At 74.3% G+C, this 55,964-nt stretch carries 56 protein-coding genes and 1 riboswitch (1 of these 57 only partly in view); of the genes, 22 read left to right on the top strand and 34 right to left on the bottom strand.

Features of this window, described 5'->3' with window-relative positions; genetic code table 11:
- The 15 genes from AB0H83_RS21145 to AB0H83_RS21075 all read right to left on the bottom strand — a co-directional run.
- A protein-coding gene (locus AB0H83_RS21145) for an ABC transporter permease (RefSeq protein WP_360096324.1) crosses the window boundary here: on the bottom strand, positions 1–693 show its 5' portion. The gene continues 438 nt to the left of window position 1, outside the view; 693 of the gene's 1,131 nt are visible here — the first part of the coding sequence; it begins with the start codon at positions 691–693; the stop codon falls past the left edge of the window.
- A 1-nt stretch (position 694) separates the two neighbouring features.
- The gene (locus AB0H83_RS21140) at positions 695–1,675 is read right to left on the bottom strand and encodes an ABC transporter permease (RefSeq protein ID WP_360096321.1); all 981 of its coding nucleotides are present in this window, start codon (positions 1,673–1,675) and stop codon (positions 695–697) included.
- Entirely contained in the window at positions 1,672–2,805 is a 1,134-nt protein-coding gene (locus AB0H83_RS21135) for an ABC transporter ATP-binding protein (protein WP_360096318.1), read from the bottom strand. Before AB0H83_RS21135 ends, AB0H83_RS21140 begins: the two co-directional genes overlap by 4 nt.
- Before the next feature lie 93 nt (positions 2,806–2,898).
- A complete protein-coding gene (locus AB0H83_RS21130; protein ID WP_360096315.1) occupies positions 2,899–4,572 on the bottom strand; it encodes an ABC transporter substrate-binding protein in 1,674 nt (557 codons plus the stop codon).
- A gap of 146 nt (positions 4,573–4,718) precedes the next feature.
- The gene (locus AB0H83_RS21125; protein ID WP_360096312.1) at positions 4,719–5,720 is read right to left on the bottom strand and encodes a LacI family DNA-binding transcriptional regulator; all 1,002 of its coding nucleotides are present in this window, start codon (positions 5,718–5,720) and stop codon (positions 4,719–4,721) included.
- Positions 5,721–5,957: 237 nt separating this feature from the next.
- Complete coding sequence (locus tag AB0H83_RS21120; RefSeq protein WP_360096309.1) at positions 5,958–7,694, bottom strand: protein kinase; 1,737 nt, start codon at positions 7,692–7,694, stop codon at positions 5,958–5,960.
- Between the two features lie 102 nt (positions 7,695–7,796).
- Positions 7,797–8,552 (bottom strand): polyphosphate--glucose phosphotransferase, encoded by a 756-nt coding sequence (gene ppgK, locus AB0H83_RS21115; RefSeq protein WP_360096306.1) that lies wholly within the window; start codon positions 8,550–8,552, stop codon positions 7,797–7,799.
- A gap of 77 nt (positions 8,553–8,629) precedes the next feature.
- Positions 8,630–8,890 carry a Prokaryotic metallothionein gene (locus tag AB0H83_RS21110; protein ID WP_360096378.1) on the bottom strand — a complete coding sequence of 87 codons (261 nt, stop codon included), beginning with the start codon at positions 8,888–8,890 and terminating at the stop codon, positions 8,630–8,632.
- A 62-nt stretch (positions 8,891–8,952) separates the two neighbouring features.
- Positions 8,953–10,524, bottom strand: a complete 1,572-nt coding sequence (locus tag AB0H83_RS21105; protein ID WP_360096303.1) for a fused response regulator/phosphatase — start codon at positions 10,522–10,524, stop codon at positions 8,953–8,955.
- Positions 10,525–10,558: 34 nt separating this feature from the next.
- Entirely contained in the window at positions 10,559–12,247 is a 1,689-nt protein-coding gene (locus AB0H83_RS21100; RefSeq protein ID WP_360096300.1) for an ATP-binding protein, read from the bottom strand.
- Complete coding sequence (locus AB0H83_RS21095; protein WP_360096297.1) at positions 12,244–12,399, bottom strand: hypothetical protein; 156 nt, start codon at positions 12,397–12,399, stop codon at positions 12,244–12,246. Before AB0H83_RS21095 ends, AB0H83_RS21100 begins: the two co-directional genes overlap by 4 nt.
- Positions 12,396–13,409 carry an ATP-binding protein gene (locus AB0H83_RS21090; RefSeq protein ID WP_360096294.1) on the bottom strand — a complete coding sequence of 338 codons (1,014 nt, stop codon included), beginning with the start codon at positions 13,407–13,409 and terminating at the stop codon, positions 12,396–12,398. The genes AB0H83_RS21095 and AB0H83_RS21090 overlap by 4 nt, the downstream gene beginning before the upstream one ends.
- Positions 13,406–13,807: an ATP-binding protein gene (locus AB0H83_RS21085; protein ID WP_360096291.1), complete on the bottom strand. Its 402-nt coding sequence runs from the start codon at positions 13,805–13,807 to the stop codon at positions 13,406–13,408. Before AB0H83_RS21085 ends, AB0H83_RS21090 begins: the two co-directional genes overlap by 4 nt.
- Positions 13,804–14,211, bottom strand: coding sequence for an STAS domain-containing protein (locus tag AB0H83_RS21080; RefSeq protein ID WP_360096288.1), 408 nt, complete (start codon positions 14,209–14,211; stop codon positions 13,804–13,806). Before AB0H83_RS21080 ends, AB0H83_RS21085 begins: the two co-directional genes overlap by 4 nt.
- Positions 14,211–15,035 (bottom strand): STAS domain-containing protein, encoded by an 825-nt coding sequence (locus tag AB0H83_RS21075; RefSeq protein ID WP_360096375.1) that lies wholly within the window; start codon positions 15,033–15,035, stop codon positions 14,211–14,213. Before AB0H83_RS21075 ends, AB0H83_RS21080 begins: the two co-directional genes overlap by 1 nt.
- A 156-nt stretch (positions 15,036–15,191) precedes the next feature.
- Between AB0H83_RS21075 and AB0H83_RS21070 the strand changes: the two genes are divergently transcribed.
- On the top strand, positions 15,192–15,470 hold the full coding sequence (locus AB0H83_RS21070; RefSeq protein ID WP_360096285.1) for a DUF6582 domain-containing protein: 279 nt from the start codon (positions 15,192–15,194) through the stop codon (positions 15,468–15,470).
- A gap of 88 nt (positions 15,471–15,558) precedes the next feature.
- On the opposite strand, the gene AB0H83_RS21065 is transcribed toward AB0H83_RS21070, so the two are convergent.
- Positions 15,559–16,545, bottom strand: a complete 987-nt coding sequence (locus AB0H83_RS21065; RefSeq protein ID WP_360096282.1) for a malate dehydrogenase — start codon at positions 16,543–16,545, stop codon at positions 15,559–15,561.
- A 70-nt stretch (positions 16,546–16,615) separates the two neighbouring features.
- On the bottom strand, positions 16,616–17,395 hold the full coding sequence (locus AB0H83_RS21060; RefSeq protein WP_360096279.1) for a methyltransferase domain-containing protein: 780 nt from the start codon (positions 17,393–17,395) through the stop codon (positions 16,616–16,618).
- Positions 17,396–17,435: 40 nt separating this feature from the next.
- Here AB0H83_RS21060 and AB0H83_RS21055 point away from each other — a divergent pair, with 40 nt between their 5' ends.
- Entirely contained in the window at positions 17,436–17,687 is a 252-nt protein-coding gene (locus AB0H83_RS21055) for a hypothetical protein (RefSeq protein WP_360096276.1), read from the top strand.
- Positions 17,688–17,695: 8 nt separating this feature from the next.
- Here the strand turns inward: AB0H83_RS21055 and AB0H83_RS21050 are convergent, their stop codons facing one another.
- The 3 genes from AB0H83_RS21050 to AB0H83_RS21040 all read right to left on the bottom strand — a co-directional run bounded on the left by AB0H83_RS21050 (position 17,696) and on the right by AB0H83_RS21040 (position 19,986).
- Positions 17,696–18,061, bottom strand: a complete 366-nt coding sequence (locus AB0H83_RS21050) for a hypothetical protein (RefSeq protein ID WP_360096273.1) — start codon at positions 18,059–18,061, stop codon at positions 17,696–17,698.
- Between the two features lie 69 nt (positions 18,062–18,130).
- Positions 18,131–19,417, bottom strand: a complete 1,287-nt coding sequence (locus AB0H83_RS21045) for an MFS transporter (protein ID WP_360096270.1) — start codon at positions 19,415–19,417, stop codon at positions 18,131–18,133.
- Positions 19,414–19,986, bottom strand: coding sequence for a TetR/AcrR family transcriptional regulator (locus AB0H83_RS21040; protein ID WP_360096267.1), 573 nt, complete (start codon positions 19,984–19,986; stop codon positions 19,414–19,416). The genes AB0H83_RS21045 and AB0H83_RS21040 overlap by 4 nt, the downstream gene beginning before the upstream one ends.
- A gap of 55 nt (positions 19,987–20,041) precedes the next feature.
- Between AB0H83_RS21040 and AB0H83_RS21035 the strand changes: the two genes are divergently transcribed.
- On the top strand, positions 20,042–21,256 hold the full coding sequence (locus AB0H83_RS21035; RefSeq protein ID WP_360096264.1) for an FAD-dependent monooxygenase: 1,215 nt from the start codon (positions 20,042–20,044) through the stop codon (positions 21,254–21,256).
- Between the two features lie 44 nt (positions 21,257–21,300).
- Complete coding sequence (lon, locus tag AB0H83_RS21030; RefSeq protein WP_360096261.1) at positions 21,301–23,607, top strand: endopeptidase La; 2,307 nt, start codon at positions 21,301–21,303, stop codon at positions 23,605–23,607.
- A 25-nt stretch (positions 23,608–23,632) separates the two neighbouring features.
- On the opposite strand, the gene AB0H83_RS21025 is transcribed toward lon, so the two are convergent.
- On the bottom strand, positions 23,633–23,917 hold the full coding sequence (locus AB0H83_RS21025) for a hypothetical protein (RefSeq protein ID WP_360096258.1): 285 nt from the start codon (positions 23,915–23,917) through the stop codon (positions 23,633–23,635).
- Positions 23,918–23,968: 51 nt separating this feature from the next.
- Here AB0H83_RS21025 and AB0H83_RS21020 point away from each other — a divergent pair, with 51 nt between their 5' ends.
- Positions 23,969–24,403: a DUF1877 family protein gene (locus tag AB0H83_RS21020; protein WP_360096255.1), complete on the top strand. Its 435-nt coding sequence runs from the start codon at positions 23,969–23,971 to the stop codon at positions 24,401–24,403.
- Between the two features lie 97 nt (positions 24,404–24,500).
- Positions 24,501–25,466 (top strand): endonuclease III, encoded by a 966-nt coding sequence (gene nth / locus AB0H83_RS21015; RefSeq protein WP_360096252.1) that lies wholly within the window; start codon positions 24,501–24,503, stop codon positions 25,464–25,466.
- Here nth and AB0H83_RS21010 read toward each other — a convergent pair whose 3' ends face one another.
- The gene (locus tag AB0H83_RS21010; RefSeq protein ID WP_360096249.1) at positions 25,467–26,528 is read right to left on the bottom strand and encodes a crosslink repair DNA glycosylase YcaQ family protein; all 1,062 of its coding nucleotides are present in this window, start codon (positions 26,526–26,528) and stop codon (positions 25,467–25,469) included. It abuts the gene before it with no gap.
- Positions 26,529–26,581: 53 nt separating this feature from the next.
- Here AB0H83_RS21010 and AB0H83_RS21005 point away from each other — a divergent pair, with 53 nt between their 5' ends.
- From AB0H83_RS21005 to AB0H83_RS20995, 3 genes are all read left to right on the top strand, one after another.
- Complete coding sequence (locus AB0H83_RS21005) at positions 26,582–27,031, top strand: SMI1/KNR4 family protein (RefSeq protein WP_360096246.1); 450 nt, start codon at positions 26,582–26,584, stop codon at positions 27,029–27,031.
- A 121-nt stretch (positions 27,032–27,152) separates the two neighbouring features.
- Positions 27,153–27,458, top strand: coding sequence for a hypothetical protein (locus AB0H83_RS21000; protein WP_360096243.1), 306 nt, complete (start codon positions 27,153–27,155; stop codon positions 27,456–27,458).
- A 127-nt stretch (positions 27,459–27,585) separates the two neighbouring features.
- Positions 27,586–27,894: a hypothetical protein gene (locus AB0H83_RS20995; RefSeq protein ID WP_360096240.1), complete on the top strand. Its 309-nt coding sequence runs from the start codon at positions 27,586–27,588 to the stop codon at positions 27,892–27,894.
- 303 nt (positions 27,895–28,197) lie between these two features.
- Here the strand turns inward: AB0H83_RS20995 and AB0H83_RS20990 are convergent, their stop codons facing one another.
- Together AB0H83_RS20990 and AB0H83_RS20985 are read right to left on the bottom strand one after the other, a co-directional pair.
- A complete protein-coding gene (locus AB0H83_RS20990; protein WP_360096237.1) occupies positions 28,198–28,947 on the bottom strand; it encodes a protein phosphatase 2C domain-containing protein in 750 nt (249 codons plus the stop codon).
- Between the two features lie 130 nt (positions 28,948–29,077).
- A complete protein-coding gene (locus AB0H83_RS20985) occupies positions 29,078–29,488 on the bottom strand; it encodes a hypothetical protein (RefSeq protein WP_360096234.1) in 411 nt (136 codons plus the stop codon).
- A 73-nt stretch (positions 29,489–29,561) separates the two neighbouring features.
- On the opposite strand from AB0H83_RS20985, the gene AB0H83_RS20980 reads away from it, so the two are divergent.
- The 7 genes from AB0H83_RS20980 to AB0H83_RS20950 all read left to right on the top strand — a co-directional run bounded on the left by AB0H83_RS20980 (position 29,562) and on the right by AB0H83_RS20950 (position 39,842).
- Positions 29,562–31,730, top strand: a complete 2,169-nt coding sequence (locus tag AB0H83_RS20980; RefSeq protein WP_360096231.1) for a hypothetical protein — start codon at positions 29,562–29,564, stop codon at positions 31,728–31,730.
- Positions 31,731–31,788: 58 nt separating this feature from the next.
- A complete protein-coding gene (locus tag AB0H83_RS20975; protein WP_360096228.1) occupies positions 31,789–32,280 on the top strand; it encodes a hypothetical protein in 492 nt (163 codons plus the stop codon).
- On the top strand, positions 32,277–32,486 hold the full coding sequence (locus AB0H83_RS20970) for a hypothetical protein (protein WP_360096225.1): 210 nt from the start codon (positions 32,277–32,279) through the stop codon (positions 32,484–32,486). The genes AB0H83_RS20975 and AB0H83_RS20970 overlap by 4 nt, the downstream gene beginning before the upstream one ends.
- Positions 32,487–32,901: 415 nt before the next feature.
- The gene (locus tag AB0H83_RS20965; RefSeq protein WP_360096222.1) at positions 32,902–33,381 is read left to right on the top strand and encodes a CAP domain-containing protein; all 480 of its coding nucleotides are present in this window, start codon (positions 32,902–32,904) and stop codon (positions 33,379–33,381) included.
- A gap of 593 nt (positions 33,382–33,974) precedes the next feature.
- The gene (locus AB0H83_RS20960) at positions 33,975–35,222 is read left to right on the top strand and encodes a glutamate-cysteine ligase family protein (RefSeq protein WP_360096219.1); all 1,248 of its coding nucleotides are present in this window, start codon (positions 33,975–33,977) and stop codon (positions 35,220–35,222) included.
- A 75-nt stretch (positions 35,223–35,297) separates the two neighbouring features.
- Positions 35,298–36,236 carry a ribose-phosphate pyrophosphokinase gene (locus AB0H83_RS20955; protein WP_360096216.1) on the top strand — a complete coding sequence of 313 codons (939 nt, stop codon included), beginning with the start codon at positions 35,298–35,300 and terminating at the stop codon, positions 36,234–36,236.
- Between the two features lie 15 nt (positions 36,237–36,251).
- Positions 36,252–39,842 (top strand): BTAD domain-containing putative transcriptional regulator, encoded by a 3,591-nt coding sequence (locus tag AB0H83_RS20950; protein WP_360096213.1) that lies wholly within the window; start codon positions 36,252–36,254, stop codon positions 39,840–39,842.
- A 13-nt stretch (positions 39,843–39,855) separates the two neighbouring features.
- Here the strand turns inward: AB0H83_RS20950 and AB0H83_RS20945 are convergent, their stop codons facing one another.
- Positions 39,856–40,497, bottom strand: coding sequence for a hemerythrin domain-containing protein (locus tag AB0H83_RS20945; RefSeq protein ID WP_360096210.1), 642 nt, complete (start codon positions 40,495–40,497; stop codon positions 39,856–39,858).
- Positions 40,498–40,577: 80 nt separating this feature from the next.
- A complete protein-coding gene (locus AB0H83_RS20940) occupies positions 40,578–40,769 on the bottom strand; it encodes a hypothetical protein (protein WP_360096207.1) in 192 nt (63 codons plus the stop codon).
- Between the two features lie 111 nt (positions 40,770–40,880).
- Positions 40,881–40,947: riboswitch (guanidine-III (ykkC-III) riboswitch) on the top strand.
- Between the two features lie 15 nt (positions 40,948–40,962).
- Here AB0H83_RS20940 and AB0H83_RS20935 point away from each other — a divergent pair.
- Positions 40,963–41,211: a hypothetical protein gene (locus AB0H83_RS20935; RefSeq protein WP_360096204.1), complete on the top strand. Its 249-nt coding sequence runs from the start codon at positions 40,963–40,965 to the stop codon at positions 41,209–41,211.
- A 26-nt stretch (positions 41,212–41,237) separates the two neighbouring features.
- Here AB0H83_RS20935 and AB0H83_RS20930 read toward each other — a convergent pair whose 3' ends face one another.
- Positions 41,238–42,401, bottom strand: a complete 1,164-nt coding sequence (locus AB0H83_RS20930) for an ROK family transcriptional regulator (RefSeq protein WP_360096201.1) — start codon at positions 42,399–42,401, stop codon at positions 41,238–41,240.
- 90 nt (positions 42,402–42,491) lie between these two features.
- Between AB0H83_RS20930 and AB0H83_RS20925 the strand changes: the two genes are divergently transcribed.
- The gene (locus tag AB0H83_RS20925) at positions 42,492–43,772 is read left to right on the top strand and encodes a YbiU family protein (RefSeq protein ID WP_360096198.1); all 1,281 of its coding nucleotides are present in this window, start codon (positions 42,492–42,494) and stop codon (positions 43,770–43,772) included.
- A 17-nt stretch (positions 43,773–43,789) separates the two neighbouring features.
- On the opposite strand, the gene AB0H83_RS20920 is transcribed toward AB0H83_RS20925, so the two are convergent.
- Complete coding sequence (locus AB0H83_RS20920; RefSeq protein ID WP_360096195.1) at positions 43,790–43,993, bottom strand: hypothetical protein; 204 nt, start codon at positions 43,991–43,993, stop codon at positions 43,790–43,792.
- Positions 43,994–44,051: 58 nt separating this feature from the next.
- Positions 44,052–45,491 (bottom strand): serine/threonine-protein kinase, encoded by a 1,440-nt coding sequence (locus AB0H83_RS20915; protein ID WP_360096192.1) that lies wholly within the window; start codon positions 45,489–45,491, stop codon positions 44,052–44,054.
- Between the two features lie 422 nt (positions 45,492–45,913).
- Between AB0H83_RS20915 and AB0H83_RS20910 the strand changes: the two genes are divergently transcribed.
- The 3 genes from AB0H83_RS20910 to AB0H83_RS20900 all read left to right on the top strand — a co-directional run bounded on the left by AB0H83_RS20910 (position 45,914) and on the right by AB0H83_RS20900 (position 48,448).
- A complete protein-coding gene (locus tag AB0H83_RS20910) occupies positions 45,914–46,768 on the top strand; it encodes a ribokinase (protein ID WP_360096189.1) in 855 nt (284 codons plus the stop codon).
- 514 nt (positions 46,769–47,282) lie between these two features.
- Entirely contained in the window at positions 47,283–47,495 is a 213-nt protein-coding gene (locus AB0H83_RS20905; protein ID WP_360096186.1) for a hypothetical protein, read from the top strand.
- A 137-nt stretch (positions 47,496–47,632) separates the two neighbouring features.
- On the top strand, positions 47,633–48,448 hold the full coding sequence (locus tag AB0H83_RS20900) for a hypothetical protein (RefSeq protein ID WP_360096183.1): 816 nt from the start codon (positions 47,633–47,635) through the stop codon (positions 48,446–48,448).
- Positions 48,449–48,467: 19 nt separating this feature from the next.
- On the opposite strand, the gene AB0H83_RS20895 is transcribed toward AB0H83_RS20900, so the two are convergent.
- The 3 genes from AB0H83_RS20895 to AB0H83_RS20885 form a co-directional block, all read right to left on the bottom strand.
- A complete protein-coding gene (locus AB0H83_RS20895) occupies positions 48,468–49,526 on the bottom strand; it encodes a carbohydrate kinase family protein (RefSeq protein ID WP_360096180.1) in 1,059 nt (352 codons plus the stop codon).
- A gap of 8 nt (positions 49,527–49,534) precedes the next feature.
- The gene (locus AB0H83_RS20890; RefSeq protein ID WP_360096177.1) at positions 49,535–51,013 is read right to left on the bottom strand and encodes a condensation domain-containing protein; all 1,479 of its coding nucleotides are present in this window, start codon (positions 51,011–51,013) and stop codon (positions 49,535–49,537) included.
- Between the two features lie 122 nt (positions 51,014–51,135).
- Entirely contained in the window at positions 51,136–53,373 is a 2,238-nt protein-coding gene (locus AB0H83_RS20885) for an MMPL family transporter (protein ID WP_360096174.1), read from the bottom strand.
- Positions 53,374–53,526: 153 nt separating this feature from the next.
- On the opposite strand from AB0H83_RS20885, the gene AB0H83_RS20880 reads away from it, so the two are divergent.
- Positions 53,527–54,255, top strand: a complete 729-nt coding sequence (locus tag AB0H83_RS20880; protein WP_360096171.1) for a TetR/AcrR family transcriptional regulator — start codon at positions 53,527–53,529, stop codon at positions 54,253–54,255.
- Between the two features lie 25 nt (positions 54,256–54,280).
- On the opposite strand, the gene AB0H83_RS20875 is transcribed toward AB0H83_RS20880, so the two are convergent.
- Together AB0H83_RS20875 and AB0H83_RS20870 are read right to left on the bottom strand one after the other, a co-directional pair.
- Positions 54,281–54,907: a hypothetical protein gene (locus AB0H83_RS20875; RefSeq protein ID WP_360096168.1), complete on the bottom strand. Its 627-nt coding sequence runs from the start codon at positions 54,905–54,907 to the stop codon at positions 54,281–54,283.
- Positions 54,908–54,972: 65 nt separating this feature from the next.
- Positions 54,973–55,614: a response regulator transcription factor gene (locus AB0H83_RS20870; protein WP_360096165.1), complete on the bottom strand. Its 642-nt coding sequence runs from the start codon at positions 55,612–55,614 to the stop codon at positions 54,973–54,975.
- Positions 55,615–55,964: the final 350 nt, after the last annotated feature.

Raw genomic sequence — 55,964 nt, 5'->3', positions numbered from 1 at the left:
GACGGTGCCGACGAAGCTGGACGCGATGATCGCGGTCAGGTTCGGCAGGATCTCGAAGATCACGATCCGCCAGGTCTTCTCGCCGGTGGCGCGGGCCGCCTCGACGTAGTCGCGCCGCCGCAGCGACAGGGTCTGTGCCCGCAGCACCCGGGCGCCGTACGCCCAGGACGTACACCCGATGACCAGTGCCACGACGATGTCGCCGGCGTTGGTGATGGTCGAGGTGACGATGATGATCAGCGGCAGCGCCGGGATGACCAGGAAGACGTTGGACACCGCCGAGAGGCTCTCGTCGGCGGCGCCGCCCAGGTAGCCGGACGTGACGCCGATGAGGACCGACAGGATCGTGGCGACGATGCCGGCGATCGCGCCGACGAGCACGACGCCGCGGGCGCCGACCAGGATCTGGCTGAAGATGTCCTTGCCGAGGTGGTCGGTGCCGAACCAGTGCGACCCGGACGGGGCCTGCAGCTTGTCGCTGGTGATCAGGTCCGGGTCGTACGGGGAGATCCACGGGCCGATGATCGCGACGAGCACGTAGATGCCCAGGACGATGAGGCCGGTCGCGGCCTTGCCGTTGGAGACGAACCGGAGCCGCTTGCGCTTCGCCTTCGACGCCGGCTTCACGCTCGGCTGGGCCATCGAACCCTGGCCCGGGATCACCTGCTCGATGCTGGACGGGGTGACGGTCATCTCAACCACTCTTTCGGGTGCGCGGGTCGAGCAGCAGGTAGGCCACGTCGGCCAGCAGGTTGGCCACCAGCACCGAGATCGTGATGACCAGGAAGATGCCCTGCATCAGCGGGTAGTCGTAGGCCTGGACGCCCTGGAAGAGCTGGTAGCCGACACCCGGGTAGGAGAACACGATCTCCACCAGCAGGGTGCCGCCGACGATGAAGCCCAGCGACAGCGCGAAGCCGGACACGTTGGGCAGCAGCGCGTTGCGGGCGGCGTAACTGAACGCGACCCGGCGGTCGGACAGGCCCTTGGCGTGCGCGACGGTGATGTAGTCCTCCGAGGCCACGGTGACCATCATGTTGCGCATGCCGAGGATCCAGCCGCTCATCGAGGAGATGAGGATCGTGGCGGCCGGCAGGATGCTGTGGTTGATCGCGCTGGGGATGAAGTACGCGTCCCAGGCCGGCACCAGGCCGGGGGTGAAGCCGCCGGAGGACGGGAACCAGCTGCCGGGCCCGGCGAGCAGCGCGATCGCGACCAGCCCGAGCCAGAAGTACGGCACCGACGACAGGAACGTGGTGGCCGGCAGCAGGCTGTCGATCCAGGAGCCGCGCTTCCAGCCTGCGCCGACGCCCAGGGCGGTGCCGATGAGGAAGCTGAGGATGGTGGTGATGCCGACCAGGCCGACCGTCCACGGCAGGCTCTGGCTGATCACCTCCGACACCGGCGTGGGGAAGAACGTGAACGACAGGCCGAGGTCGCCGTGCAGCAGCTGCTGCCAGTACTTGATGTACTGGTCCCACAGGCTCTGGTTCTTGTCGAGGCCGAACAGCACCTCGAGGGAGTGGATCGCGTCGCTGGACAGCCGGCCCTGGTTCTTGGAGATCAGGGAGCTGACCGGGTCGCCGGGCATGACCCGCGGGATGAAGAAGTTCAGGGTGATCGCCGCCCACAGCGTGAACAGGTAGAAGGCGAAGCGTTGCAGCAGGAACTTCATCGTGCCTCCTCCGTCAGCGTCAGGGCCGGCGGCGTGGGGATGGCGGAGCTGCCGTCGGCGGCCGAGCCGATGCCCTCCTTGGCGACGGTGTCCGCGTCGTAGAGCCAGCAGGCCGCCCAGTGCCCCTCGCGGTCGCCGATCTCCAGCCGCGGCGGCAGGTCGACCTTGCAGCGGGGCATGGCGTGCGGGCAGCGCGGGTTGAACCGGCAGCCGGCCGGCGGCCGGATCAGGCTCGGCGGCTCGCCGTTGCCGCGGTCCATGACCGTCGGGTCGGCGATGCCCTCGATGCGGTCCGGGTCGGGCGCGGACTCGATCAGCAGCCGCGTGTAGGGGTGCGCGGGGTTCTGGGTGACGGTCTCGCTGTCGCCGCCCTCGACCATGCGGCCGGCGTACATGACCATCGTCTCGTCGGCGAAGTAGCGCGCCGAGGCGATGTCGTGCGTGATGTACAGGATGGCGAGGTTCAGCCGCTCCTTGAGGTCCCGCAGCAGGTTCAGGATGCCCAGGCGGATCGACACGTCGAGCATGGAGACCGGCTCGTCGGCGAGCAGGGCCTCCGGGTCGGCGCCGAGGGCGCGGGCGATCGCGACGCGCTGGCGCTGGCCGCCGGACAGCTCGTGCGGGAACTTGTCCACGTAGCGCTCGGGCGGGGTGAGGCTGACCCGGGTGAGCAGGTTGGCCAGGGCCACCTCGAGGTCGGCGGCGGTCTTGCCGGCGTTGCCGTGGATCTTCAGCGACCGGGTCAGGTGGTAGCGCACGGTGTGCACGGGGTTGAGCGAGCCGAAGGGGTCCTGGAAGATGAGCTGCACGCGCTTGACATAGCTGCGGAAGCCGCGACCGCCCTTGACGGTGGTCGACTTGCCGTGCAGCAGGATGTCGCCGCCGGTGCGCGGGTAGAGCTGCGCGAGCAGCCGGGCGACGGTGGACTTGCCGGAGCCGGACTCGCCGACCAGTGCCGTGACCCTGCCCCGTCGCAGGGTGAAGGAGACGTCGTCCACCGCGTGGACCGCTGCCTTGGTGCCGGAGAAGAGGTCACGCAGCCGCCTGCGGACGGGGAAATGCTTGGTCAGGCCGACGGCCTCCAGCACCACCTCGCCGACCGGCGCCGCCGTGCTTTCGCTCAACGTCATGCCGATGTTCCTGTCTTAGGGGTGTGGTCACGGGGTGCCGCTCCCCGGGCGGCCCTCGCGGGCCACCCGGGGAGCGGTGTCACTTGCGACCGGTCAGGAGGCCGGCTTGAGGTGCAGGATCACGTCGAGCGCGTTGGCCTGGGTGGGCTGGGCCGCGCCGTAGGGGTTGGCGTCGTCCGGCCATCCGACCCAGTTCTTGGTGGAGTAGGCCCCACCGACATTGTCGGCGCCGACCGGGATCATCGGCATGTGCTCCACGAAGATCTTCTGCAGGGTGTTCATCGCCTGCACCCGGACCGCGTCGTCGGTCGCCGACTGGTAGTCGCGCAGCGCCTTGGTGGCCTCGGGGTTGTTGAAGCGGCCGAAGTTACCGGCCGGGCTCGCGGTGCCGATCGGCTTGAGCAGGTCGCCGTCCATAATCGTCTGGTAGATGTCGTACGGCGTGTTGCCGCCGTTGGTCCACCGGAAGCCCGCGTCGAACTGACCGGCCTCGACGTTCTTGAACCACGCGTCCTGGTTGGCCTTCTCGACCGTCGCCTCGATACCGATCTTGGCGAGGTTCGCCTTCACGATCTCCAGCGAGGTCTGGTAGTCCGACCAGCCGGCGGGGTCGGTCAGCGTGAGCGTGACGGCCTTGCCGGTCTTGTCCTTGAGGGTGGTGCCCTCGTACTTGTAGCCGTTCGCGGTCAGCAGGGCCTTGGCGCCCTCGATGTCGATCTTGTAGTCCTTGCCCCTGAACTCCGGCGCGAGGAACGCGTCGCCGGCCGGGCTGGGCAGACCGGTCACGCTCTTCACCAGCGGGTGGAAGTAGCCGGCCTCGGCCGTGTTGAAGATGTCGTCACGGTCGATGACCATGCTCATGGCCACGCGCAGGTTCTTGTCGTCGAACGGGGCCTTGGTGGTGTTGATGTACAGGCCGTGGATGCCCAGGACCGGCGGGGCCCAGATCTTGTGGTGCGCGGCGTCCTTGTCGATGAAGACCGTCTTCACGTTGGGGATGAAGACGAAGCTCCACTCCGACTCACCGTTGGCCAGCGCGGTGGTCTGCGCGTTGTTGTCGGTGTAGGAGGTGTAGCGCAGCTCCTTGACGGCCGGCAGCGCCTGCCAGTAGCCCTTGTCCTTGGCCACCAGGGTCGCGGTCTGCGGGGTGAAGGACTTGAGCTTGTAGGGGCCCGAGCCGATCGGGTCCTTGGCGAGCTCCGACTTCGGGTCCGACACCTTCTCCCAGATGTGCTTGGGGACGATCGGCACCTGGGCGATGGCCTTGTGCTGGCTGACGAACTGCGGGTTCTTGAACGTGATGGTCACGTCCGAGCCGCTGACCGTCGCGTCGGTGATCGTCAGACCACCGGTGTTGAGGGCGTCGTTGTCGCGGACCAGCTTGTAGGTGAACGCGACGTCCTCGGCGGTGACCTTCTGGCCGTCGGTCCACTCCGCGTTGTCGCGGACGGTGACCTTGACCGACGTGTAGTCCTTCGACCACTCCGCCTTCGTGGCGAGCCACGGCTTCATCGGGTCGGCCGGCTTGACCGGGTTCCACATCATCAGCGGCTCGTAGAGGGCCCACTTGTAGCCCGACTTCGAGGACGCGGACGTGCTCAGGAACGGGTTCTGGTTCTCGGTCTGCGGGCCGTTCGGCATGCCGACATTGAGGACCGTCGTGCCCTGCTTGGCGTTCTGCTCGTTCTTCGACTCGCCGCAAGCGGCGAGCGCGCCGGTCGCGAGCAACCCGGCGAGGCCGAGCACAACGGAGCGTCTGGTATGCACGGGGGTGTCTCCTTACGTACCTGGATCGACAGGTGGGGCGGGCATTCGGGGTATGACGACGGGGCCTTCTTGCGGCAGGTCCCGCCCTTTGGTGCGGTGTCGGTGGTGCTGGGTGGTGCTGGGTGGTGCTGGGTGGTGCGCTCGGGCTACGCCGGGACGGTCGAGGACCGCACGACGAGCGTGGTGGACAGGATGTTGGGCTCATTCGTCAACGGCGTGCCGTCGAAGTGCGCGATGAGCCGCCGGGCCGCCGTCTCGCCCATCTGCCGCATCGGCTGGCGGATGGTCGTGAGCGGGGGCTCGGTGTGCCCGGCGTGGACGATGTCGTCGAAGCCCACGAGGGCGACATCTCCCGGCACCGTGCGGCCCGCCTGGCGCAGCGCCTGGAGGGCGCCGGCGGCGGACAGGTCGTTGTGGGCGAAGACGGCGTCGAACTCGAGGCCCAGACCCAGCGCCTGCCGGATCGCCTGGGCGCCGCAGTCGTAGGTGAAATCGCCCTCCGTCACGTAGCGCGGGTCGACCGGGTGCCCGGCGGCCGCGAACACGTCGACGAAGCCGCCGAGCCGGTCCTGCGTGCAACCGAACTTCTCGGATCCGGTGATCACCAGGGGGCGCCGCCGGCCGATCTCGAGCAGGTGCCGGGCGGCGAGGGCCCCGCCGGCCCGGTTGGTGGTCCCCACCGACGGCATGAGCGGCTTGTCGCCACGGTCGTCGATGAGCACCACCGGCAGGCCGCCGGCGTACAGGTCGGCGAGGTAGTCCAGGGTGCCCTCCGGCTCGATCGCCAGCAGGCCGTCGAAGGCCTTGCCGGAGACCTGCGCGGAGAACTGGCGCATCGACTCGGCGCCACGGTTGCAGGTGAACAGCAGCAACCCGTAACCCTCCGCCTCGACGACATCCAACGCTCCCTGCACGATCTCGCCCATCCACGGCCAGATCAGCGACGGCACCAGCATCCCGATGACCCTGGTGTGCCCACGGGCGAGGTTGACCGCCCGCGCGCTGGGCGTGTAGCCCAACTCGTCGATGACCCTCCGCACCCGTGCCGCGGTCGACTCGTCGACCTCGCCCTTGCCGTTGAGCACCCGCGAGACGGTGGTCTTGCTGACCCCGGCTCGGGACGCGACGTCGGCGATGGTGATCGGCACGTCGGCATCCTCTCTGTGAGAGCGCTTTCTGGCAAGAGAGCGTTTTCTGGAACCGGTTCCGCAACCGGTTCCGGCACACTAAATCTGATCCCGGACAGTGGTGTCAATAACACGGTGGTAACGAAAGTTAACGTCCGGGAAAAGCTTGCCAAGCCCTCGGGCCGTGGTGTTTGCTCGGCAAGCACGTCGATACGCGGGCGCTCGCCTCGGCGCCGCGGGCCGGTTCGCGAAAGCGCTCTACCGGCCGGGCAGGTGGATGACCGTGCCGGTGCTCAGCGGCTGCTGCTTGACGACCAGCACGTCGAACCTGAGACCCTTCGGCACGTCGAAGACGAGGGTGCCGACGACCGGTTTGCCCGCTTTGATCTCGCCGTACAGCGGCCGGGTCGCCTCGTTGTAGAGCCACGACCACTCGTCGGGCTTGTGCTCGTTGCCCTCGGTGTCGCGCAGCCGCTGCGACCCCTGCCAGATGCGGGTGCCGCCGGTGCCGAGGTTCTCCACCTTGATCTCCACCAGGCAGAACTGGCCTTGCGCCTGCTTGACCACCGGCCACTGCCCGACCTGCGCGGCGCCGCACTCGAAGCCCACGACGGTGAAGCGGACCCCGCCGTCGGTGGCCACCGGGCTCGGCTTGCGCGACGGCGCCTTGCTGACCGGCGCCGCGGTGCTCGGGCCCGCCTGCGGGTCACCGTCGCCGCCGGAGCCGGCGAGGTTGACCACACCCCACAGGCAGCCCAGCACGATGAGCACCGCCACCACGGCGCTCACGGCCCGCCCGACGCGCGGCGGCCGCCCGCGCGGCGGCGGGGGCAGCGGCGGCAGCGGGGGCAGCGGACCGGCCGGGCCGCCGTGGTGGCCCGCGTACTGGGACGCCGGGCCGGTGCCGGCGGTCGGATCGAGCACCGTCGGGCTGACCGGTACCGGCGACACCGGCATCCCCGCCGGATACGTGCCCTGATGCCCGCCGGGCGCGCCGTGCACGGCGGTCGGCGAGACCGGCACGACGGGCGCCGCGCCCGGCGCGAACCGGCCCGGGCGGCGGCCCGCCGGCGAGGGGCCGGGCCACGGCGCCGCGCCCCGGACCCTCGCCGTGGCGTCAGCGGAGCCGCCAGGGCCGCCAGGACCCTTGTGACGGCCCGGATCGGCGCGTGGGGAGGTGACATGCACCGCGGCGGGGTCGTCGTCGCCGACGAGCGCCAGGAGGACCTGGCGGGCCGTCGGGCGGGCGGCCGGATCGTGCCGCAGGGCGCGGCCGACGACCTCGGCGAGCCCGGGCGCCAGCCCCGCCGGCAGGCCCGCCCGCGTCGGGCCGGCCGGCATGACGCCCGTGCCCGCCCACGCGACGAGGACGCCCCACGCGTACACGTCGGACGCCTGGCTCGGCGGGGCGCCCCGCTCCTGCTCGGGCGCGAGCCAGCCGGGCGTGCCGAACAGCTGCCCGGCGGGCTGGCCGGCCGGCTGCCCGCCGGGGCCGGGGTGGCTCAGCAGGCGGGCCACGCCGAAGTCGATGACCTTCGGGCCGAACGGCGACAGCAGCACGTTGCGCGGGCTGAGGTCGGCGTGCACGAGCCCGACGGCATGGATCGCGGTCAGCGCCGCGGCGACCCCCACGGCGACCGCCTCGACCTGCCCGCCGAGCGGGCCGTTGACGGTCGCGTAGTCGTGCAGGGAGGGCCCGGAGACGTACTCGGTCACCAGGTGCGGCACCGGGCCGTCCAAGGCCACGTCGAGCACCCGCGCGGTGCAGAAGCCCGCGACCCGCGACGCGGCGGCGGCCTCGGCCGCGAAGCGCTGCCGGAACTGCGGGTCGCCGTGCCAGGCCGGGTTGATGACCTTCAGCGCGACCCGGCGCTCATCGGGTCCGGCGGCGAGGTAGACGGTGCCCATGCCGCCGACGCCGAGCACGCCGAGCAGCCGGTAGGACCCGACCGTGGTCGGGTCTTCGGCACGCAACGGCGCGGGCATGTCCCCCATGCGACCCATCGTGCCCTATGCCCGCACCCCCGCAGGCACGACCGTCCCGTCAGCACCCCCGCGGGCGCCGGCGGGGCGGCACCGGCCCAGCGGTGCGGCAGCTCAGTGCGCCCGGCGCGAGGCGAGCAGCGCGGCGCCGACGATGCCGGCGTTGTTCTGCAGCGCGGCCGGGACGACCCTGGTGGGCACGGACACGTGGTGCAGCCACTTGTCGGTCTTCCTGCTCACGCCGCCGCCGATGATGATCAGGTCCGGCCACAGCAGCGAGTGCAGGTGGCGCAGGTACACCTGCACCCGCTCGGCCCAGTCGGACCAGCTCAGGTCGTCGGCCTCGCGGACCCGGTCGGAGGCGTAGTCCTCCGCGTCGCCGCCGTGCAGGTGCAGCCCGGTGAGCTGCAGGTGGCCGAACTCGGTGTTGGGCACCAGCCGCCCGTCGATGAACAGGGCGCTGCCGATGCCCGTGCCGAGGGTCACCATGACGACCAGGCCGCCGACGCCCTTGCCGGCGCCGTACTCCAGCTCGGCGACCCCGGCGGCGTCGGCGTCGTTGAGCACCGTCACCGGCCGGCCCAGCGCCTCGCTGAACAGCTGCTCCGCGGGCGCGTCGACCCAGGACGCGTCGACGTTCGCGGCGGTCTTCGTCACGCCGTGCTGGACCACCGCCGGGAACGTGATGCCGACGCTGCTCGCCGGCGGGAACTGCGCGACGACCTGCGCGACCGTCTGCACGACGGCGGTGGTGTCAGCGGGCTGCGGGGTCTCGATGCGGTGCCGGTCGGCGGTGAACTCGCCGGTCGCCAGGTCGACCGGCGCCCCCTTGATGCCCGAACCGCCGATGTCGATACCCAGGACCACCACAGCTGCTCCTCCGCGACGCGTGCCTCATCCAATGCCCTGCTGCACGAAAACCCAATCATGCGGGGCATCGGGCACGCTCACCCGGGGTACGCCCCCACCGTGTCGCGGATCTCCGCGCCGAGCCCCTGGTCGGCCGTGCGGGCGCAGTGCGCGCAGCAGTAGAAGCTCCCGGACACCTCCGCGCCGTGCCCGACGATCCTGGTGCCGCAGTGCTCGCAGACCGGCGCGAGCCGGTGGATCGCGCACTCGAAGGAGTCGAAGACGTGTACGCCGCCGCCGACCGTCCGGATCTCGAACGCCATGTGGTAATCGTTGCCGCAGGTCTCACAGACCGCCATGATGAAGCCCCCCATTCGTCTCACCGCAGCGTCTGCGGTCACGGGGGTGCCGTGCAACCGGTTCAGGGAAAATCCACCCTGCGGATCACGAGCAGGGCCACGTCGTCGTCGCGGGAGCCCGCGCCGAGGTCGTTGAGCAGCCGGTCGCAGAACTCTTCCAGGTCCGGGCCGACGTCGGCGACCGCGAGGCACAGCGCCTCCAGGCCCTCGTTGAACGTGTGCCCGCGCGACTCGATGAGCCCGTCGGTGACCAGCACCAGGGTCTCCCCCGGCGCCAGGGTCAGCGGCGTCTCCGCGTCGTGCGGGGTCGGCACGCCCAGCAGCGCGACCCGCCCCTCCACCGGGGTGACCCGCCCGTCGAGGATCCGCAGCGGCGGCGGGTGCCCGGCGTTGGTGAGCCGGACCTGCCCGCTGCCCGGGTCCATGCGCAGCAGGCACATCGTCGCGATCTCCTCCGGCAGCAGCCGCAGCATCATCCGGTTGAGCCGCTCCATGCTCGGCCCCGGCGAGGCGTCCTCGACCAGGTACGCGCGCAGCGCGTGGCGCACCTCCGCCATGATCGTGGCGGCCCGCAGCGAGTGCCCGGCGACGTCGCCGATCGCCGCGACGAGCTGACCGTCCACCACCATGATCTCGTAGAAGTCGCCGCCGACGGACGCGTGCTCGCTCGCCGGCTGGTACCGCACCGCGATCTGTACCCCGGGCACCGCCGGCAGCCGCCGCGGCAGCATGCTCTGCTGCAGCGTCAGCGCGGTGCGCCGCTCCTCGTCGTAGCTGCGCAGCGCCTCCACGGCGAGCGCGACCGCCTGGCCGAACTGGCGCAGCAGGTCCGCGTCGTCGTCGTCGAACCCGGCGGCGGGCACCGCGACGTGCAACGGCTCCCGGCCCGCCTTGGCCCGTGCGACGAGCCGCCACACCGCGCCCGGCCACCAGGGGCCGGTCTCCTGCCGGAACAACACGGTGCCGGCCTGCCCGGCGAGCGGGTCCGTCTCGTACGGCTCCCGCATCGCCGGGCGCAACTGCGCCGCGCCGTCCACGGCGTCGACCTGTACCGCGATCGGTCCCGACTCCTGCGACGCGGCGGCGACGGCGGCCGGGCCCTCGAACACCCGCGCGGCGCCGGTCGCGGCGGCCACCAGCAGGTCCGGCAGGCTGGTCGTGGCGTTGAACGCGGTCGTGGTGTCCACCAGCCGGGTGAGCCGCCCGGCGAGGCGCTCGGCGCGGCGGCGGGCCCGGTACTCCCGCAGCTTCGCCCGGACCGTGGCCAGCAGCTCGTCCGGGTCGATCGGCTCGGCCAGGTACGCGTCCGCACCCCGGTTGAGGCCCTGCGTGCGGTCCACCACATGCACGGCCGTCGCCGAGATGTGGATGACCGGCACCGCGGAGGTGCGCGGGTCCTCCTTGATGCGCTCGGCGACCTCGAAGCCGTCGATGTCGGGCAGCCGCACGTCGAGCACGACCAGCTCCGCGCGCAGGCCGGCGCCGCCGGGCACACCGTGCAGCAGGGCGAGGGCCTCCGTGCCGGTCGCCGCCTCGACGACCCGGTGCCCGTCGCGGCGCAGCCAGCTGGTGATGACGTACCGCTTCGACGGGCTGTCGTCCACCACGAGGATGTCGGCGGCGTCCTCACTCATGCCGCCACCTCCGCCGCGCCTCGCCGCGGGCCGGTCATGCCGTGGCCTGGGCGACCGCGTCGGCGACGAGCCGGCGCGTCAGCGACGACTTCGCCAGGACCGCGGCGGCGCCGTCGACCCGCGTCACGTCCGCGCCCGTCACCACCACCACGGGGATGCCGGCGGTCTGCGGTGCCGCGGCCATCCGGGCGATCAGGTCACCGCCGTCACCGCCGGGCATCCGCAGGTCCAGGAAGATCACCGACGGCCGTTCGCGGGACGCGATGGCGAGGGCGGCGCGGGCGTCGGCCGCCTCGTGGACCTGCCCGGCGATGCCGCTGAGGTGCTCGCGCAGCACCTGCCGGGCGGCCGCCTCGTCGTCCACGACCAGCACCGACGGCACGTGCGGCAGGTCTGCGTCGTCCTCCGGCGGCGGGCGCAGCGGCAGGTCGAGCGTGAACGTGCTGCCCTCCCCCGGCTCGCTGACCATGCTCAGCCCGCCGCCGAGCAGGGTCGCCAGGCGCCGCGCGTAGGGCAGCCCGAGCCCGGTGCCGCCCGCCTGGTGGGCGCCGCGCACCTGATGGAACTCCTCGAAGACGCGGCGCTGCTCGGCGAACGGGATGCCGATGCCGGTGTCGGCGACCGCGATGTGCAGCCGCCCGTCCAGCACCAGCGCGCCCATGCTGACGGTGCCGGCGTCGGTGAACTTCAACGCGTTGGTGAGCAGGTTGCGCAGGATCTGGGTGAGCAGCAGCTCGTCGCTGACCAGCTCGACCGGGCCGGGCTCGGCGACCTCCAGCTGCACGCCCGGCTTGGCCAGCGGTCGCAGCGTGCCGCGCAGCTGGCCGAAGACCGCGGCCAGGTCGACCGGCGCCCAGCCGGGCTCGATCCGGTTCGACTCGGCCTTCGCCAGGTCCAGCAGGTCGTTGACCCGGGCCAGCAGATCCGCGGCGGAGCCCTGCACCAACTCCAGCTGGTGGGTCTGCTCGGCGGTCAGCGGCTCGGAGCGCGGGTCGAGCAGCAGCCGGACCAGCCCGATGATCGCGGTGACCGGCGCGCGCAGCTCGTGCGACACGTTGGCCAGGAAGCGGCTCTTCGCCTCGTTCGCCTCGCGCAGCTGGGCGGAGCGTTCGTCCAGCTCGGCGTACAGGGCGACGACCCCCTGGTTGGTCTGCTCCAGCTCCTCGGACAGCTGCGTGTACAGCGCCATCACCCCGCGGTTGGTCTCCTCCAGCTCCGCGTTGAGGGTGAGCAGCTCGTCGCGGTGCGCCTGGACCTCCTCCAGGGCCGCGACCAGTTGCCGGTTCTGCACACTGAGCTCGTCCAGCGCGGTCGTCGGCCGGCTCTGCGCCAGCGTGTCGCGCGCCTCGACCAGCCGCTCCGGTCCGACCTGGGCGGGCAGCCCGCGCGTCAGGCTGATCCGGTCCCGTTCCACGTACACCTCGTCCATCAGCCGGCCCGCAGCCGCCGTTCCCTCCGGCGGACTGATCCCGATACCGTCCGCTGCTACCACGATGACCAGCCGGGCCCGCTCGGAAACCTCGGCGGTGAAGGTCACCGCGGCGCCGATGGCGTGGCGGCCGATCTCGCTGAGCGCGGTGGCGACCCTGACCTGATCCTGCTGCTCCATGCCGACGGCGGCCGCGACCTCCCGGCCCCGCTGGCGCAGCACGAACACGTCCTGGTCGGTGCGCAGCACCATCCGCAGCAGCGGATCCGGCAGCTGGACAGCGTCCGCGGTCACGCCGCCACCCCCGCGACCGCCGGGCCGGTGCCGGGGCCACCACTGCCGTGCTGCGGGCCGGGGGCACCACTGCCGCGCTGCGGGCCGGTCACGCCGCCGGTGTGCCGCGGGCCGGTCGGGGCGCCGCTGCCGTTGCTCTGCGACGCGGTCACGGCCGCACCACCGCCACGCAGGCGTCGTCGCGGCGCACGCCGGCGTCGCGCAGCAGCGTGGCGGCGATGAGCAGCGGGTCCTGCCGGCTGAGCCCCGGGTAGTCCCGCAGCGTCCAGCGGTCCGACACGCCGTCGGAGTGCAGCACCACGACGGCCTCCGGGGTCAGCTCGTAGCCGAACTCGCGGACACCGCGCGACTGGTGCCCGACGATCCCGGGCATGCTCACCATGCCGCGCCGCTCCCCGTCCGGGGTGGCGATCGTGCCGGCCACGTTGCCCAGGCCGGCGAAGCGCAGCGTGTCGCCCTCCACCCGGGCCACGGACACCGCCGCGCCGCGGGTGTGCGACACGACCCGGTGCAGGTGCTCCAGGATCGCCCCGGGCGCGTCCAGCGAGCTGCCCAGGAACGCGTCGACGACGGCGCTCGCCGCCGCGGCCGCGAGCGCGCCGTGGCCGAGGCCGTCGGCGACGAGCAGCAGCAGCGCCGAGCCGTCGCGGCGGGCCGCCCAGCGGTCCCCGGACACCGGCTCGCCGGTGAGCGGCCGGGTCAGGCCCGCGACCACCGGCACGCCCCGCGGGCTGCGATCCTGCCACAGCTGCGCGGTCAGCACGGTGCCCCGGCCGGGCAGCGAGTAGCCGCCCGAGTACGTGGACAGCCGCCGGACCGCGCCGAGGCCGATGCCGAGGGTGCCGGCGGTCGACGTGCCGTCGGCGCCGCTGAACACCAGGTCGGCCATGCCGGGTCCGCCGTCGACGGAGACGAGCTCGATCCCGCCGGCGGCGGCGGTGCGCAGGCAACGCACCGACAGGGCGCCGGCGTCGGCATGCCGGTGCAGGTTGCTCGCCAGCTCGGCGGCGACGATGGAGACCTCGCCGGCCCGCTCCTCGCTGAAGCCGAGCCGGTTGGCGCAGTCGGCGGCCACCCGCCGGGCGATGCCGGCCGCGCCGGCATCGTCGACCGGGATCCAGCCGAGCTCCTCGACCAGGGGCACGTCGATCGGCGTCGTCACCGGGCCCACTTCGTCACCGTGATCCTCGTGCCCTCGCCGGGCGCGGTGACGATGTCGAACTCGTCGACGAGCCGGCGCGAGCCGCTCAGGCCCAGGCCGAGACCGCTGCCGGTGGTGTACCCGTCGGTGAAGGCCAGCCCCAGGTCGGCGATGCCCGGCCCGGTGTCGACGAACTCGGCGCGCACCCCCGCCCGGCGGCCGTTGTGCACCTGCTCGACGGTCGCGTGCCCGCCGCCGCCGTGAATCAGGGTGTTGCGGGCCAGCTCACTCGCCGCGGTGACGAGCTTCGTCTGGTCGACCAGCGGCAGTTTCGCGGCGAGCGCGATCACCCGGACCGCCTGACGCACCCGGACCACGTCCTTGTCGTCGGCGATCGGCAGCACCTGCGGCTCCGTCATTCGGGCACGTCGTCCGATCCGCTGACCCTGAGCAGGCCCACGCCGCGGATCTGCCGGGTCTCGGCGAGGATCGCCAGGGCCTTGTCGACGTTGAGCGCGGTGCGCACGCCGTTGAGCGACAGCCCCAGCTCCACCAGGGTGATCGCCACCGCGGGGCGCATGCCCACCACGACCGTCTCGGCGTCCAGGACCCGGGACACCGCCGCGATCGTCGACAGCATCCGGCCGATGAACGAGTCGACGATCTCCAGGGCGGAGATGTCGATGATGACGCCGTGCGCGCCGGTCTCCACGATGCGGTCGGACAGGTCCTCCTGCAGCTGCAGCGCCGACTGGTCGTCGAGGTCGATCTGGATCGAGACCAGCAGGATCTCGCCGATCTTCAGGACTGGGACGCGGTCCATCAGACCGCCTTGTCCCGGCTCGCCCGGCGGACGACCTCGACGCCGCTGGCGCGCATCGCGTGCAGCAGCGCGTCGGCGAGGTTGGCCTTGGTCACGATGTCGCCGAACTCGATGCCGAGCGCGACGACCGTCTGCGCGATCTGCGGGCGGATACCGGAGATGATGCACTCGGCACCCATCAGCCGGGCCGCCACCACCGTCTTGAGGATGTGCTGCGCGACCTGGGTGTCGACCGCCGGGACGCCGGTGATGTCGACGATCGCGTAGCCGGAGCCGGTGTCGACCAGGGTCTGCAGGAGCTTCTCCATGACCACCTGGGCGCGGGCGGAGTCCAGCGTGCCGACCAGCGGCACCGCCACGACCCCCTCCCACAGCTTCACGACCGGCGTCGACAGCTCCAGCAGCTGCTCGGTCTGGTCGGCGATCACCGACTCGCGGGTCTTGGTGTAGGTCTCGAACGTGAACAGGCCCATGTCGTCGACGAGCAGCGACAGCTGCAGGAAGTCCTTGAGCGTCTGGTCGGTCTGGCCGGACCCGGTGAGGTTGAGCACGACCTCCTTGACGGTGAACACGAGGCTAGCGGTCTCGCTCGGGGTGAAGCCCTGCCGGGCCCACGCGCGCGACAGCTCCGCGAGCACCGCCCGGGACTCGCCACCGTGATCGCCGGTCAGCTCGCCGTCGCCGGTCGTGCTCAGCAGCGCCAGCAGCGCGCTGTAGACGTCGCGCACCTGCCGGGCCAGCTCGGCATTGGTCAGCCGGCCGCGCAGCGTGCGGGCCGCGATCTCCGTCCACTGCTGCACGAGCGTTTCCTCGTGCGTCCCCAGGAACGCGGTCAGCCGCTGCCGCGCCTCGGCATCCACCTTCACCCGTGATCTCCTTCTGTCTGCCGTCGGACCAGACGGTACCGCCCCAGGCCACCCGCCGCGAACGATGCCGCCGATCGGGGTGTCAGTACCGCGCCGCCAGGGAAGAAACCTGGTATGAAGACGACTTGGAGGCCCTTCGAGGCACACGGCACCCTGTCCGAGGAGACCCGCGAGCGCCTGCCCGACAGCGTCTACGCGTTCCCGGAGCACCGCAAGCTGCCGCTGACCGACGCCAAGCACGTCCGCAACGCGGTCGCCCGCTTCGACCAGGTCCGCGGCGTCAACGACGCCGACCGCGACCTCGCCTTCGCGAACCTGACGAAGGCCGCCGAGCACTACCAGGTGGAGCTGTCGGAGTCGAGCTGGCACGAACTCGGCCGTACCCCGCACTGAAGCGGCGCCCCCGCAGGCGCGCCGGCCCGCCCACCGTGCGGGGTGGGCGGGCCGGCGTTCAGACGTGTATGCAGGTGGAGCCGGACGCTCAGATGAGCCCGAGGCGCTCCACGGCGGTGCGCTCCTCGGCGAGCTCGGCGACCGAGGCGTCGATGCGGGCCCGGGAGAACTCGTCGATGTCCAGGCCCTGCACGATCTCCCACTTGCCGCCGCGGGACACGACGGGGAACGAGGAGATGAGACCCTCCGGCACGCCGTAGGAGCCGTCGGACGGCAGCGCCACCGACGTCCAGTCACCCTCGGCGGTGCCGTTGACCCAGTCGTAGACGTGGTCGATGGCGGCGGACGCGGCCGACGCGGCCGACGACGCCCCGCGCACCTCGATGATCTCCGCGCCGCGCTTGGCGACCCGCGGGATGAACTCGTCGGCATACCACTGCTGGTCACCGACGGCCTCGGCGGCGTTGCGGCCGGACACCTCGGCGTGCAGGATGTCCGGGAACTGCGTGGCGGAGTGGTTGCCCCAGATGGTGACCTTGCGGATCTCCGAGACCGGTACGCCGAGCTTCTGCGACAGCTGCGCCACGGCCCGATTGTGGTCCAGGCGGGTCATCGCGGTGAACCGGTCGGCCGGCACGTCCGGGGCGTTGCGCTGGGCGATGAGGGCGTTGGTGTTGGCCGGGTTGCCCACGACCAGGATCTTGATGTCGTCGGCGGCGCCGGCGTTGATCGCCTCACCCTGCGGCTTGAAGATACCGCCGTTGGCCTCCAGCAGGTCGCCGCGCTCCATGCCCTTCGTGCGCGGGCGGGCGCCGACGAGCAGGGCGACGTTGGCGCCGGAGAACGCCTGCTTCGGGTCGTCGAACACGTCCACGCCGGCGAGCAGCGGGAACGCGCCGTCCTGCAGCTCCAGCGCGGTGCCCTCGGCGGCGCGGACGGCCTGCGGGATCTCCAGCAGGCGCAGCTTGACGCGGGTGTCGGCGCCGAGCAGCTGACCGGACGCGATGCGGAACAGCAGCGCGTAGCCGATCTGGCCGGCGGCACCGGTCACGGTTACGTTCACGGACTCACTCATCAGAGTTTCTCCTGCGGCAGCGGCGGGTGTGCTTCTCCACTCAAACTATCCCCGGCCACCCAACGACCGTTCACCTACTGCCGTTCCGATGTGGCTTGGAGCACTCGATCAGGTACCGGGTGGTGTGCGCGACGAACGGCCCGTCCGCCCGGATCCGCTCGTGCAGGGCGCGCAGCGGCTCCCGGTACGCCTCCACGGTGAACCCGGGCACGATCCAGATCACCTTGCGCAGGAACACCGCGACCGCCGCGACGTCGAAGAACTCCAGCCGCAGGGTGGCCTCGCGCAGGTCCGTGACCCGCAGCCCGGCGGCCTGGGCGGCGGCGGTCGCGGCGGCCGGGTGACGGCCCTGGCCGACGGGGGTGGGGCCGAGCATGGCCTCGGTGAGCTCGTGCGCGGTGCCGACGCCGACGTGCTGGGCCAGGTAGGTGCCGCCGGGCCGCAGCACCCGGGCGACCTGCGCCCAGTTCGTCACGACCGGATGGCGGCTGCTGACCAGGTCGAACGTGTCGTCGCCGAACGGCAGCGGGGCATCGTCGGCGATGTGGGCGACCGTGCCGCGGTACGGTGCGAGCGCCCGCCTGGCGAGGGCGGCGTTCGGCGCCCAGGACTCGGTCGCGGCGAGGAGCCCGGGGGCGGTCCCGGCGCGGTCCAGGGCCCACCGGACCACCTCGCCGCCGCCGGTCTGCACGTCCAGGGCGCTGCCCGTGGTGCGGTACCGGTGGGCCAGCAGCTGCGCGTACCCCCACGGCGGGCGCTGCTCGGTGGCGCGGCCGGCGAACCAGGAGAAGTCCCAGCCCTCCACGGGCACCGACGCGCCCTCGGCAAGCAGGGTGTCGAAGTCGGCCATGACGCGATTGCACCTTTCGTTGCCGGGGCATCATTGACGCATGACGATCATTCCGCAGACCCAGGTGTTGTGGCTGGCCACGGCCGCCGACGACGAGATCCACGCCGGCCGGGTCATCGGCTGGCAGACCGAGCACGTGCAGCCTGTCCCGCTGGTCGCGTGGACCGACGAGACGGGGCTGCTGTCGCGGGTCGGCACGCCGGTGAACCCGGTCGTCTGGCTCGGCGACACCCGCGGCGAGGTGGTGGAGTCCGCGCAGCGCGAGATCCGCCAGCCCGCCGCCCTGCGGTAGCCGCCGGCTCAGATCACCAGTTCGGCGGCAGGGCGCTCGGCGGTCACCGTCAGCGCCTCGACGTGCCGGTGCGGCTGCGGGCCCTCGGCGTCCGGGTCGGCCTCGGCCTCGTCGGCGACGACCTCCAGCGCCGCCCACAGCGCGGCGAGCGCGTCGCCGGAGCCGCTGACGTGCAGCGCCGGCCCGCCGCGCAGCTCCACCTGCACCGCCCCGCCGCCGCGCCGCTGGACCAGCGCGCCGTTGCGGATGCGCTGCTCGAAGACGTCGCCGGCGGCGCGCAGCCGGCCGGCCAGCTCGCGCAGGGCGGCCGGCGGGCCGGCCAGGTCGAACACGTCACCCGCGACCCGCAGGCGGCACGGCAGCTGATCGTCCACGCCGACCAACCTAACGCACGCACCGTCCGGTGCGCGGTTGCCGCCACGCGGGAGCTCCCACCGGCGGTGTCAGGTGACGAGGCGGGCCCGGCCGGACAGGACGGCGAACATCGCCATGACCGCGGTCAGGCCGCACAGGACCGCCATCGGCAGCGTCCACGACCCGCTGCCGTCCCGCAGCGCCCCGAACAGGACCGGGCCGGCGGCGGCGAGCGTGTACCCGACGGTCTGCGCCATCCCGGACAGCGCCGCGGCCTGCGCGTGGTCGGTGGTCCGCAGGCTGAACAGCGACAGGCACACCACCAGCGCCCCGCCCGCGCCGAACCCGGCCACCACGATCGAGGCCAGCGCCCACCCCGCGGTCCACGGCAGCCACTGCAGCCCGGCGGCGCCGAGCCCGATGCACGCCACGACACCGAGCCCGACGAGGCGCTGGTCCCGCATCCGGTGCAGCGCGACGGGGGTGACGAGGTTCGCGCCGACGGCCGCGGCCAGGTACGCGAACAGGTGCCACCCCGCGGCCTGCGCGGGGATGCCGCGGTCGCGTTCGAGGGAGGGCAGCCAGGTGACGAGGACGTAGAACACGAGGGACTGCAGCCCCATGAACACCGTCACCTGCCACGCGACGGCCGACCGCCACGGCCGCCGCTGCCGGCCGCGCGGGGCCGCGCCGGCGGTGGTCGCGGTGGTGGTTGCGGGATCCGCCCGGCGGGCGTGCAGGGTGCGCGGCAGCCAGGCGAGGCCGGCGACCGCGACCAGCGCGGCCCAGCACGCCAGCGCCGCGCGCCAGCCGCCGACAGCGGCCGCCAGCGGCACCGCCGTGCCCGAGGCGACGGCCGCGACCACGCTCTGCGTCGCGGAGTACCCGCCGGACAGCTGCGCGACGCGGGCCGGGTGGTCGCGTTTGACGAGGCTCGGCAGCAGCACGTTGAACCCGGCGATCGCCGCCCCGACCGCGGCCGTGCCGGCCCACAGCGCGACCGGCACCGGCGCCGACCGCACCGCGATGCCGGCGGCGAGGACGACGACGGCGAGGCCGAGGGCGCGCTCCAGGCCGATCCGCCGGGCGACGAGCGGCGCGACCGGGGAGAACCCGGCGAACGCGAGCAACGGCAGCGTGGTCAGCAGCCCCGCCGCGGCGCCCGACAGGTGCTCCGCCGCCCGGATCTCCGCGACCAGCGGCCCGACCGAGGTCAACGGCGCCCGGCCGATCGCGCCGAGCAGCAGGATCCCGCCGACACCCCCGGCCGCGGCGCCGGCGGCTCCGGCCACGGCGCGCCGGGCCGCGCCGCCCGGACGCCGCTCGGCCTTACCGTCCCGGCTCACCGCGAGCCGCCGGGTAGCGCGGGAGCTCACAGCGACGCGGCGATCATCCGCAGCGCCTCGGCCAGGTCGCGGCCGGTCGGCGCGTTGGCCGGGTCGATCAGCCACTGCGTGAGCACCCCGGTGATGAGCGCCTGGTAGAACGAGCCCAGCTGGAACGCCTTCTGCGGCTCCGCGGCCGCGTCGACCTGGTGGAACACCGACGCCCACAGCTCCCGGGCGTCCTTCATGCCCTCGGAGATCATGGCCCGCACCGCGGGGGCGTGCTCCATCTGCACGAACGCGTCGAAGGACGCCATGAACGCCGGCCGGCGCGTGGCCATCGAGGCGATGACGCTGTCCCAGTACGCCGCGAACCGCTGCAGCTTGTCCTGCCCCTCGGGGTCGGTGGCCAGCAGCGCGGTCGCCAGCTGCCGGCCCCAGTCCTCCAGGGCCTTCTCCAGGGCGGCGTTGAGCAGCGCCTCGGTCGAGCCGTAGTGGTAGCCGATCGAGCCGAGGTTGGTGCCGGACGCGGCGACGATGTCGCGGGCGGTGGTCCGCGCGTACCCCTTCTCGTAGATGCAGCGCACGGCGCCGTCGAGGAGGTCCTCGCGATGTCCCATGGTCCAGATCCTATGGTCTATACAAGCGTATAATACGAATGTATATTCGCAATTCGTGGACATCCTCATCTCCGGCGCGAGCGTCGCCGGCCCCTCGCTCGCCCTCTGGCTGCACCGCACGGGGCACCGGGTCACCGTCGTGGAGCGGGCCCCCGCGCTGCGCGGCGGCGGGTACGCGGTCGACTTCCGCGGCCGGGTACACCTGGAGGTCCTGCGGCGGATGGGGCTGCTGGACGCGATGCGGGCCAGGGCTACGCACATGGGCGACATCGCGATCGTCGACCGGCACGACACGGTCGCCGCGACCATGCCCTCGGCGATCTTCAGCGGCGACCTGGAGTTGCTGCGCGGCGACCTCGGCGAGATCCTGTACGACGCCACCCGCGACCACGTCGACTACGTCTTCGGCGACTCGGTCGCCACGATCACGCAGGACGCCGGCGGGGTCGACGTCACCTTCGAGCGCGGCAGGCCCCGCCGGTTCGACCTGGTCGTCGGCGCCGACGGCGTCCACTCCAGGGTCCGCGAGCTGGTCTTCGGCCCGGCGCCGCAGCGCTCCCTCGGGGTGTACGGCTGCATCTTCACCATGCCCAACGAGTTCGGCCTCGACCGGGCGGGCCTGATGTACAACGAGCCGCGCCGCACGGTCACGATCGGCGGCGTCAACCCCGACCAGGCGGTGATCTCGCTGTTCTTCACCGCGGACGGGCTCGCCTACGGGCAGCAGGACCGCCACGACGTCGAGCGGCAGCGGCGCATCGTCGCCGGCGCGTTCGCCGGGGCCGGCTGGCGGGTGCCGCGCCTGCTCGAAGCCATGCACACCGCGCCCGACTTCTGGTTCGACTCCACCACGCAGGTCCGGATGGAGCGCTGGTCACGCGGGCGGGTGGTGCTCCTGGGCGACGCCGGATACGCCGGCGGGCCGGGCGGCAACGGCACCGGCCTCGCGGTCGTCGGCGCGCACGTGCTGGCCGGGGAGCTGGCGGCGGCTCCGTTCGGTCGCGCGTTCGAGGTGTACGAGCACCGCCTGCGCCCGTACGTCGAAACCTGCCAGCAGCAGGCCTCCGGCGGCGCGGACTTCCTCGTCCCGTCGACCGACCGCAAGATCGCCCAGCGGAACCGGTTCTTCCGCACGATCCGCTACCTGCCGCCGGTGAAACACCTGTTCAGGCACCTTGCGACGCGGACCGCCACGGCGTTCGACCTGCCGGACTACGGTGTCCTGGGTCACACGCGGAACCTTTCCGGGAACAGAGGGAACGTTTTGTAACTTAAGCCTGTCACGCTCAACCACAGTGATGGCAGGTGTCTGACATGGCAACTCTTCCGGTCCTTCCACTGACTGACGACGTCCTGCTCCCCGGCATGGTCATCCCCGTCACGCTCGACGCCACCACCCAGGCGGCCGTCGACGCGGCGCGTTCCGCCGGCGACAAGCGTGTCCTGGCCGTCCCCCGCGTCGACGGGGAGTACGGCTCCTTCGGTGTGGTCGCCGTCCTCGAGAAGGTCGGCCGGCTGCCCAGCGGCGAGCCGGCCGCCGTGGTGCGCGGTGTGTCCCGGGCCCGCATCGGCGCCGGCGTCCCCGGCCCCGGCGCGGCGCTGTGGGTCGAGGCCACCCTGCTCGACGAGCCCGCCCCCGCCGGCAAGGCCAAGGAGCTGGCCCGGGAGTACAAGGCGCTCGTCATCGGCGTGCTGCAGGAGCGCGGCGCGTGGCAGGTCATCGACACCGTCGAACGCATGACGGACCTGTCCGAGCTCGCCGACTCCGCCGGCTACGCGCCGTGGCTCACCCTGGCGCAGAAGATCCAGCTGCTGGGCGCGCCCGACGTCACCGCCCGGCTGGAGCTGCTCGTCGAGTGGGCCCGCGCGCACGCCGCCGAGCAGCAGGTCAATGAGAAGATCAACCATGACGTCCGCGAGGGCCTGGAGAAGACGCAACGGGAGTTCCTGCTGCGCCAGCAGCTCGCCGCGATCCGCAAGGAGCTCGGCGAGGACGAGCCGTCCGGCTCCGCCGACTACCGCGCCCGGGTCACCGAGGCGACCCTGCCCGACGTGGTCCGCGAGGCCGCGCTGCGCGAGGTCGGGCGCCTGGAGCGGGCCAGCGACCAGTCACCGGAGGCGGGCTGGATCCGCACCTGGCTCGACACGGTCCTGGAGATGCCGTGGGACGTGCGCACCACCGACAACACCGACCTGGGCGAGGCCCGCGCGATCCTCGACGCCGACCACGCCGGCCTGGCCGACGTGAAGGACCGGATCCTGGAGTACCTCGCCGTGCGCAACCGGCGCGCCGCGCTGGGCAAGGAGGTCGTCGGCGGCCGCGGCTCCGGCGCCGTGCTCGCCCTCGCCGGCCCTCCCGGGGTCGGCAAGACCAGCCTCGGCGAGTCCGTCGCCCGCGCCCTGGGCCGCAAGTTCGTCCGGGTGTCCCTCGGCGGCGTCCGCGACGAGGCCGAGATCCGCGGCCACCGCCGCACCTACGTCGGGGCGCTGCCCGGCCGGATCGTCCGCGCCCTGCGCGAGGCCGGTTCGATGAACCCGGTCGTGCTCCTCGACGAGGTCGACAAGCTCGCCGTCGGCTACGCCGGTGACCCGGCCGCGGCCCTGCTCGAGGTCCTCGACCCGGCGCAGAACCACACCTTCCGCGACCACTACCTCGAGGTCGACCTCGACCTGTCCGACGTGCTGTTCCTGGCCACCGCCAACGTGGTGGACACCATCCCCGGCCCGCTGCTGGACCGCATGGAGCTGGTGACCCTGGACGGCTACACCGAGCAGGAGAAGGTCGCCATCGCCCGCGACCACCTGTGGCCCCGGCAGCTGGACCGGGCCGGCCTGGCCGCCGACGAGGTCACCATCACCGACGAGGCCCTCGCCAGGATCGCCGGCGAGCACACCCGCGAGGCGGGCGTCCGCCAGCTGGAGCGGGCCCTGGCCAAGGTGCTGCGCAAGGTCGCGGTCGCGTACGACGGCACCCCGGTCCACGTCGACGACGTCGTCGGGTACCTCGGGCGGCCCCGCTTCACCCCGGAGTCGGCCGAGCGCACCGCCGTCCCCGGCGTCGCGACCGGCCTAGCCGTCACCGGCGCCGGCGGCGACGTGCTCTTCATCGAGGCCACCTCGATGGAGGGCGACCCCGGCCTGACCCTCACCGGCCAGCTCGGCGACGTCATGAAGGAGTCGGCGCACATCGCGCTGTCGTACCTGCGCTCCAACGGCCGGCGCCTCGGCATCGACCCGAACGAGCTCGCCGCCCGCCGCATCCACCTGCACGTCCCGGCGGGTGCGGTCCCGAAGGACGGCCCCAGCGCCGGCATCACGATGGTCACGGCCCTCGCGTCGCTGGCCACCGGCCGGCCGGTCCGCCCCGAGTTCGGCATGACCGGCGAGGTCACCCTCGCCGGCCGGGTCCTGCCGATCGGCGGGGTCAAGCAGAAGCTGCTCGCCGCGCACCGGGCCGGCCTCACCGAGGTCATCATCCCGAAGCGCAACGAGCCCGACCTCGACGACCTGCCGGAGGAGGTGCGGTCCCAGCTGACCGTGCACGCCCTCGCCGACGTCGCCGACGTGCTCGCCCTGGCCCTGCGCCCCGCGGACGTCTCGGCCCTCGTCCCGGCCGCCTGACCCGTCCCGCCGACCCGCCGCCCGGCTAGCTGGAGCCGGGCGGCGGGTTCGTCGTGCGGATCTGCTCCAGCATCCGGCGCCGGGCCCGGCGGTCGTAGCCACCGGCGTCCGTCGTGATCATCGACCACGGGTCGGGGCAGTCGCCCTCGTGCGAGGCGTCCGGGCACAGCGCGCCGGCGATCCGGTCGGTGAGCGCGTCCAGGTCGGCCGGGTGCACCAGCACGTTGATGCTGATCTGGTACAGCCTGTGCCCGGGCGGGACGACCCGCGCCGCCGGGCGGCCGCGCGGGACCCGCTTCTTGCCGGCCATGGCCGCTCCTTCACCGGTCGCGGGGGGACGGCCGACGGTAGCATCGCGGGCGTGCTGGACGGCGCGCTGTACGCGGTCACCGACAAGCAGGAGCGCTGGCTGCTGGCCCTGGACGCGGCGGGGGTCAGGCACTTCGCGGAGACCGTCGAGGACGCCCCGCCGCACCTGTACCCGATGACCGCTGGCCTCGGCACCGCCTGGGAGCCGCTGCAGCGGTGCCTCGGCGAGGCGTTCCCGCTGTCGCACGCGGTCCTCGGCGGCCGGCCCCTGTGCGACGGCGAGGTCGTCGTGCGGCACGTCACCGCCGCGCAGGCGCAGGCCGTCGCGCTCGCGTTGCGCCGGGTCGACGAGGTGTGGCTGCGGCAGCGGTACGGGACCCTCGTCGGCGGCGACCCGTCGGCGGCGCTGACGGCGTACCGGCACCTGCGGGACCTCTACGACAAGGCGGCGAAGGCGGCCCGGGCGGTCGTGTTCACCGCCGTCTGAGCGGACCGGGCGGGCCCGCGTGGCGGACCTCGGACGAGCGGCCTGACACCCGCGAGGCGGACCTCGGCGAGCCTCGCGGCGACGTAGGCTCGTCACCGTGCCGAGCCGCAAGATGACCCCAGCAGCCGCCGAGCCCACCGCCGTCGGCGTCACGGCCCCCGCGAAGAAGGCCGCGGCCGTGAAGAAAGCCACGGCCACGAAGAAGGCCGCCGCCGCGAAGGTCGCCCCGGCGAAGGCGGCACCCGCCGCGAAGGCGGCACCCGCCGCGAAGGCCACCGCGGCGGCCAAGACCACGGCGAAGAAGGCGACCGCGAAGAAGGCGGCCGCGAAGGTCGTCGCGGCGGCGGCAGCGGAGGTGGCAGGGGCGGTGCCGGCGGGACCCGACCAGGCGCAGACGGAGCGGGCCCGGCGGATCCTCGATCTGCTCACCGCCCGCTACCCCGACCCGGTGCTGGAGCTGGACTTCGGCTCGCCGCTGCAGCTGCTCATCGCCGCCGTGCTCGCGGCGCAGACGCTGGATGAGCGGGTCAACCAGGTCACGCCGGTGCTGTTCGCGAAGTACCCGACGGCGGCGGACCTCGCGGCGGCCGACCCCGGCGAGATGGAGCAGATCCTCATGCCGGTCGGGTACTACCGCAAGAAGACCCAGATCGTCATGAAGCTCGCCTCGGTGCTCGTGGAGCGGCACGGCGGGGAGGTGCCCACGACGTTCGACGAGCTCGTCGAGCTGCCGTGGGTGGGCCGCAAGACGGCGAACATGGTGCTGGGCAACGCGTTCTCGGTGCCGGCGATCTCCGTGGACACCCACGTGGGCCGGGTCGCCCACCGGCTGTCGTGGGGGCCGGAGAAGGACGGCGAGGCGACCGAGCTCGGCGTGTCGGCGCTGTTCGAGCAGAAGGACTGGGTGCCGATCAACCTGCTGCTGATCCTGCACGGCCGGCGCACCTGCCACTCCCGCAAGCCGGCCTGCGGGGCGTGCCCGCTCGCGCCGGAGTGCCCGTCGGCGGGCCTGGACGGCAAGGGCGAGCTGGACCCGGAGAAGGCCCGCGCCCTGCTGAAATAGTCACCCCGGCAGCCGCGCGAGCTCCGCGTCGATCCCGTCCTGCGGCACCGGCTCCCACACCTCGACGGCGACCCGCCCGCCGTCGCGCTGCCAGACGCCCTTGACCCGGCCGCCGTGCACCACGACCGGCGAGATCCAGCCCTGCGGCCGGCTGACCTCGGCGCGGCGCTGCGGCGGAACCACCGTCGGGTCGGCCGTGCCGGGACCCAGCACGAACTGGTCGAACGCGGGCAGCAGGCGCACCTCGTCGAACGGCTCGGCCTCGGCCATCGCCGCGACGTCGCCGGCCCGCGCGTAGAGCCGCCGGCCGTCGACCTCGACCTCGGCGACCAGCCCCTCGGCGACCAGCGTCGTGAAGTACCCGCGCAGCGCGGCCCTCTTCGTCCCGCCCCGGCACAGCCACTGGTCGAACGTCTCCGCCGAGGCCGGCCCGTACACGCCGAGGTACGCCGGCACGACCAGCCGCGCCGCGTCCGGTACCGCCGGAAGCGCCGACCACTGCGGACGGGTGAACGTGACCCGATTGCCGTCGCCGGGGCCGTGCACGAGCAGCCCCTGCCAGGCGAGGGGCTTGAGCACCGCGCCCCACCCGGAGCGCAGGTGCTCCGCCAGGTCCGGGTCGCCGGTGCGGCCGGCAACCGCCGTGACCAGGTCCTCGCGGGTCAACGGCGCGCCGTCGAGGGCGTCGCACACCGCGCCGCGGATCGCGTCCAGCTGCTCGAGGGTGACGAACGCCTTCTGCCAGGACCCCTTCTCCCAGGTGCGGGTCGCCGCCAGCAGGGCCAGCTGCGCCGGTGCCTGCGCCGGGTCCAGCAGGTGCAGGGTGCCGCGCGCCGACCAGGTCCTCACCAGCGCCCCGCCGGCCAGCGCGGCCCGCAGCGCCGCCGGGTCCGGCACGGCCTGGCGGGCGGCGACGGCGTGCTCGGCGTACGAGCCGACCTGCGCCTGCACGCCCAGCAGCCGGCGCACGACCGCGACCGGGTCGGCGGCGTGCGCGGGCCGGTCCAGCAGCTGCCGGCGGCTGCGCCAGCCGAGGACCCGGCGCCGGTCGAGAACGGTCACGTCGCACCTTCCGCGGTTGTGGATGTCGCGACCAAGAATGGCAGACTGCTGCGGTGCGATTCGCCGAGTTCGACGGGCTGCTGGAGCAGGCGTTGCGGCGGTACGCGGCCCAGGAGCGCGACGGTGACGTCGCGGTGTTCGACCACTGGCGGGCCACCGAGGCGGACCTGGCGCGGGTCGAGCGGCGGCTCGGCGTGCGGCTGCCGGAGCAGTACCGGCGGTTCCTGCTGCGGTACGGCGCCGGCCGGTTCCTCTTCGTCGAGCTGCTCCCGGCCGACGAGGGCCGCCGCTGGGTCGAGACGCTGCTCGCCGCGAACGAGCCGGGCAGCGGGTTCGTCGCCGTCGCGCCGGTCGGCACCGGCGACTACTGGGGCTTCGTCGTGCGCGACGGGGTGTGCGAGGAGGCGGTCAGCTTCCGGTACCAGGAGGACGGCGCCGTCGAACCGGCCGCCGCGGACTTCCTCGAGTTCGCCGCGACCGAGGGGCTGCGCGCCGGGCGGTGAACGACCGGACAGTGAGCGCACGGCAGTGAGCGCACGGCAGTGAGCGCACGGCAGTGAGCGCACGGCAGTGAGCGCACGGCATGATGGGCGGCATGCGCCCCACACCGCCCGGCACCCGGTCATGACCGCCCCGTTCGGCATCGGCGCCGACGTGTGGCCCGGCCTGGCGAAGGTCGCCGAGGAGGCCGGCGAGCTGCTCCAGGTGGCCGGCAAGCTGATCACCACGGCCGGCGAGCCCGCCCATCACGACGGCACCGACCTGCGGGCGCGCCTGGTCGAGGAGTGCGGCGACCTGCTCGCCGCGATCGGCTACCTCACCGCCGCCAACGGCATCGCGGACGAGGTCGCCGAGCGCGCGGCCGGCAAGCGGGAGGTGTTCCAGGCCTGGCACGACCGGGAGCTGGCGCGGCGGGCCGGCGGACGGTGATCGTCAAGCCCCCCGGCCCTCACGTTCACCGTCCGGCGACCCGCCCGCAGGCAGCGCCACTGCATCGACGACCGCCGAAGCGGGCACGGGGTTGCGTCCGGGGACGGGATCGCTGCAGCATTGATACATGCCGACCCTCCACGTGCCGCGGATCGCCTGGGACGGCGCCCGGGTGATCGTCCGGGCGTGCGCCGACCGTGACTGGGCGGTCTGGTTCGCCAACTGGATCAACGCGCAGGCCGGGCCGCCGTTCGGGCAGCTGGTGATGCAGTCCCGGGCCCGCCTCGCCGCCGGCTACGGCTACGAGGCCGCGGCCCTGGAGACGGGCATGTGGCGGGTGCGCCTGGACGACCTGATGACGCAGCGGCCCGACCTGGTCGAGCCGCTCGCCGAGCTCGTACGGGAGGCGACGCAGCGCCTGCGCACCGCGGCCTGAGCCACCGCACGACCCGGGACCCATGATCCAAGTCGCCCCACGGCCGCGCCCAAGCCGCCTCAGCGTTGCCCGGCACGCAGACCCACACCCCCGAACCAGACACAACCAGCACCCAAACCACGATCACCCCCGCCGTCAGCAGCCCCGCTATGATCGAAGGGCCAGCCTGGCCATCCAGACGACCACCGCGCGCCTTGGATCACGCAGGCAAGATCAGCGGGGCACCGGTCACCCGCGACGGGGATCGGTCAGCTGGGCCGGACAGCGGCCTGGTCAGCACCGTGCACGTTCGCGGTCGGAGCTTCAGAAGACCTTGACGACGACGGCGGTGGCGTTGTCGCGGCCGCCGGCCTCCAGGGACGCGGCGACCAGCGCCGAGGCCATCACGTCGGGCGGCGCGGCGGAGCTCAGCGTCTGCTCCATGCGCTGATACGGCACCTGCTCGGCGATCCCGTCGGTGCACAGGCAGTACACGTCGCCGGGGAACATCGTGACGCTCAGGACGTCGGGCTCCGGCAGGCCCGGGTGGCCGATGAACCGGTGCAGCTGGTAACGGGCCGCGGCCGCCTGGGGCGAGTCTGCCGGATACCAGCCGTGCACGGCGCCGAGCCACGCCTCGGTGTGGTCGATGGTGAGCAGTTCGAGCAGGCCGCCGCGCAGCCGGTACACCCGGGAGTCGCCGATCTGCGTGACCCACGCACCGGTCGCGTCGGCGACGAGCGCGGTGAGCGTGCAGCCGGTCAGCTCCCGCAGGGTCTGCCCGGCCGCGCGGACCTGCCGCTGCGCGTCGGCGACCGCGGCGAACAGCGGCGGCGGCGCGAACGGGCCGCGGTGCTCCTGCACGGCGGTGGTGAAGATGTCCACGGCGGTCCGGCCGGCGGTGCGGCTGCCCTCGCCGGCGCCCATGCCGTCGGCGACGACCGCGCACAGGCCGGGCCGGCGCTGCAGCTCGGAGGTGTGCAGCACGTCGAAATTGGCCGGGTACCGCCGGCCGACCTCGGTGGCGGTGCCGACCTGCAAGCGGCGCCCGGCGCCCTGGACCTCGATCGTCATCGAGGTGAGCGTAACCCGGTCCGTCCGGTTACGAGACCCTGGTTCGTGTGCCGGAACCCTCACCGTTGACTCACCGTCGTAACTTGCACGAAACCGATAGCCGTGCAATTGCCGACGGTGTCCGCGGCGGTCACTCCCAGCGGGCCTCCACCCGCCAGGTGCCGTCCTCCAGGCGCTCCCAGCCGTCGACCTCGCCGCCGAGCTCCGCGAAGAGCACCACCCGGTCGTAGATCCAGTCGGCGAAGTCGTCCTGCTGGTCCTCGTCCAGCCCGGCCCGGATCACCGCGCCGAACGTGATCAGCCCGGTGCCCTCCAGCGGCGACGCGCCCAGGATGCCGATCACGGACAGGTCGTCGGGTGCCACGTCGGTGCGCTCCTCGACCTCGAGGAACCCACCGTCGGGCATCTCCACCAGGAACGCCATCCGTACCCCGTCGTCGTCGCAGGTCCCGCCACGGTACCGGCGGGCGGCCGGGACCGGGCGGTCGTACGCCAACCAATACCCCCACGGGGTGGCCGGCTGCCACCGCCTCGCCGTCACCGGGGACGTTTCGGCTGGTGAGGTCGCCGATCGGAGGAGCCTGCCGGTGGAACGGGGCCGGTACAGTGCGGCGATGGAGTCCGCGGCCCTGCCCGCCCCGCTCACCAGCCTGGTCGGCCGGGACGCGGAGGTGCGCGCCGCGGGCCGCCTGCTCGCCGCCGGGCACCGGCTGGTGTCCCTGGTCGGCACCGCGGGCAGCGGCAAGACCCGGCTCGCGGTCGCGGTGGCCGCCGCGGCGGCGCCGCCGGTCCAGTACGCCGACCTCACCACGATGCGCACCGGCGGCCACACCGACCGGTGCGACCCCGCGGGCGACGCGGCCGGGTTCGTGCTCGACGCGTTCGGCGCGTCCCGCCGCCCCGACCTCGACGCCGTCGACACCCTGGCCGCCGTGGTCGGCGACGGCCGGGCGGTGCTGCTGCTCGACAACTGCGAGCACGTCGCGGGGCCCGTCGCCGCGCTCGCCGCCCGGCTGCTGGCCGCCGCGCCCGCGCTGCACCTGCTCGTCACCAGCCGGCAGCCGCTCGGCGTGCCCGAGGAGACCGTGGTGAGCGTCGCGCCGCTGGACGACGCCACGGCGCTGCGGCTGTTCGAGGCCCGCATGTTCGAGCGGACCGGCCGGCCGCTGCCCGCGGCGCACCGGGCCGGCGCCGCCGCCATCTGCCGGGCTCTGGACGGCCTGCCCCTCGCGGTGGAGCTCGCCGCTGCCCGCGCCGCGCTGCTGTCGGTGCCGGAGGTGCACCGGCTGCTCACCGACCGGTTCCGGGTCCTCGCCGACGCGAAGGCGACCGGCCCCGAGCACCATCGCACGCTGCGGGCGGCCCTCGACTGGTCGTACGAGCTGCTGTCGCCGGACAAACAGGCGCTGCTGCGGCAGCTCGCGGTGTTCCGGGGCGGGTGGAGCCCGCCGGCCGCCGCGGTGCTGCCCGCGCACCGGCCCGGGCTCCTCGCCGCGCTCGCCGGGCGCTGCCTCGTCGAGCCGCACCCCGCCGGCGGCGACGGGCGGGTCCGGATGCTGCAGACGGTCGCCGCGTACGCCGCCGCGCGCCTCGCCGAGGTCCCCGAGGAGGAGGCCGCCGCCCGCGACGCGCACGCCGCCTTCCACCTCGAGCTCGCCGAGCGCGCCGCCGCCGGGATCCACGGCTCCGGCCAGCGCGACCTGCTGCGCGAGCTCACCCTGGAGCAGGACAACCTGCGCGCCGCCATGCTGTGGCTGTCCGGCCGCCCCGGCACCGGCGCCGACGACGACCTGCGCCTGGCGACCGCGCTGGCACCGTTCCAGCATTTCACCGGGGTGTACCGGCAGGGCCGCGACTGGCTGTCCGGCGCCCTCGCGCGCCGCCCGGCCGCCCCGCCCGCGGTGCGCGCCGCCGCCTGCTCGGCCGCCGCGACGCTCGCCATGCTCGACTGCGACTACCCGGCGGCGGCCGCCCTCGCCGAACGCGCCCTGGCCGACGCGCCGGACGGCGACGTCCGGATCCGGGGCCGGCTGCTCACCCTGCTCGGCAGCGTCGAGCGGGAACGCGCCGACTACCCGCGCTCCAGCCGCTTCCTGCAGGAGGCCCTGGCGCTGTACCGCAGCGCCGGTGACGCGTGGGGCGAGGGCCGCGCCGCCCAGCTGGCGGGCGGCACCGCGTGGCTGTCCGGTGACCTCGGCTCGGCCGCGGCGCTGCTGGACGCGAGCCTCACCGCGTTCCGGGACCTCGCCGACGAGGAGTCCGTCGCGTCGACCCTGACCCACCTCGGCGCGGTCGCCCACTTCGGCGGCGACCGGCCGCGGGCCCGCCGCCACCTGGTCGAGGCGCTCGACCGGTTCACGGAGCTGGCGTTCCCGGAAGGCATCGGCTGGGCGCAGGACCTCCTCGGCCGGGTCGACCTCGCCGACGACGCGGTCCCCTCGGCCGCCGAACGCCTGCGCGCCAGCCTGTCCATCCACCGCCGGGTCGGTGACCGGTGGCGGTCGGCGAGCGTCCTGGAGGCGTTCGCCGAGGCCCGCCGCCGCCTCGGCGACCCGGCCCACGCCGCCGCCCTGCTCGGTGCGGCCGACGTGATCCGGCGCGAGATCGGCGCCCCGACCCCGGCGTGCGAGCTGCCTGGCCGCCGCCGGACCGAGGAGGCGCTGCGGGCCGCGCTGCCGGAGGCGGCGTTCGACCGGGCGCTCCGCTTCGGCGCCCGTACCTCCGTCGACGAGCTGCTCGACCTGTCGGGGTCCGCCGGGCACCTCGCGCTGGCCCACCCCTGATCCTGGCGATCCGCTCGACCGGCCACGGACACGGGTCGCGCCGGACCACACTCGGAGCGTGACCACGATCGGCCCGACCCCGCGGTGCCCTCACCACCCCAGCCGCTCCGCCCGGCCACGACCCACCCGCTCGTGCCGCAGCCGGTGGGGGCGCCGCCGCCCGGTGCTGGCGCAGCTCGGAGTGCCGCCGCAGCGGCTGGACCAGCTGGCGATGCTGTTCGTGGACCTGCTGCGGGCCAACCCGCCCGGGGTCGTGGTCCGCCGCGACCAGGAGGAGGCGTGGGCGACCACGGGCAGGCTCGTCTCCCGGTGGCTGGCGGACAGGGCCGCGACCGCCGCCCACGAGCCGGCCACCTGGAGCGCGCCGGTCGCCGTCCATGAGCGGCGGGGCGCGGAGGCGGCGGTGGTGTCGGTACGCACGTACCTGCCCTGTACCCCTACCTGCCCGGGCAGCTCGCGCTGGTCGAGTCGCCGCGGCTGCCCGGACGGTGGCGGTGCTGCTGGGTCGGCAACGTGCCGGCCGCCGGGAACCTGGTGGAGCTGCACGTGACCGCGCGGCCGGGGGACCCGACCGGGGCGGACCTGGTGGAGCGGACCGCCGCCGGTGACGCGCTGCTGCTGCGCCCCGCGGTCGGGGTGCCGGCGGTGGACCCGGGGTCGGCCCGGCCGCTGCTGGTCGTGGCGGCCCGCGACGCCGGGCGCCGGTGCGGGCGCTGCTCGGCGCGCTGCGGGCCGCCGGGGACCGCCGGCCGGTGACGGTGTTCTAGCCGGCCGCCGCCGAACGGGACCTGTACCGCCTCGCCGACCTCGCCCCGGAAGGCACCCTGCTGATCCGCGACCGCTTCACCGCGGCGGCTGACGGCGACTGGGCCGGTCACGAGGCGTTCGTGGCGGGCGATCCCGCCGCCGTCGCCCGGACCGTGCCCGCGCTGCGGGCCGCCGGGATCCCGGCCGGACGCATCCGCGGCGCCGCCGACGGGCCGGCGGACGCCTGACGGCCTTCGCCAGGAGACCGGTCACCCACACGGGTGACATCAGCGCCCGTGCACCCGCCGGCGCCGCGCGGGCCGTAGCGCAGCATCGTCCGGAATATGCGTGTTTTGTCAGATTGGTGTCAGCGACAGGGTGGTCCTCTATTTTCGGCTCATCTGCCCTACTTCGTGGAGGTGAGATGGGAATCCGGAAGGGTGTCGCCGTCGCCGTCGTGGCGGGCGCCGTCGCGGCGGGGGGCGCGATCGAGGCCGTGCCGGCGTTCGCCGCCGACTACAACGCGGTCCGTGGCGTGGTCGCCTTGACCAACGCCGCGCGTGCCCGGGCGGGCTGCGGCCCGGTCACGCTGAGCCCGCGGCTGAGCTACGCCGCGTGGCTGCACTCCAGGGACATGGCGGGCCGCGGGTACTTCTCGCACGGCTCCCCCGGCGGCGGCTCGCCGGGCACCAGGGTGGCGTCGGCCGGGTACCGCTGGTCGTCGTACGGCGAGAACATCGCCTGGGGACAGCGCAACGCGTCCGAGGTCATGAACGCCTGGATGCGCAGCCCCGGCCACCGGGCGAACATCCTCGACTGCCGCTTCCGCAACGTCGGGGTGGCGGTGGCGTACAACGGCCGCGGCGTGCCCTACTGGACCCAGGACTTCGCCAGCCCACGCTGAGGCGCAGGAGGGGCGTTCCCGCGGGCACCGACGACCGCCCGCGGGGGCTCCGCCATGTCCGCGTCACCACCCCGGTATCGCATTTCCCGATCATTTCCGCCGGGCCTGCGCACCGGCGTTCCCGGGCCGGATTTCCGCCCGGCATGCATTTCGCCGAATCCCGCTGAATGGTTGTCGAAAAACGACGACACAACCACTCCTGTCGATCTTGTTTGATCCGGGCAGCGGCACCGGACACGGGCGCAGGATCCGCGCGGCGGCCCCGGACGGCCGGGAGATCTTGCGGCATTCAGCCAGTTCACAGCCAAGGTTCACCACGCGTTGCCCGGCTGGGCTGGACAGAACGGGCGCCGGACCGCCTAATGGAATGCACCCGCCGGACCCGCAACCCGGTGGTCCCCGCCGCTCCACACCCGCCCGCACGACACCGCCATCCGCCGCAGTTTCCGAGCATTCGGCGCACCACGCGTCACCAGCCGGGCACGGCCGTGTTCGTTTCCGGCCCGTTCCACCGCATCCGCCGCCGCACGCAGCACTCCGTCACCCGAAACACCACCCTGGGTAGCTCGCACCCTTCTTCCGGGAGGCCCGCCGTGAACGACATCCTCACCGAGGCAACCGCCGCCGCGTACGTGGCCGCCGCCGGGTTCCGGGTCGGTCCTGTCGGTCGGGTCGGCGTCGAGCTGGAGTACTGCGTGCGTGACCTGAGCAAGCCGCTGCACCGGCCGGCCCCGCAGCGGCTGCTGGACCTGCTCGCCCACCTCGGCAACCCGCTGCCCGGCGGCAGCGGCGTCACGATCGAGCCGGGCGGGCAGCTGGAGCTGTCCTCGGCGGTCGGCGCGTCGATGGCCGGCTGCGTCGCCGCCCTCGGCCGCGACCTGGCCCTGGTGCGCTCCGCGCTGGCCGGCCACGGCCTGGTCCTGGACGGCACCGGCCTCGACGACGTACGGGCGCCGCTGCTCGTCACCGATCACCCGCGGTACGTGGCGCTCGCCGAGTACCACGACCGCTCCGGCCCGAACGGGCTCGAGGTGATGTGCAACTCCGCCTCGATCCAGGTGTGCCTCGACGCCGGCGGCGACGACGCGGACGGCAGCGACGGGGGCGGTTACCGGCGCCGCTGGTGGCTCGCCGACGCGCTCGGCCCGGTGGTCATGGCCGCGTTCGCCAACTCGCCGCACCGCTCCAGGTCCGGCCGGCGCTGGGTGTCGCACCGGCAGGGCCTGCGCTTCGGCACCGACGCCAGCCGCACCCGGGCGCCGCGCCGCGACGGCGACCCGCGCGCCGCGTGGTCCCGCTACGCCCTGGCCGCGAAGGTCGCGATGATCGCCGGGCCCGGGCGGTGGCACGTACCGGCCGGGCTGACCATGCGCGGGTGGCTGCGCGGGTACGGGCCCCGCCCCGTCACCCTGGAGGACCTGGAGCGGCACCTCGGCACCCTCGTGCCGCCCGTGCGCCCGCGCGGCTACCTGGAGCTGCGGATGATCGACCAGCAGCCCGGCGACGGCTGGGTCGTGCCGGTCGCGGTCGTCACCGCACTGCTCGACGACCCGCAGGGCGCGGAGGCGGCGGCCGCGGCGACCGAGCCGCTGCGCTCACCGCTGCGCCGGCACCGCGACTGGGTCGGCGCGGCGCGCGAAGGGCTCGCCGACCCGGCGCTCGCCGCCGCGGCGCTGGCCTGCTTCACCGCCGCGGGTGACGTCCTGCGACGGCAGGGTGCCCCGCTCGCGGTCCGCGACGCGGTGGACGAGTTCACCGACCGGTACGTCGCCCGCGGATCCTGCCCTGCTGAGGACCGCCGGGAGCAGCGTCGCAAGATCCGGGTCGGCGCCGGTGGGTGAGCGGTGCCGGTGTGGTATCAACGGGGTGACGATTCCCAGCGCCGTCGTGCGCGCCCACCCCGAGGAGCCGAGCCTGTGCGGGACATCGCCGTGTTCAGTGGCAGCGCGCACCCCGAGCTGGCGGAGGAGATCTGCGCCCAGCTCGAGGTGCCGCTGCAGCCCGTGAGGGTGGACCGCTTCGCCAACGACTGCCTCGAGGTGCAGCTGCAGGCCAACTGCCGCGAGCGCGACGTGTTCCTCATCCAGCCGCTCGTGCCGCCGGTGCAGGAGCACCTCGTCGAGCTGCTGCTCATGCTGGACGCGGCCCGGGGCGCGTCGGCGGCCCGCACGACCGTGGTCATGTCGCACTATGCGTACGCCCGCTCCGACAAGAAGGACGAGCCGCGCATCTCCATCGGCGGGCGGCTCGTCGCCGACCTGCTCACCGCCGCCGGGGCCTCCCGGGTGCTGACGCTGACCCTGCACTCGCCGCAGGTGCACGGGTTCTTCAGCGTGCCCGTCGACCACCTGCACGCGCTGCGCGAGCTCGCCACCCACTTCCGCAGCCTCGACCTCACCAACAGCGTGGTGGTCTCGCCCGACCTCGGCAACGCGAAGGTGGCGTCCGCGTTCGCCCGGATGTTGGGTGTACCGGTGGCCGCCGGCGCCAAACAGCGCTTCAGCGACGACCGGGTGGTGATCAGCGCGGTCATCGGCGACATCGAGGGCAAGGACGTCATCGTCCTGGACGACGAGATCGCCCGTGGCAGCACCATCATCGAGCTGCTCGCCCGGCTCCGCGAGCGCAACGTGGCGAGCGTCAGGGTCGCGTGCACGCACGGACTGTTCACCGACGGCGCCCTGGACCGGCTCGCCGCGCTGCCCGAGGTGCTGGAGATCGTCTGCACCAACAGTGTGCCGATCCCGAAGGAGAAGTTCGTGCCGAAGCTGCGGGTGCTGTCGATCGCGCCGGCGATGGCCGAGGCGATGCGCCGAATCCACAACGGCGAGTCGGTCAGCTCGCTGTTCCACTGACGGACCGATCTGCACATGCGCACAGACCAGCAAGACCCGCCGGCCGCCGCCGCGTCCGTGGGCGGCACGCCGGTGGTCGGGGTGCTGGGGCCGTTGCGGGCCGGGATCGGCGGGCAGGCCGTGGACCTCGGCGGGCCCCGGCAGCGGGCGGTGCTGGCCCGGCTCGTCGCCGCCGGTGGGCACGTCGTGCCGACGGACAGGTTCATCGACGACCTCTGGCAGGGGGTGCCGCCGCCGAAGGCCCTCGCCGCGCTGCAGGTGTACGTGTCGAACCTGCGCCGCGCCCTGGAGCCGGACAGGGCGCCGCGCACCCCGGCGAGCGTCCTCGTGACCGTCGCGCCCGGGTACGCGCTGCACCTGCCCCCCGGCGCCGTCGACGCGTGGCGCTTCGAGGCGCTGCTGCGCGAGGGCAGCGCGATCGCGGAGCGCGACCCGGCCCGGGCCGACGGGCTGCTGCGGGAGGCGCTCGCGGCGTGGGCGGGGCCGGCGTACGCCGAGTTCGCCGACGAGCCGTGGGCGGTGCCCGAGGCCGGCCGCCTGGAGGAGCTGCGGCTGGTGTGCGTCGAGGCGGGCGGCCGGGTTGCGGTGCGCCTGGGCCGGGCCGCGCTCGTCGTGCCGGCCCTGGAGCGGCACGTGCAGGCCCACCCCCTGCGCGAGGAGGCGGTGCACCTGCTGGCGTCGGCGCTGTACGCCGCGGGCCGGCAGGGCGACGCCCTCGCCGCGCTGCGCGGTGCGCGGGAACGCCTCGCGACCGAGCTCGGCATCGACCCGGGCCCCGCGCTGCGCGCCCTGGAGGCGGACGTCCTCGCGCAGGCACCGCACCTGGACGCGGGCCGCGCCGGCTCGCCCCACCCTGCCACAGACCGGGTGAAGGGCGTGGCGGGGGGCACCGCGCCGGGGGCCGGCGCACCGGACGGGCCGGGGCGGGAGGCTCCGTCCGGAACGCACCTGTCCGGCCCGCGGCCGTGGGAGACGCCACCGGATGGCGTACAAGGGAAATCTGAAGCAGCCGCCTCGGGGGGCTTCGGGCGGGAGCGGGAGCTGGCCACGCTCGCGCGGGTGGCCGAGGAGGTCCTGCGCGACGGGGCGCGGGTCGTGTGGGTCGGCGGGGAGGCCGGCGCGGGCAAGACGACGGTGCTGCGGATGTTCGCCGCGCGGCTCGGGTGGCGGGTCGCGTGGGGGCGGTGCCCCGAGGTGGACGGCGCGCCGCCGGCCTGGGCGTGGAGCGAGGTGCTGCGCGCCCTGCCGCAGGGCGACCCGGCCGCGGACGCCCGCCTCGCCCCGCTGCTGTCCGCCGACATCGGCCCCGCGGACGTTTCCGGCGGCACGGCATCCGCGCGGGCGACCGGCGGCGCGCAGTCCGCGCGCGCGAACGGTGACGCGCAATCCGCGCGCGCGAACGGCACGGCGGGCCATGACAGCGCGGTGGGCCACGGCGCCACGGCGGGCTTCGACACGGACGGCGCGGGCCGTGTCCTGCGGGCGGCCGGCGGTGGGCAGTTCGCGCTCGCGCAGGCCGTCGCCGAGCATCTGAGCGGCTTCGGGCCGTTGCTGGTGGTCCTCGACGACGTGCACCGGGCCGACGGCGAGACGCTGCAGGTCCTGCGGCACCTGGCGGTCGCCCTGGAGGACCGGCCGCTGCTGCTCGTCGCCACCCACCGGCCCGGGGAGTCACAGCCGGACCTGGACGCGGTCCGCGCCGCCCTCGCCGGGCACCGCGCCGCCGACATCGACCTCGGCGGGCTCGACCCCGAGGCCGGCCGGGCGTTGCTGCGCAGCCTCGGCGTGCCCGGCGACGCCGTCGACGTGGTCGTGGAGCGCACCGGCGGCAACCCGCTGTTCCTCACCGAGACGGCCCGGCTGGTGTCCGCCGAGGGCGCCGACAGCGCCGTACGGGCCATCCCGTCCGGCATCGGGCACGTGCTGCGGCGGCGGCTCAGCCGGCTCCCCGCGACCGCGCAGACGGTGCTGCGGCACGCCGCGGTCCTCGGCCGGGACGCCGACATCGACGTGCTGGTCGCCGCCGACGGGTCCGCCGAGGACACCGTGCTGGACGGCCTGGAGGCGGGGGTCGTGTCGGGGCTGCTGGAGGAGCCGGCGGCGGGCCGCGTCCGGTTCACGCACGCGCTGCTGCGCGACGTCCTGTACGACGACATGCCCCTGCTGCGCCGCCGCCGGCTGCACGCCCGGGTCCTGGCCGCCCTCGAGGAGCTCGGCTCGGCCGACGTCGCCGCGCTGGGCCACCACGCGCTCGCCGCCGCCACGCCGGCCACCGCGGGCACCGCCGCCGGGTACGCGGCCGCCGCAGCCAGGCAGGCCACCGCCCTGTACGCGCACCGCGAGGCCGCCACCCTCTACCGCGGCGCCCTGGACGCCGGGCCGCTGCCGCCGGGGCAGCGCCACGACCTGCTGTGCGGGCTGACGTCGGCGCTGGCCAACGCCGGTGACGTGACCGCCGCGCGGGCCGCCCGGGCCGAGGCCCTGCGGGCCGCCGCGGTCGCCGGGGTGCCCGCGTACGCGGCGCTGACCGCGTACGACGCGCCGGTCGCCTGGACGATCCGCGCCGACCGGGCCGTGGACACCGCCCTCGTCGCCGAGCTGGAAGCAGCGTTCACGACAGCGCCCGACGCGGCGACGCGGTGCCGGCTGCTGGTGGCGCTGGTGTACGAGCTGGAGGGCGACGACCTGGCGCGCTGCGACGCGGCCAGTGCCGAGGCGCTCACCCTCGCCGGCGACGACCCGCTGCTGCGCTGCCACGCCCTCAACGCCCGCTACTTCGCCGTGCTCAACCCGGCCCGCCGGCACGAGCTGCCCGCCGTCGGCGCGCGGCTGCTGGAGGTGGCGACCGCGGCCGGGCTGGTGCAGTTCCAGGCGCAGGCGCACCACGTGCTGTTCCAGGCCGCCCTCGAACGCAACGACCTGGCCGCCGCGCAGGAGCACGTCGACCGGGCAGTGCGGCACGCGACCGCCGGGCAGCTCGGCGCGGCCCTGTCGGTGATGGCGCTGTTCGGCGCGGTGCGGGCGCTGCTGGCCGGCGACCCCGCGACCGCCGAGCGGCTCTACACCGAGCTGACCGCCCGCATCGCCCGCACCGGCCAGCCGAACGCCGCCCTCGTCGGCATCGCCGGGGTGTTCTTCGTGCACCTGGCCACCGGCACCACCGACGCGCTCCTGCCGATGTTGCGGCCGGTGTACGAGCGGCTGCCCGAAGCCCTCAACGACTTCATGGTCCGCGCCCTGCTGGACGGCGGCCAGGTCGAGGAGGCCAGGCAGATCTGGTCGCCCGACGCCGTCGCCGTCCGGGAGGACTACTACTGGCTCGCCTGGATGGGCCTGCGCGCCTGGAACGCCACCGCGCTGCGCAGCGAGCCGCACGCCCGCGACTGCTACGCGGCGCTGCTGCCGTGGGCGGGGCAGTTCGTCGGCCTCGCCAGCGGCTCGCTGACCGGCCCGCCGGTGGACCTGATCCTCGCCGACCTCGCCGACGTGCTCGGCCTGCCGGAGGCCGCCGCCGGGCACCGGGCCGCCGGGCACGCCCTGGCCGCCGCGATCGGCGCCGTGCCGTGGCTGGCCGGCGCGCCGAGCACCGACGAGACGGCGGGGTAAGCGCGCGGCGGCGTCAGCCGGCCGGGAAGATGACCGCCTCGCGCTTGGCGAACCCCCGCCGCGTCGCCGCGAGCAGTACCCGCAGCACCGGCCCCGCCATCCGCTTGAGCTCGGCGAGTTCGGCCGGCGTGGCGTACCGCTCGATGCGCGGCAGCTCGAAGCCCATCTTGCCGCCCTTGCGCACCGCCGCCTCGACCTTCGCCCAGTCGGCGTCGGACACGTACCGCTGGATGACGGGGAACACGGTGCGCTCCTCGTCCTCGATGTGCTCGTCGAGCAGGTCCCGCAGCGTGCCGAGCACGTCGGCGAGCCGGTGCGCCGCGGCCCGGTCGTGCGGCGCGGCGGCCAGCGCGCGGGCGTCGCGGCGGATGGCGTCCAGCAGCGGGTCGAGCTGCCGGTGGTCGTCGGTGAGGTCGCGCAGGTCGACCTCCGCGCCGGCGCTGGCCTCCAGCACCGGCCACAGCACGTCGTCCTCCGCCTGGTGATGGTGGTGGATCCCGTCGCAGAGCGTCTCCAGGTACGCGGCGATCGCCGCGGCCCGCTCGGCGGTGTTCGGCGTGACGCCGCCGGCGATGTCGCGCAGCAGCGCGGCGAAGCGGTGCGCGTCGCCGCGCATGGACCGGTGGTTCACGGTGATCCCGACAAGGTTCGGCACGGTGTTGTCTCCTCAGGTCGAACGGTGCTGTCCCGAGTTGACCGCCCGGCACTTGGCCGGCACTTAAAGCCTGGTTGCCGTCAGCCGAAGGCGCGGATGATGCGGTCGCCGACGAGCAGGAGCCGGCCGGAGGGGAGCATCAGCTCGGCGGCGGTGTCGGTGTACTTCGCCAGCCGCAGCCGGCGCACGACGTGACCGTCGGCGGCGCGCAGCACGACGATCTCGGTGAACTCCGACGCCGGGGTGAAGTTGCCGTGACGGACCGCCGCCATCCTGCTGATCATGGTCCCAGCGAAGCAGGGTGAGGTTGCAGGGCGGTGAGAACGGCCGCACTCCGCCCGCCCGTGTGGCCGCTGACCTGCGCCGCGTGCCATAGTCGGATGGTCGCGGCGCGTACCTGCGCCGTCCCGGACGAGTCACGTCGTACCCGGCCCGACAAGACGGCGTGGTGTGCGGGAGTGCGCCATGATCGTCCAGGTGTTCGGGTCGCTGTGTGTGCTGGTGCCCTTCGTGCTGGTCCAGCTGGGCCGGTTGTCGTCGGCGTCGCGCTGGTACGGCTGGCTCAACCTCACCGGTTCCTCACTGCTCGCGGTCGAGGCCGCCATCGGCCACGACTGGGGGTTCCTGCTGCTGGAGGGGGTGTGGGCGGCCGTGTCGCTGCACTCGCTCACCAAGGCGGCGAAACCAGCAAAGGCGGAGGTCCCGGCCGAGTAGCGGCGCTCCGCGGTCGCGCTGCCGGGTCAGCCGGCCGCGGCGGCCACGATGGCGGTGCGCAGGGCCTGCAGGGCGTGGGTGCGGGCGCCGGCGAGCGACGGGTGGTCGGTGTGGGCGGCGGGGCGGACGGGGACGTGCCGGGGCAGGCGGGCGAAGGCGGCGCGCACCGCGGTGAGGACCGGCGGGTGGCTGCCCCACGGGCCGCCGAGCACGACGAGGGCCGGGTCGGCGAGGGCGACCGCGGCGGCGAGGACGCCGGCGACGGCGGTGCCGATCACGGGCAGGACGTCAGGGCCGGCGGTGCACAGGGACTCGACGTCGATCGCGGTGGAGGCGGGGCGGCGCAGGCGCAGCGCGGCGAACACGTCGGTGAAGGGCATGGCGCGGCCGCCGGGGCCGGTGGTGATCAGGTGCGCGATCTCGCCCGCGAAGCCGGCGTGGCCGCGCAGGACCTCGCCGGCGCTGACGACCGCGCAGCCGAGGCCCTCGCCGAGGTACACGTAGACGAAGTCGTCGCCGGCGTGCTCGGCTCGGGCGGCCCAGTTGACGTCGTTGTCGACGGTGACCGGGCCGGTGACGTACGGGGCGAGCAGCTCGACGGGGTCCAGGTCGCCGACGAGGAACGGGGCGTCGGGCAGGTGGACGAGCCGGCCGGTGCCGCGGTCGACGGGGTCGGCGGCGCTGACGGCCGCCACCCGCACCGGACCGCCGGACCGCGCCGCCGCGCCGCCCGTCAGCTCACCGGGGACCGGCGCCGGCGCGCTGCTCGCCGGCGCCGCCCCGCCTCCCGCCAGCTCACCGGCGACCGCGGTCAGTGCCGCCGCGACCGCCGCGGGCCGGGCCGGGCGCTCCAGCGGCCGCGCCGCCCGGGCGAGGACCGCGCCGTGCGCGTCGAGGCGCTCGGCCACCACCCCGGCCGGCGCGATGTCGACCGCGAGGGCCGTCCCCGCCGACGGTGACAGCCCGTAGTACGTGCCGATCCGCCCCCGGCCCGTGGTCCGCTCCCCGGTGTCCACGACGAGACCGGACGCGGTGAGCCGGCGCATGCTCTCCGACACCGTGGGCTTGGAGATGCCGGCCTGCACCGCGAGCTCCGCCCTGGTCAGCCGGCCGGCGTCCATCAGGGCGCGCAGCACGTGCTCGTCGGACAGGGACCGCAGCAGCTCCAGCGAGGGCTTGACCGGCGTCACGCGGCGATTCTAGTCAGGAGTCTTGCCTAAATCCGCGACCCGCCGTACGGTCCACTAGTAAGGAGTCCTGCCTAGAAGGAGCGCGACGCCATGCCGGTCCAGACCGCACTGCCGCACTGGGAGACCACGCCCGACGACCTGCGCTCCGCGACCCGCGAGGTCAAGGCCGCGATCAGGGCCCGGATCGCGGCGGCGGGGCGCACGGTCGAGGAGGTGTTCGCCGTCGTCGAGCGGGGCATCGAGGCCGAGGTCCGCGACATCGAGGCGGCCCGCGAGCGCGGCGAGACCGTCTGGCCGGTCATCGACTACGCCGACATCGCGGCCGGCACGGTGTCCGGGGCCGACCTGGCCCTGCTGCGCCGCCGCGGCTGCCTGGTGGTGCGCGGGCACTTCGACCGGGGGCAGGCGCTCGGCTGGGATCGCGAGATCGTCTCGTACGTCGAGCGCAACGCCTTCTTCGAGCACTACCGCGGCCCGGCGGACGACTTCTTCGGCAGCGTCGACTCCAAGCCCGAGATCTATCCGATCTACTGGTCGCAGCCGCAGATGCAGGCGCGGCAGAGCGACCGGATGGCGGCCGTGCAGACGTTCCTGAACGGGCTGTGGAAGCACGAGTCGGACGGGGTGCGGTGGTTCGACCCGCGGCGCGACGCGATGTACCCGGACCGCATCCGCCGCCGCCCGCCGGGCGCGACCTCCGGCGGGCTGGGCGCGCACCTGGACCCCGGCACGCTCGACCTGTGGATGACGCAGGCGTACCAGCAGGCGTTCCGGCACCTGTTCGACGGCAGCGTCGAGCGGTACGACCCGTGGGACGCCGCGTACCGCACGGCCGGGCCGCAGTACCCGGGCTCGACGATGTGCTCGGCGTTCCGCACGTTCCAGGGCTGGACGGCGCTGTCGGACATGGACCACGACCAGGGCGTGCTGCACACGGTGCCGATCCCCGGCGCGATGGCGTGGCTGATGCTGCGCCCGTTGCTGGCCGACGTCGCCGACGACGACATGTGCGGTGTCACCGTCAACCAGGCGTTCCCCGCCGGCAACGAGCGCTGGCACGGCCCGCTGCTGCGGGCGCTGAGCGGCATCCCCGACGTGCGCGCCGGCGACTCCGTCTGGTGGCACTGCGACATGATCCACTCGGTGGCGCCGGTGACCGGCCAGCGGGGCTGGGGCAACGTCATGTACATCCCGGCCGCCCCGTGGTGCCCGCGCAACGAGGCGTACAGCGCGTCGGTGCGCGCGGCGTTCCTCACCGGCTCCAGCCCGGCGGACTTCCCGGAGGAGCACTACGAGCGGGCCTGGGAGGGCCGCTTCACCGTCGACCGGCTCAACGCCACCGGCCGCCGCGGCCTCGGCATCACCGTCTGAGCACCCGGCGGGGACACTCAGAACGGCAGGAAGACCCGGCGCAGCACCGACGGCGCGAACAGCATGTGGGCGTGCCGGCCCTGCGGGACGCCCCGGCGGGCGCCGGCGCCGGTGAGGTCGTCGCGGTCAAGGACGGTGACGGTGTCGCTCAGCGCGCGGGCGGCGAGGAGCCCGGCGATGCTCGCGCCGAGGACGACCGCGCTGGTGGATGCTCTGCTCATGCGCCCAGCCGACCATTGACCAGCGGTGATTCGTAGGTAGAAGTACGAGCAGCGGGTGTCAGCGACTGCCGCGTGTCACGTTCATGACAGGAGCGCCGGAGGGGCAGGTGAACGTCATGCGGACCAGGTCGTTGCCGCGCCGGAACTCGACGTACGCCGTGGCGGCCGGACCGTCCTGCTGGCTCTGCGTCCTGTACGGCCGGATCGGCTCCGACGTGACGACCCGGACCTGCCCGCCGCCCGCACAGGCCGCCTGGACGGTGCCCGCCTCGGTGGTGAACGAGACCGGGCCGGTCGAGGCGGGCGACGGGTCGCCGGTGGCGCCCGGCGGCGGTGTCGTGCCGGTGGTGGCCGTGCCGCCGCCGCCGGGTTGCGGGACGGTCGACGCCGTCGAGCCGCCGGTGGCGGAGCCCGGCAGCTGGCCGGGGCGGGTGACGGCAGACGGTGTCCCGCCGGACGGCACGCCGCCGGCCGACCCGCCCGCGGCGCCGGCGGCGGGCGCGGCCGTCATCCCGCCCGCGCTGCCCTGCGGCCGGTCGGCCCGGTCGAGCGCGGCCAGCAGCCACGGCAGCGCCACGGCGAGCAGCAGCACGGCGGCGGCGAGGGCGTACCAGCGGGCCCGCGGCGGCGGCCCGTCCTGCGCGGCGGCGTGGCGGGCCGGGCCGGGCGTGGGCAGCGGTCCGGCGGCTGCCGCCAGTACCGCGGCGGATGCGGACGACTCGGGGTCGGCGGCGGCCAGGACGGTGGTGACCGCCTCCGCGGTGGGGCGGGCGGACGGCTCCTTGTCCAGGCACGCCATGCACAGCCGCGCGACCGCGTCGGGCACCCCGGCCAGCGGCGGCAGCGGCAGCGGCGGGGTGAAGACATGGTCGCGGATCAGCTGGGTCGTGGTGCCGGCCGACCATGGCAGCGTCCCGGCGAGCAGGCGGTAGAGCAGCACGCCGAGGGCGTAGACGTCCGACGCCGGCACGACATGCCCGGACAGCCGCTCCGGCGCCAGGTACGCGGGGGTGCCCAGGACGTCCTCGACCGGCTGCGGGCCGACGGGCGCGGCGAGCCCGAAGTCGACGAGCTTCGCGCCGTCGACGGTGACCATGATGTTCGCCGGTTTGACGTCCTGGTGGACCAGGCCGGCGGCGTGCGCCGCGGCGAGCCCGGCGGCGACGTCGGCGCAGATGCCGAACACCTCCGCCGGCGGCAGCTCCCCCGCGTCGAGGTGCTGCTGGAGGGCGCGGCCCGCGACCAGCTCCATGACCAGGAACGGGTAGCCGTCCTCGCCGAAGTCGTGCACCTGGGCCAGGTTGCGGTGCGACAGCGCCGCCGCGGCGCGGGCCTCGCCCATGATCCGCTCGCGGGCGGCGGCGTCGCGCAGGTGCAGCACCTTGACCGCGACCGCCCGGTGCAGGACCTCGTCGCGGGCCAGCCACACCACCGACATGCCACCCGAACCGAGCAGCTCCTCAAGGCGGTAGCGCCCGCCCAGCAGCAGCTCACTCATCGGGACCATCCTGCACCATCGATGACCGGAGCCCAGCACCGGCAGCCGCGGTTTCCCTGCGCCTCGCCGCGCTGCAGTCCGACTCCACCGGCGCCGCCGAGCTCGCCGACACGATGACCGCCGTGGCCCGCCAAGCGCAAGGAGGCACAGGAGGTGGTACTGCGGCCCAGGGAGCTGACCACCCGGCTGGACCGCCTCACCACCGACCTCGCCGAGGCCGTCGGCGGGTTCACCATCGCCTGCCCCGGCCCCTCACCGATCGGGTGGTGTCGCGGCGGATCCCGCCCCTCCGGCCGCACGGAATGCCGAAACTGGTGGTACCGGAAGCGAAGCATGCGATCGCACAAGCTCACCGGAAGCGAGACGGCCGGCCCGGATGGCCGCGGGCCGGCCGGCGCCCGCAAGGGTGCATGATCGGGGGCGTGACCGTCCTCGTCGTCGGTGCCGTCAACACCGACCTGGTGATCGAGACCGCCCGCATCGCCGCCCCCGGCGAGACCGTCATCGCGGCCCGGTCCTCGACCGGCCACGGCGGCAAGGGCGGCAACCAGGCCACCGCCGTCGCCCGCCTCGGCGCCGCCTGCACCCTCGCCGCCCGCGTCGGCCCCGGCTTCGACCCGTCGACGCTGCCCGGCGTGGACACCTCCGCCCTGGTCCGCGACGCCACCTCCACCGGCCTGGCCGTCGTGCTCGTCGCCGCCGACGGCGAGAACGCGATCACCGTCGTGCCGGGCGCGAACGCCAACCTGTCCCCCACCGACATCGCCCTCCCGCCCGGCCCGCCCGGCGTCGTCCTGGCCAGCCTCGAGGTGCCCCTGCCGGCGGTCGCCGCAGCGGCCCGGCTGGCCCGGGCCGCCGGCTGGCGGGTCGTGCTCAACCCGGCACCCGCCGTCCCGCTGCCACCGGACCTCCTCGCCGACGTCGACGTCCTGGTGCCCAACGAGCACGAGCTGGCCGTGCTGGGCACCCCGGCCGACCTGCTCGCCGCGGGCGCGGGCGCGGTCGTGGTGACCCTCGGCGCGGCCGGCTGCCGCGTGCATGCCGTCGACGGCACCACCGACGTGCCGGCCCACCCGGTCCGCGCGGTGGACACGACCGGCGCCGGCGACGCGTTCTGCGCCGCGCTGGCGTGGGCGTTGGACGGCGGCCGGCCCCTGGACGAGGCGGTCCGGCTGGCGTGCGTCGCCGGCGCGCTCGCCACCCGCGCCGTCGGCGCCCGCGCGGCGCTGCCGACCGCGGCGGAGCTCACCGCCGCCGCTGCCTCGGCCGCGCCCTGACCACCGGCACAGCCCGCCACCACCCGCAAGGCCCGCAGCCACCGGCGCGGACCACACCGGAACCGCTACCCCGCCCTGACTGCCCACACGGCCCGCCACCGCCCCACCGGCACGGCCGGCCCGCGCGGACCTCGCCACCGCCGCCACCGCGCCGCCAGGCCAGCAGCCACCGCCGCGACCACGGGCCCGACACGGCCACCACCGCCCCGCCCGGCACGGCCAACCGCCGCAACCCTCACCGCCGCCGCCAATTCGACCGCGCTCTGACCAACGACACGGCCATCACCGCCGCGGACCCGGCCGGCGCGACCATCGACCCCGACCGCCGCCGTCGCCCCCGCTGGCCCAGCCGTCGCCGTGGCCACCGCCCACACCGTGGCCGGGCCTCGCCGGCCGTCACCCCTGGTCCTCACCCCCGCACCGATCCGCGCCGGGCCCGCGGGTGACGCGAAATGGCGGCGGCTGGCACACTTGCGCCATGTTGCGACGGATGCGGTGGGTTGTCGTGCCTGCGGTGGCACTGGTGGTCTTGACGGCGCTGCCCTCGGCGGCCTACGCGTTGCCCGCGGGCGGCACCGGCGGCACGTCGTTCCTGTCGAACCTGTCGCTGCGCGACCTGACGATGATCGTCGCGGGTATCGGCGTCTTCGGGGCGCTGCTGATCGTCGTCGGCGTCGTGGGGCTGCGCCGGTCCCGGGCCGCCCGCCGGGCGTCCATCGCCCCCTGACCCGCTCCGCGGCCCGGGGTCACCGCACCCTGACCGGCCCCGCCGGCCGGAGGCGCCGCAGTCTGGGTACCGGTACCTACGCCGCGGTGAGTAGCGGCACGCATCCGCGACGGCGATCGGCGCCGCAGAGTGTGCGCATGCATTCCTCGCGCGGTGGCAGCATGGTCCGGTGGTGGGCGACGGTCGTGGTGGGAGCCGCGGCGGCGCTGCTGTTCGCCTGGCTCGGCCGGGTCGCGGGCGTGTCGCTCGCGACCCTGGTGGCGATCGGTGCCGGCCTCGCCGCGCTGATGTGGACGGTCGTGCTCGTCACGTGGCCGTGGAACCTGTACTTCGACGCCCGGCAGGTGGCCGCCGAGCACGTCGTCTCCCGGGAGCGCGGCATCGCGGTCCCGGCGGCGCGCGACGAGGAGGCCCGCCGCATCGCCCGGTGGATGCTGCGGTTCGCCATCGGCGGGCACGTGGGCACCGCCGCCGTGAGCGCCGCGTTCGCGTTCGTGTCCGGTGAGTTGATGGGGTACTACCTCGCCGGGTTCTACCTGCTGTCGACGTTCGTGCGGCCGGCCGCCGCGTACTTCGGACACCTGCGCGACCGGCTCACCGCACTGCGGCGGGAGAGCACCCACCCGCGCGACGACGTCGTGACGCTCGACGCGACCGTCAGTACATTGACCGGCACCGTCGAGCAGCTCCGGCGGGATCTTGACGAGGCCCGCACGACCGCTGCCGGCGACGTGGCGCAGCTGCGCCGGCAGGTGACCGGGGACGTGACCCGGCTGGAGGAGGCGCAGGCGGCGGACCGGGCCGCGGCCCGCGACCGCGACGCGGCGCTGCGGGCCCGCATCGAGCAGATGGCCCGCCGCATCGAGGGCACCCTCGACGGCATCAGCGACCATCAGGAGCTGCTGACCGGCATCCGCGCCCTGGTGAGGATGATCAGGACCGATCCGGCGTGAGCGTCCGGGGACCGGCGAATCAGCCGGTGCGGGCGCGGCGCCGCGCCCAGTCCTCGTAGACCGCCGCCAGGTCGGCGTGGCCGGCGTCGGCCAGGTGCAGCAGCTTGTGCCGGGCCAGGGCGAGGCCGAGGCGGACACCGTCGTGCTGGTGGGCGCCGCCGGCGAGCGCGGCCAGCACCCCCGCCGCGTACAGGTCGCCGGCGCCGGTCGCGTCGAGCACCAGGTCGGCGGCGAGGGTGTCCTGCGGGTGGAACCGCGCCCGCAGCAGCGGGCCGGACCGGATGAACGTGGTGACCCCTGCCGGGCGTTTGACGTGCACGACCCGGCCCGGCCGGCCGACGCGCAGGATCCGGTCGGCGGCCCACGTGTCGTCGCCGGTCGCGCCGAGGGCCAGCAGCTCCCGCTCGTTGACCAGCACGTGGTCGGCCATCGTCGCCAGCGCCGCGACCGGGGCGGTGCCGCTGCCCGCCCATACGTGCCCCGGGTCGAACGTCAGCGCCGTCTCCGGGCTGCGGTCGCGCACGGCGGCCAGGACGTCGGCGAGGACCGCCGGGCTGCGCTCGTCCAGCAGTGAGGTGACGTGCACCGTCCTGGCCGCCGACAGGTACTGCACGACCTGCTCGAAGCGCGACTCGAGGTGCCCCGCCATGCGGTCGTTGGCACCGGGGTGGACCAGCAGCGTCCGCTCGCCGTCCTTGACCAGCGACAGGCAGACGCCGCTGAGCTCGCCGGGCACGTCCCGTACGAGCTCGGTGTCGATGCCGAGCCGCTGCAGCCGCTGCACGATCGGGGCCCCGGGCACCGGCAGCCGGCCGGCCACGCCGACGTAGCCCAGCCGCAGGCCGGCGCCGGTGTGGGCGAGCGCGGCGACCGTGTTGTACGCCGAGCCACCGACCGCGACCCGGACCACCGCGGCGTGCACCGTGCGCATCGCGGCGTCCACCGTGGCCGCGCCGACCCGGCACTCCGCGCCCCAGTCGACGCCGCCGCGCAGCAACGACCGCGCGGCGGGCGAGACGGGGGCGATCGAGTCGAAGTTGAGCGCCCCGACCCCGACGACGTCGAACCGGAAGACCACGCCGCTGCTCAGCCGCCCGCCGCGCTCGGCGCGCCGACGGGCGCCGGGCCGGCCACCGCATCGGCCGCGACCGCGCCGACGCGCGCCGGTGCCGCCGGGCCGGTCGCCGCATCGGCCGTGGCCGCGCCGACGCGGGTCGGTGCGGCCGGGTCGAACGCGGCCTCGACCGCGACCCGCTCCATCTCCTCCACGAGGGCCTCGATCTCGGCCGGGGCGAGCCGGCGCGTGTCGGCGCAGATCGACACGTCCACCGCGTCCGGGGCGGCGTCGACGCTGATGTTCAGCGCGGCGTCCAGCACGTCGACCTTGCGGTTCCACCAGCTCGCCGAGCGGGGCAGCGCGTCCTGCAGCTGCTGCGGCGTGGCGAGGTCGGCGGGTGGCGGCGGCGCGCCGTCGCGGGTCCGCCGGTCGTTGACGATGATCGAGAAGTCGACGTCGCCGCGGTCGGCGCGGACCCGCTCCAGCATCGCGGTGAGCGCGAGCGGGTCGAAGTGGCCGTGCATGTACGCGTTCGTCGCCGCCGTCCAGGCCCGCCCGACGACCTCGTCGAAGGTCGCGCCGGCCACGTCGACGGCGCAGATGGCCAGCTGGGCCAGCTGGCTGACGGAGCCGGCGCAGCCGGGGCGGAACCGGTTGCTCACCACCAGCTGCGCGACGCTCGGGCTGCGCCCGGTGAGCCTGGCCAGGGCGACGGCGTAGGCGGCCAGCACCACGTAGCCGACGCCGGCGCCCGTGCGGTGCGCGACCAGCTGCATCGCCAGGTGCATCGCCGGCGAGCGGCGGGTGATCTCCCAGTACCGTGGCTGCCGCGGATCGCCGGAGCCGCCGAAGCGTTGCGCGGGGATGGACCGCAGCAGCTGCTCCCAGTAGCGCAGCGACTTCTCGCTCTGCCGCCGCCCGGACGGGGTCGCCTGCTTGGCCGCCATCTCCAGCGGCGTCAGCCCCGGCACCGGCGCGGTGGTCGTGCCGGTCGCGGGGTCGAGGTTGGCCATGTCCCGCACGATCGCGTCGATGCCGAACCCGTCGACGGCGACGTGGCAGTACAGCACGACGACGTGGGTCACCTCGCCGCGGTGGCGCACGACCCCCATCCGGACCGGCCATTCGGCCTCGTAGGCGAAGGGGGTCTGCTCGTACCGCAGCCGCAGCTGCTCGGCGGCGGCCTCCGGCGCCTCGTCGGCGTCCTCGTCGACGTCCAGGACCTCGAGGGTCAGCGAGCCCTCGGCGGACACGACCTGCCGGGTGGCGTCGGGGTCGAACCGTAGCCTGGTCCGCAGCGCCTGGTGGCGGCTCACGAGGTACCGCAGCAAGGTCTCCATGGACTGCACGGTCGTGCCGGGTGGCATGGCCACGGTCCCGCCGATGTTCATGCTGAGCCCGGTGTCGCGCATCGTCTGCCAGATCCCGAGCTGTGCCCAGGTCAGGTCGGCGACGCCGGAGCCCTCACCGTGGAACGGCACGAGGATGCGACTTGTGGAAATGCCCATCGCTATTCCTTTCTGTGACCGCCCATGGAAATTGTGGGCGTGCATCCGAAGAAGTCAATGGGCCGTACGGCGAAGGGTGCGGCAGGCGGGAGGCCTGCCGCACCCGGGGCGACGGTCGCGGGTCAGCTCGCGGCGGAAATGACCAGCTCCTTGTGCTCGGCCGGCAGGTGCTCCTCGGCCTTGCCCTCGACGTGCAGCTCGGGCAGGGCCCGGGCCAGCCACTGCGGCATCCACCAGTTGACCCGGCCGAGGACGTGCATGACGGCCGGCACGAGCAGCAGGCGGACCACGGTCGCGTCGAGCAGGATCGCGGCGGCCATGCCGACCCCGATGACCTTGAGGACCAGGTCGGGGCTCGGGATGAAGGCGGCGAACACCGCGATCATGATGGCGGCCGCGGCGGTGATGACGCGGGCGGTGCTGGCCAGGCCGTCGGTGACGGCGCGGCCGTTGTCCGTGGTGCGGGTCCAGACCTCGCGCATCCGGCTGACCAGGAACACCTCGTAGTCCATCGACAGGCCGAACAGCACGGCGAACATCAGCACCGGCACGAACGCGGGCAGCGGCGTCTCGGTGTCGATGCCGACCAGGCGGCCGGCCCAGCCGCCCTGCAGGACGAGGGCGACCACGCCGTACGCGGCGGCGACGGACAGCAGGTTCATGATGGCCGCCTTGACCGCGACGGCGACGCTGCGGAAGGAGACCAGGAGCAGCAGCATGGACAGCAGCACCACGCCGCCGATGAGCAGCGGGATCCGCCGGGCGATGTTGGCGGTGCTGTCGATCGCGGTGGCGGTGACGCCGCCGACGTGGACCTCGGCGCCGGTGCCGGCGACGGTCTGCGGCAGCATGTCGCGCAGCCGCTCGACCAGGTCCTCGGTGCGGGCGTCCTGCGGGCCGGTGCGCGGCAGCACGGTGACGACCGCGGTGGTGCCGTCCTGGTTGAGCTGCGCGGGCAGCGCGGCGGCCACCCCGTCGACGCCGGGCAGCGCGGCGGCGAGCTTGTCCAGCGCCGCGGTGTCACCGGCGCGGGGCAGCTGCACGGCCAGCACGAGCGGGCCGTTGGCACCCGGGCCGAAGCCCTCGGCGACGAGGTCGTACGCCTGGCGGGTGGTGGTCTCCGCGCGGTTGTTGCCGGCGTCGGGGAAGCCGAAGCGGACCCCGAGGAACGGTGCGGCGAGCGCGAGCAGGATCACCACGCCCAGCAGGGCGGAGACGAACCGGTGCCGCTGGATCAGGGCGCTCCAGCGCACCCAGCCGCGGCCCGGCTCGACGTGCCCGCCGGCGGCGACGGTCACCGCGGCACGGCGGCCGAGCGGCAGGCGCAGCCGGTCGACGTGCTTGCCGAGGTACCCCAGCAGCGCCGGGAACAGGGTGACGCTGGCGGCCAGGACGACCACGACGCCGAGGATGGTGACGAGCGCGGCGCCGCGCATGAAGGACAGGCCCATCGCGAACAGGCCGAGCATGCTGACCACGACGGTGCCGCCGGCGACCATGACGGAGCGGCCCGCGGTGTCCAGCGTGGCGACGGTCGCGGCCTCGGGCTCCAGGCCGGCGGCCCGCCACTCGCGGAAGCGGGTCACCATCAGCAGGACGTAGTCGATGCCGATGCCGATGCCCATCATGGTGGCCAGGGACGTGGACCAGTCGGGCGCGTCGACGAAGCGGATGAGCACCCCGGTGAGCGTGCTGCTGACGGCGAGCCCGGCGACGGCGACGAGGACCGGCAGGCCGGCGGCGACCACCGAGCCGAACATGAGCAGCAGGATGATGATGGCGGCGGCCAGGCCGATGCCCTCGGAGCCGATCTCGCCCTGCTCCGCGCGCTGGATGCTCTGCCCGCCGAGGGCGACCTTCAGCCCGTCGCGGCCGAACTCGCCGGCGATGTCCATCAGCCGCTGGCTGTCCTCGACCGGCATGTCGTCGGGGTTGACCACGTCCAGGCGCAGGTCGGCGACGGCGGTGTGGCCGTCGGCGGAGATCCCGCCCGGCGCGGCGAACGGGTCGGCGACGCCGGCGACGTGCGGGGCGGTGGCGAGCTTGGCCAGCAGCGCCTGCACGTCGCTCTTCGCGGCGGCGACGCCGTTGTCGGCGCGGACGACGACGGTGACGGTGGCGCCGGACTGGCTGGCGAAGCGCTCCTGCAGCAGCTGCTGCGCGGCCTTGGAGTCCGAGCCGGGCGCGGAGTAGTCGGCGGCGAACTCCCCGCCGAACGTCATCGACAGCACGACCGCGGCGACCAGGGCGACGGCCCAGGCGACGAGGGTGCGGCCGCGGCGCCGGTACGCCACCCGGGCGAGCCGCCCGAGCGGGCCGAGCACAGGGTCCGGGAGGTCGGGCTCTTGCGGCTGTTTCACGAGTTCCGTCATGGTTTGCCCCCGCCTGGTTTGGACTGAGCAGTGAATGGACATCAGTAGCGTTACGACTATTAACAAACACGACGCCACATCACTTGTCAAGCGCCTTCACGTCTGTAACGATGATTAACGTAACGGTCACCGGGAGGAACAATGAGCACGTCAAGCCGGTCTGCGCCCCGGCGCGAAAAGGCGCGAGCGGCGACCATCGACGAGATCAAGCTCACCGCGCTCACCCACATGCGGGAGACGGGCACCGTCGACTTCCGCTTCGCCGACATCGCCCGCGCCATGGAGATGACCCCGCCCGCGCTGTACCGCTACTTCGCCGACCGCGACGAGCTGCTCAGCGCGCTCATCGCCGACGCGTACGACGACCTCGGCCGCGCCGTGGCGGAGGCGCGCGACGCCGTCCCGGACGACGACATCGGCGCCCGGTTCCTGGCCGTCGCCCGCGCGTACCGGCACTGGGCCCGGCAGGAGCCGCAGCAGTTCGCGCTCATCCTCGGCCTGCCCGTCGCCGGCTACGCCGCCCCTGCCGACGGCCCGACCACCGAGGCCGCGCAGCGCGCGATGTCGCAGCTGTCGTCGCTGTTCCTGCAGGCCATCGAGCGCGGGGTGCTGGGCCCGCCCCGGCTGCGCGACGTGCACCCGGTCATCGCGGAGTGCGCCGCCCAGAAGAACCAGCACCTGGCCACCGCCATCCCGCCGGAGACGTTCCAGGCGATGCTGCACACCTGGTCGACGCTGCACGGGTTCGCCGCGCTGGAGGCCTACGGGCACTTCAACTGGATCGACGAGGCGGGCCGCGACGCCCTGTTCGACGGGCACGTCCGGCTCGCCGCCGAGGTCGCCGGCATGCCCGCCCCGAAGGCCCCCTGACGCCGGCGCGGTTGCGCCCGGCCGGTCAGTCGGTGTCGTCGGTGAGTTCCAGCTCGTAATGGTCGCCGTGGCGCTGGAAGCCGAGGCGCCCGTAGTACGGGGCGACCATGCCCGGCGGGGTGCGGACACGGCGGTACCCGCGGGCGGTGAGCAGGCCGCTGCTGCGGAAGACGAACTCGCCGGGGCTGACGTCGCGGAAGCGCTTGGTGACGTAGTCGAGCTCGATCTGGGCGACGCCCTCACCGGCGGGGCGCAGGAAGAGCACGCCGACGACCTCGTCGCCGCGCATGATGAGGAACGCGGCACGGTCGGGTGCGTCGTCGAAGCGGAACGACGGGTTGAACTTCGCCAGGTCCGTCCAGTGCACCCGCAGCACGTGGGCGAGGAACGTGTCGTCCGTGCCGACCTGCACGACCGTGTAGGTCGCCTCGTCGTGGCGGGTCGTCAGGATCCGGTACAGGTGCCAGGCGTTGACGCCGGTCATCGCCACGTTGAGGCCGACCATCGGCCAGACACCCAACGCGGCGTTGTAGCCGACGAGGACCACGGACCCGATCAGGTTGAGCACCCGCAGGCGCAGCAGGCGGGCCTGCGACAGCGACCAGACGAGCAGCACCGAGCCGGCCCAGCCGACGACATCGAGCCAGTCCACCGCTGCAGGATAGTGGCTTCAGGACATCGTGTACGGCGGGTGGCGCCGTCCCGCGCGCCGGCGGGTCAGCCCAGACCGGCCTCACGGGCCACGTCGATCGCGTGGGCGCGGTCGGCGACCTGCAGCTTGGCGAAGATGTTGGAGACGTGGTTACGGACGGTCTTCTGGCTCAGCCCGAGGCGCTGCGCGATCTGCGGGTTCGTGAGGTGCTGGGCGACGAGCGCGAGGATCTCGTGCTCGCGCTGGGTCAGGCCGGGGATCGTGGGCGCCGGCGGCTCCCGGTCCACCGCGGCGAAGTAGCCCATCAGCCGGGTCGCGATCGCCGGGCCGAAGATCGCCTCGCCGTCGGCGACGGCCCGGACCGCGCGGATGATCTCGACGCGTCTGGCGCCTTTCAGCACGTACCCCCGGGCGCCGGCGCGCAGCGCGGCGAACACGGAGTCGTCGTCGTCCGCCATGCTCAGCACGAGGACCCGCACGTGCGGGTTGGTCTCCAGGATGCGCTGGGTCGCGGCGATGCCGCCCATGCCGGGCATGGCGAGGTCGAGCAGGACGACGTCGGGCTGGTGCCGGGCGAGCGCGGTCAGCGCCTCCTCGCCGCTGGCGGCCTCGCCGCACACCTCGACGCCGTCGGCGGTGGCCAGCAGCGCGCGCAGCCCGGCCCGGAAGTGCGCGTGGTCATCCACGATCAGCACCTTGACGCTCATGCCGTCACCTCCGCTGCGCTCCGGCGCCGGCCTGAGCCCCACCCTGAGCTGCTGATTCGCAGCCCTCCGCTGCGCTGCGGGCCGCTCACGCCGCCACCTCCGCTGCGCCCCGGCGCCGGCCTGAGCCCCACCCTGAGCTGCTGATTCGCAGCCCTCCGCTGCGCTGCGGGCCGCTCACGCCGCCACCTCCGCTGCGCCCCGGCGCCGGCCTGAGCCCCACCCTGAGCCCACGATTCGCAGCCCTCCGCTGCGCTCCGGGCCGCTCACGCCGCCACCTCCGCTGCGCCCCGGCGCCGGCCTGAGCCCCACCCTGAGCCCACGATTCGCAGCCCTCCGCTGCGCTCCGGGCC

This window comes from Dactylosporangium sp. NPDC050688, from assembly GCF_040654515.1.
Taxonomy (GTDB): Bacteria; Actinomycetota; Actinomycetes; order Mycobacteriales; family Micromonosporaceae; genus Dactylosporangium.
The sequence above is the reverse complement of the archived record's forward strand: the minus strand, read 5'-3'. Positions and strand labels throughout refer to the sequence as shown.

What these genes read in the sequence shown, in the direction of transcription:
- AB0H83_RS21110 (WP_360096378.1), bottom strand. Translation starts at nt 8,890, where the DNA reads ATGGCGGTCTGTGAGACCTGCGGCAACGATTACCACATGGCGTTCGAG.
- AB0H83_RS21025 (WP_360096258.1), bottom strand. Translation starts at nt 23,917, where the DNA reads ATGGCCGGCAAGAAGCGGGTCCCGCGCGGCCGCCCGGCGGCGCGGGTC.
- AB0H83_RS20870 (WP_360096165.1), bottom strand. Translation starts at nt 55,614, where the DNA reads ATGAGCGTCAAGGTGCTGATCGTGGATGACCACGCGCACTTCCGGGCC.
- AB0H83_RS21105 (WP_360096303.1), bottom strand. Translation starts at nt 10,524, where the DNA reads ATGAGTGAGGACGCCGCCGACATCCTCGTGGTGGACGACAGCCCGTCG.
- AB0H83_RS20920 (WP_360096195.1), bottom strand. Translation starts at nt 43,993, where the DNA reads ATGAGCAGAGCATCCACCAGCGCGGTCGTCCTCGGCGCGAGCATCGCC.
- AB0H83_RS20940 (WP_360096207.1), bottom strand. Translation starts at nt 40,769, where the DNA reads ATGGCGGCGGTCCGTCACGGCAACTTCACCCCGGCGTCGGAGTTCACC.
- AB0H83_RS21040 (WP_360096267.1), bottom strand. Translation starts at nt 19,986, where the DNA reads ATGGGACATCGCGAGGACCTCCTCGACGGCGCCGTGCGCTGCATCTAC.
- AB0H83_RS21065 (WP_360096282.1), bottom strand. Translation starts at nt 16,545, where the DNA reads ATGAGTGAGTCCGTGAACGTAACCGTGACCGGTGCCGCCGGCCAGATC.
- AB0H83_RS20890 (WP_360096177.1), bottom strand. Translation starts at nt 51,013, where the DNA reads ATGGGCATTTCCACAAGTCGCATCCTCGTGCCGTTCCACGGTGAGGGC.
- AB0H83_RS20925 (WP_360096198.1), top strand. Translation starts at nt 42,492, where the DNA reads ATGCCGGTCCAGACCGCACTGCCGCACTGGGAGACCACGCCCGACGAC.
- AB0H83_RS20980 (WP_360096231.1), top strand. Translation starts at nt 29,562, where the DNA reads ATGGAGTCCGCGGCCCTGCCCGCCCCGCTCACCAGCCTGGTCGGCCGG.
- AB0H83_RS20880 (WP_360096171.1), top strand. Translation starts at nt 53,527, where the DNA reads ATGAGCACGTCAAGCCGGTCTGCGCCCCGGCGCGAAAAGGCGCGAGCG.
- AB0H83_RS20965 (WP_360096222.1), top strand. Translation starts at nt 32,902, where the DNA reads ATGGGAATCCGGAAGGGTGTCGCCGTCGCCGTCGTGGCGGGCGCCGTC.
- AB0H83_RS21085 (WP_360096291.1), bottom strand. Translation starts at nt 13,807, where the DNA reads ATGACGGAGCCGCAGGTGCTGCCGATCGCCGACGACAAGGACGTGGTC.
- AB0H83_RS20935 (WP_360096204.1), top strand. Translation starts at nt 40,963, where the DNA reads ATGATCGTCCAGGTGTTCGGGTCGCTGTGTGTGCTGGTGCCCTTCGTG.
- AB0H83_RS21060 (WP_360096279.1), bottom strand. Translation starts at nt 17,395, where the DNA reads ATGGCCGACTTCGACACCCTGCTTGCCGAGGGCGCGTCGGTGCCCGTG.
- AB0H83_RS21055 (WP_360096276.1), top strand. Translation starts at nt 17,436, where the DNA reads ATGACGATCATTCCGCAGACCCAGGTGTTGTGGCTGGCCACGGCCGCC.
- AB0H83_RS21140 (WP_360096321.1), bottom strand. Translation starts at nt 1,675, where the DNA reads ATGAAGTTCCTGCTGCAACGCTTCGCCTTCTACCTGTTCACGCTGTGG.
- AB0H83_RS21080 (WP_360096288.1), bottom strand. Translation starts at nt 14,211, where the DNA reads ATGGACCGCGTCCCAGTCCTGAAGATCGGCGAGATCCTGCTGGTCTCG.
- AB0H83_RS21135 (WP_360096318.1), bottom strand. Translation starts at nt 2,805, where the DNA reads ATGACGTTGAGCGAAAGCACGGCGGCGCCGGTCGGCGAGGTGGTGCTG.
- AB0H83_RS20995 (WP_360096240.1), top strand. Translation starts at nt 27,586, where the DNA reads ATGCCGACCCTCCACGTGCCGCGGATCGCCTGGGACGGCGCCCGGGTG.
- AB0H83_RS20900 (WP_360096183.1), top strand. Translation starts at nt 47,633, where the DNA reads ATGCATTCCTCGCGCGGTGGCAGCATGGTCCGGTGGTGGGCGACGGTC.
- AB0H83_RS21070 (WP_360096285.1), top strand. Translation starts at nt 15,192, where the DNA reads ATGAAGACGACTTGGAGGCCCTTCGAGGCACACGGCACCCTGTCCGAG.
- AB0H83_RS20915 (WP_360096192.1), bottom strand. Translation starts at nt 45,491, where the DNA reads ATGAGTGAGCTGCTGCTGGGCGGGCGCTACCGCCTTGAGGAGCTGCTC.
- AB0H83_RS20950 (WP_360096213.1), top strand. Translation starts at nt 36,252, where the DNA reads ATGCGCACAGACCAGCAAGACCCGCCGGCCGCCGCCGCGTCCGTGGGC.
- AB0H83_RS20990 (WP_360096237.1), bottom strand. Translation starts at nt 28,947, where the DNA reads ATGACGATCGAGGTCCAGGGCGCCGGGCGCCGCTTGCAGGTCGGCACC.
- AB0H83_RS21000 (WP_360096243.1), top strand. Translation starts at nt 27,153, where the DNA reads ATGACCGCCCCGTTCGGCATCGGCGCCGACGTGTGGCCCGGCCTGGCG.
- AB0H83_RS21120 (WP_360096309.1), bottom strand. Translation starts at nt 7,694, where the DNA reads ATGGGGGACATGCCCGCGCCGTTGCGTGCCGAAGACCCGACCACGGTC.
- lon (WP_360096261.1), top strand. Translation starts at nt 21,301, where the DNA reads ATGGCAACTCTTCCGGTCCTTCCACTGACTGACGACGTCCTGCTCCCC.